Genomic DNA, 54439 nt, shown 5'->3' with positions numbered 1-54439 from the left:
TGCTGGTTGACCACCATGGCCACGGGGCGTCCGCGCCGGTCGCGGCTGACGGCTTCCTGCGGGGCAAGGACCGCGTCCTTCAACTGCGCCTGCGGGATGTCGGCCAGGACGAACATGCCGGGCAACAGGAAGCCGTCTGGATTGGCGAATTCCATCCGCAGGGTGATGACGCCGGTGGTCTCGTCCACATGCGGTTCGGCCGCGGTCATGGATCCGGTATGTTCATAGGTGCTGCCATCGGCCAGCCGCAGCGTGACCGTGCGGTCGGTGCCTTCGGGCAAGGCGGCCTCGGGGCCCATGCGCTGCCAGCGGGTGATCTCGGCGGCGGACTGGGTCACGTCCACGCGGATCGGGTCGATGCGGCGGATGACGGCCAACGGCGCCGCCTGCCCTGCGGTCACAAGGGCGCCGGGGCTGACCTGGGCCAGGCCGATCACGCCGTCGATGGGCGCCGTGACGGTCGTCCGGTCCAGGTCGATCTGGGCCGCAAGCAGTTGCGCCTCGGCGGCCTTGACGGCGGCTTCGGCGGCGTCGCGGGCGGCAATGGCACTGTCCTGGGTCTGTTCGCTGGCGACGCGGCGGTCGCGCAGGGTCACGACGCGCTCGGCCTCTCGCCGCGCGGCATCGGCCTGGGCCTGGGCTTGGGCGAGCGCCGCCTGGGCCTGCGCAACCGCGGCCTCGTAGGTGCGCGGATCGATGCGGTACAGGGGATCGCCCTCGGCCACAGGGCTGCCTTCCTCGAATAGGCGCTCGACGATCAGGCCGCCGACCTGGGGGCGCAGCTCCGCCTCGGCCGAGGCGACGACGCGGCCCGGCAGGCTGGCGGTCAGGGTCACGTCCTCGGCCTTCAGGGTGACAACGGTGACCGCAGGGGGCGGCATCTCGCCGCCCGGCGCCTGGGCGTGAAGGCCATGCGGAGCAATCGCCGCGACCATGCCGGCAAGAACAAGGATTCGTGTCAGCGTCGCCATGGCTGTCCGTCCGTCTGGGATAAGTAACCGATGCTGGCGCGGCCCGTTCGCAAGGGCAGTTCGTCGCCGCCGCTCACGCTATCGTCAACGGGCGGGAAGGACAACAGGTCCATTTCAGATCCACGCGCATGGCGTGCTTGCCTGACACAGCGGCAAGAGGCACTCTATCCTGACACGGCAAGGGAGGAACCAATGCCAGCCTATCTGATCGCGGATGTGAAGGTCACGGACGACGCCTGGGTGCCGGAATACGCCGCCCGCGTCCATGAAATCGCGGCCCGGCATGGCGGCCGCTATCTGTCGCGGTCCGGCAATGTCGATACGTTAGAGGGCACGCCGCTGGGCGGCACCCTTGTCGCGCTGATCGAGTTCCCGTCCAAGGAAGCCGCGCAGGCCTTTGCCTCCGATCCCGAATACGCCCCCTTCGGCAAGGCGCGCCAAGCGGGCAGCGTCAGCAACTTTCACCTGATCGACGACACGGATCTGGCGGGGAGCATCCCCTATCTGCCGAAAGGTTGAAGCATCGCATTGCCGCGCCTGCGCAAAGGTGCAAGGAACAGGTGCGGCGGCTTGCGCCGGTCTGGTCTGGTTCGGAACACCTTCATGCAATTTGCCTATGGCCCTTCCGTGATCCGGGTGAACATGCCCGACCGCTCCGCGCTGCTGGCCGAGGTGACGCGGCGCTTCCGCGCGGGTCAGGGCTTCGCCCTGGCGACGATCAACCTGGATCATCTGGTCAAGCTGCGCCAGGACCGCGCCTTCCGCGATGCCTATGCGGGCCAGGATCTGGTGGTGGCGGATGGCAATCCCATCGTCTGGCTGTCCCGGCTGGCCAGGCGTCCCGTCGGACTGGTGGCGGGGTCCGACCTGGTGCTTCCCATGGCGCAGCTTGCAACGGCCGAGGGCGTGGGCATCGCGCTTGTCGGCACGACCGATGCCGCGCTTGCGGCGGCTGCGCAGGAGATCGCCCGGCGCGTGCCCGGCTGCCGGATCGCCCTGCGTATCGCCCCGCCGATGGGCTTCGATCCTGACAGCGACGCGGCGCGCGACCTGCTGCATCAGGTCCGGGACAGCGGGGTAAGGTTGTGCTTCCTGGCGCTTGGCGCGCCCAAGCAGGAACGGCTTGCGGCGCGCGGGCGGGCAGAGGCGCCGGAGGTCGGCTTTGCCTCGATCGGCGCGGGGCTGGATTTCCTGGCCGGGAACCAGACGCGCGCGCCGCAATGGGTCAGGCGGATTGCGATGGAATGGGCGTGGCGGATGATGTCGGCGCCGAAGCGGCTGGTCCCCCGCTATGCCCGCTGCGCCGCCATCCTGCCTGTGGAAGCCGTGGCGGCGCTGAAACAGCGGCGCTGATCAGCAGCCGGTCCGGCCCAGCACCACCGCGACGGTGCGCAGCAGGATCGCCAGGTCGCTGGCAAAGGACAGGTTGCGTTCATAGCGGTTGTCATACCAGGCACGGGCGGCAAAGGTGGTCTTGTTGCGGCCCGCCGTCTGCCAGAAGCCGGTGATGCCGGGGCGCAGGCGGTAATAGCCGTCGCCCGAATACATCACCTGCTGGTCGGGCATCATGGGACGGGGGCCGACCAGGCTCATCTCTCCGGTCACGACGTTCCACAGCTGCGGCAGCTCGTCCAGCGACGTTGCGCGAAGCAGCCGGCCGACGCGGGTCACGCGCGGATCGTTGCGCAGCTTCTGCGCCGCGTCCCATTCCTCGCGCGCTTCCGGGTTCTCGGCCAGATAGGCCTCCAGCCGCGCTTCCGCGTCATGGACCATGCTGCGCAGCTTCCACATGCGGAAGATCCGGCCATCGCGGCCCACCCGTTTCTGCGAATAGAACGGGTTCCTGCCATCCGCCATCACGATCAGCGCCAGAAGCAGCACCAGGGGAAGGACGACGGGCGAGGTCAGCAGGACCAGGGCCATGTCCAGGGGCCGCTTGACCAGGCTGCGATACAGCCAAGGACAGGATTCACCATGAGAAGGAGAGGCCGCGGCACGGGCCAGGGCGACCGACTGGGACTTAACCGACATCTTTACCTACACATCACTGAAACATGTCCCAAACCGCGGGACGCTCACCGTCAACGATCACAACATAGCACCCGGCTGACGGGATGAATACGGATAAAGTTTGATTTAATTGCTTAATAACCTGCCATTTTGGATAGTTTGTCTGCGCCTTCCGCTTCCGGGCGGTGCGTGGCCCGCCTGCGTCAACCGCTGGTGGATCGCCCCTTGACCCGCCTGATTCCCTTTTTGCGGCGCCTGTGACCATCCTGCACGGGCCGTCGATTTTCCCCCCGCCGTTCGGTTGAACTGCGCCCGTTTCCGCCTATTCTGCGGTGCAACACGCCTGCCCGCCCAGGGAAAAGGAACCCATGCGATGACCGATGAAACCCGACGCCGTGCCGAGGATATCCGCACCGAGATCGAGGGGCTGACCCAGACCGCCTTGCCCGAACCCATCGCCGATCCGCTGAGCGTCCGCGCCGCCGACCCCCAGCTTGCCGCCGAGATCCGCCGCCGCATGGACGAGATCGACCTGGGCGACACCGGATCCATCGTCCGCTTCGGCACCCGTGCGCAGGCGGGCTTGCAGGAAATCAGCCAGAAGATGCTGGCCGATGTCAAAAGCAAGGATGTCGGACCGGCAGGCGAAAGCCTGCGCAGCATCGTGACGACGATCCGGGGCTTTTCGACAAGCGAACTGGATGTGCGCCGGACCCGCAGCTGGTGGGAAAAGCTGCTGGGCCGGTCGGCGCCCTTCGCGAAGTTCGTGGCCAATTACGAACAGGTCCAGACCCAGATCGACCGCATCACGGTCGAGCTTGAACGGCACGAACAGACGCTGCTCAAGGACATCAAGTCGCTGGATCTGCTGTATGACCATACGCTGAATTTCTATGACGAACTGGCGCTTTACATTGCCGCGGGCGAGGAGAAGCTGCAGGAACTGGACCGCAAGGCCATTCCCGACCTGGAAGCCCAGGTGAAGGCCGCGCCGGAAGACGATCAGGTGATGCGGGCGCAGGCCCTGCGCGACCTGCGCGCGGTCCGCGACGATCTGGAGCGGCGCGTCCACGACCTGAAGCTGACGCGGCAGGTGACAATGCAGTCCCTGCCCTCGATCCGGCTGGTGCAGGAAAACGACAAGTCGCTGGTGACCAAGATCAACTCGACCCTGGTGAACACCGTGCCGTTGTGGGAAACGCAACTGGCGCAGGCCGTCACGATCCAGCGCAGCTCCGAGGCCGCGCGCGCCGTCAAGGAAGCCAGCGACCTGACCAACGAGTTGCTGACGCGCAACGCCGACAACCTGCGCCAGGCCAATGCCCAGATCCGCACGCAGACGGAACGCGGCGTCTTCGACATCAACTCGGTCAAGGCGGCCAATGCCCAACTGATCGCCACCATCGAGGACAGCTTGCGCATCGCCGACGAAGGCCGTGCCCGCCGCGCTGCCGCCGAAAGCGAGTTGACGAAGATGGAGGCAGAGCTTCGCGACACCCTGGCCCGCGCGACGGCGCAGCGGCAGGACGGTCGGCTGGCGCCGGGGACGCCCGTGCGGACATGACGGCATCGCGGGTCGGCATCTGGCGCAGGCTGTCCTTGCTGGCGCTGCTGGCCCTGGCGGCCTGCCAGAGGCCGGAAGCGCCGCCTCCGGCTCCCGAACCCAGGCCGGTGGCGCGGCCTGCGGGGCTCGGCCCTTCGCAGGAGGATCTGCGCAAGGCGCGCGCCGAACGCAATCGCGCCGCCAATGCCGCGGCTGCCGAAGCCCTGGTCAAGGCAAGCGCCGCCAGCAATGCGCAGCGCGACTTCTATGACCGCGCCGAACGCGCCCTGCGCGCGCAGGGCAGGCTGCGGCGCGACCGGGTGCCGCTGGACGCCCCCATCGACGCCGACACCCTGACGCGCAACTTCATCGCCATCGCGTTGCGCGACGAATATGGACAGGGCGGGATCCAGGCGGGCGACGGCGGCGCACCGGCGCCCCTGCGCCGCTGGCAGGATCCCGTGCGTCTGCAGATCGAGTTCGGCACCACCTCGGACGTGGCGACCCGACGTGCCTACCGTGTCGAAGTCAGCCAGTTCGCCGCCCGCCTGGCCGAGGCGACCGGACATCGCGTATCCCTGACCGACAAAGGCGGCAACTTCGTCGTGATGGTCCTGTCCGATGACGAACGCCGCGCCATCGGCCCGCGCCTGGCGCAGCTTGTGCCGGGTATTCCCGCCCAGGACATCGCCGTCATGCAGGATCTGGACGCCGACAATTTCTGCACCGTCTTCGCCTATTCGCGGGGCGCGGCGCCCGTCTATTCCAACGCCGTCGCCCTGATCCGGGCCGAGCTTCCGCCCCTGCTGCAAAGTTCCTGCATCCACGAGGAGTTGGCGCAGGGCATGGGCCTGGCGAATGACAGCCCCGATGTGCGCCCCTCGATCTTCAACGACGATGAGGAATTCGCCCTGCTGACCCGGCATGACGAATTGCTGCTGAAGATCCTTTATGACCCGCGCCTGCGCCCCGGCATGTCCGCCGCCGAGGCCGAGCCGATCGTCCGCCGGATCGCGGCTGAGCTGCTGGCGCAAAGCCTCTGACTTGCGCCGGGGCGTGGCTTGGCGCCATACAAGGGCAACGGTATCCCGAGGGGGGCGAACATGGCGATCTTCGACATTCTTGGCGGCGAGTTCATCGAGGTCATCGAATGGATCGACGACACCCGCGACACGATGGTCTGGCGCTATCCAACCGTCGGCAACGCGATCAAGTATGGCGCCAAGCTGACCGTCCGCGAAGGCCAGGCCGCCGTCTTTGTCCATGAAGGGCAGTTGGCCGATACCTTCGGCCCCGGCCTTTACATGCTGGAAACGAACAACCTGCCGGTCCTGACGCGCTTGCAGCATTGGGACCACGGCTTCCGCAGCCCCTTCAAGTCCGAAATCTATTTCGTCAGCACGACCCGCTTCAACGACCTGAAATGGGGCACCAAGAACCCGGTCATGGCGCGCGACCCGGAATTCGGCCCGGTCCGCCTGCGCGCCTTCGGCACCTATTCCCTGCGCGTGACGGACCCGGCGCGGTTCATCACGGAAATCGTCGGCACAGACGGCGAGTTCACCAGCGACGAGATCACCTTCCAGACCCGCAACGTCATCGTGCAGGAGTTTTCCCGCGTCATCGCCGGATCGGGCATCCCCGTCCTGGACATGGCGGCCAACACCGATCAACTGGGCCAGCTGATCGCCAAGGCGATCAAGCCGACGATTGCGGCCTATGGCCTGACGATCCCGGAATTCTACATCGAAAACATCAGCCTGCCCCAGGAAGTCGAGAAAATGCTTGATAAGCGGACCTCCATGGGCATCCTGGGCGACCTGGACCGCTTTGGCCAGTATGCGGCTGGCGAGGCGATGGTGAATGCCAGCCAGAACCCCGGTGCTGCCGGGGCGGGCATGGGGGCCGCGATGGGTGCGGCACTTGGCGCGGGGATGGCTGGCCGACCGGCTTCCGGGCCGTGGGGCAGCGCGCGGCAGGCCACCGGGGCGACCCCGCCGCCCCTGCCGCCGCAAGCGGGCGGGCAATGGCATGTCGCGCTGAATGGCGAGGCGCAGGGCCCCTATGACCGCGCGCAACTGGAACGCCTTGCGACCGAGGGGCGGTTCATGCGCGAAACCCTGGTCTGGACGCCCGGCCAGGACGGCTGGCGCAAGGCGGGCGAGGTGACGGAGCTTGCCCCCCTGTTCCCCACCATGCCGCCGCCCCTGCCCGGCTGATTACCCGATGCCCACCCCGCAGACCGAATACCGCTATCCCTGCGAACAATGCGGGGCCAGCCTGCGCTTTCAGCCGGGCCAGCGGATGCTGGTCTGCGACTGGTGCGGCCATCAGCAGGTGATCGGCGACGGCCCGGCCCGCGCTCCGGCCCGCCAACCGCAAGGCGGGGCCGAGGGCGAGGACGCGATCCTCACTGACCCCGAAACCGGCCGCGCGCTGCAATGGGACACGGGCCACAAGGCCCCGGATCTGGTCGAGATCCCGCTGGAACAGGGGCTGCGGCTGGACACGGGATCGGATATTTCGACCACCGTGCGGCTGCTGTCCTGTCCGAACTGCGGCGCCCAGATCGAGATGGGCGCGGCCAGTCATGCCAGCGCCTGCCCCTTTTGCGCCACGCCCGTCGTCACGGACACCGGCACTAGCCGCAAGATCAAGCCGCAGGCCGTCATGCCCTTCCGCCTGACCGAGGATCAGGCCCGCCGCGCGATGGAGGATTGGTTGGGCAACCTGTGGTTCGCCCCATCGGGCCTGACCGCCTATGCCCGGCGCGGGCGCCGGATGCGCGGGGTCTATTCGCCCTACTGGACCTTCGACGCGCGCAGCCGGTCGGATTACGTCGGGCAGCGCGGGGATTATTATTACGAAACCGTCTATGTCACCCAGCAGGTGAATGGCCGCACCCAACAGGTGCCGCGCCAGATCCGCCGCACACGCTGGCGTCCCGTGGCAGGCCAGGTCGCGCGCGACTTCAACGACGTGCTGGTGCTGGCCTCGGCATCGCTGCCGCGCAAGTTCTCGGACGGGCTGACGCCTTGGGATCTGTCGCATCTGCGGACCTATGCACCCGACTACCTGGCGGGATTCGAGGCCGAGGCCTATACGATCCCGCTGGCCGAGGGTCACAAGATCGCGCGGGCCGAGATGGCGAGCGTGGTCCTGAACGACGCCCGCCGCGACATCGGCGGCGACGAACAGCGGGTCTACCAGATTCGCACCGATTACCGGGCCGAGACCTTCAAGCATGTCCTGCTGCCGGTCTGGACCGCGGCCTATCGCTATAACGGGAAAAGCTATCGCTTCGTGGTCAACGGCCAGTCGGGCCGGGTGGTGGGCGAACGCCCCTGGTCGGCCTGGAAGATCGCCACAGCCGTGATCCTCGCCCTGATCGCGATGGCAGCGTTCCTGTATCTGGCCGAAGCTGGCGGCTATCTGCAATACGACCTGGGCGGCGGACTGGACATGCCAGTCCGCCTGCCCGGAGGAGATTTCACCATCAGGCCCAATTAGCGGGCCGGATTCACCGGCGGCTGAGCGTCCGTTTGCGCCGCAAGGCGATCAGGCTTCCCAGCGCCGCCGCCAGAAGCGGCAATCCGGCAGGCAATGGGACTGGCGCAATGTCATATCCGATGTCGAAGGTCGCGGTGCTGCCGGTGCCATAGCTTGCACCCGTCCAGTTGACCAACACCTCATCGGCATCGGACGAGGTGGTGATCGGGCCGATCGTGATGGACGCCAAGGCAAAGGCTGTCAGGCTGCCCGCAGCATGATGTGGAGCCCGTTGAAGGATGTGTTGTCATATGCCGATTTTGGTCTGCCTCTTGGCGGTTGCCCTTGGCCCTCTCTCCCCTGACCGAATCATTCTGGCCTGAAGTTGGGGATGTTGTTGTCATGCCGGGCCCGCTAAGGTCGGCGCGGGACAAACCGGGGGAGCCTATGATCCTGTGCGCAGGCGAATCGCTGATCGACATGGTGCCAGAGAACGGCACGTTCCGGCCGCTGGCGGGGGGATCGGTCTATAACACCGCCATCGCGCTTGGCCGGCTGGGCGAAGCCACCGCCTATCTTTGGCCGATCAGCCGCGATCCCTTTGGCGACTTGCTGCTGCGCCCCTTATCCGAGGCTGGGGTGAACACCGACCTTTGCCCCCGGACCGATCGGCTGACCACGCTGGCCCTTGTAACGCTGACGGGGGGAGAGGCGCGCTATTCCTTTTACGACGAAGGATCGGCCGGGCGGATGCTCGCGCGCGAAGATCTGTCTGCCCTGCCCGACCAAATCCAGGCCCTGTTCGCAGGCGGCATCAGCCTTGTGCCCGATCCTTGCGGCGCGGCCATCGAGGCGCTGCTTGAGCGCGATGGCGACCGCCTGCCGGTCATGCTGGATCCGAACATCCGGCCCTTCTTCATCACCGATGCCAATGCCTATCGCGCCCGCCTGTCACGGCTCATCGCGCGGGCCGACATCGTGAAGCTGTCCGGCGATGACCTGGAATGGCTTTATCCAGACCTGCCGCCCGAAGATGCGGCGCGTCAGGTTCTGGCGCAGGGCCCACGCATCGTCCTGCAGACAGGCGGCGCGGCTGGCGCACGGGCGCATTGGGCAGGCGATACGGTCACGGCTCCGGCGATCCGCACGACCGTTGCGGATACGATCGGCGCGGGCGACACCTTCAACGCGGGCGTCCTGGCCAGCCTGCGGCGTCAAGGCGTGCTGACCAAGGGCGGACTGGCCTCGATCACCGCCGACCAGATTGCCGCCGCCCTGGCGCTTGGCGCGCAGGCTGCGGCCGTCACCGTATCCCGCCCCGGCGCCAACCCGCCTTGGGCGCACGAGATGCCGGACGCCCTTTCAGATTGACGAACATCGGGCTAGAACCATCACATGAATATTCTGGACAAGATCAAGGCCTACAAGCTGGACGAAATCGCCGCCGCGAAGGCTGCGCGCCCGCTTGCCGATGTCGAGGCTGCCGCCCGCGCGGCCTCTGCCCCGCGCGGCTTTGCGCAGGCGCTGACGCAGAAGGCCGCCTCCGGCGCCGCGCTGATTGCCGAGATCAAGAAGGCCAGCCCTTCCAAGGGCCTGATCCGGCCCGACTTCGATCCCCCCGCATTGGCGCGCGCTTACGAGTCGGGCGGGGCGGCTTGCCTGTCGGTCCTGACCGACGCGCCCAGCTTCCAGGGGTCGCCCGGCTTCCTCACGGCGGCCCGCGACGCTTGTTCCCTTCCGGTCCTGCGCAAGGATTTCCTTTACGACACCTACCAGGTGGCCGAGGCACGGGCCTGGGGTGCAGACTGCATCCTGATCATCATGGCCTCGGTCGATGATACCCTTGCGGCCGAGTTGGAGGACGCAGCCCGTCACTGGGGCATGGACGCGCTGATCGAGGTCCACGACGCCCCGGAACTGGACCGCGCGCTGCGCCTTGAATCCCCGCTGATTGGCATAAACAACCGCAATCTAAAGACATTCGATCTTTCCCTTGATGTCACGCGCGAACTTGCGCCGCGCATTCCGCAGGATCGCGACATCGTCTGCGAAAGCGGCCTTTTCACCGCTGCCGATCTGGCCGCGATGATGCAGGTCGGCGCCCGCCGCTTCCTCATCGGCGAAAGCCTGATGCGGCAGGCGGACGTGACAGCAGCCACCCGCCAGATCCTGGGCGTGGCGGCATGAGCCTGACCCATTTCGACGCTGCGGGTCAGGCCCATATGGTGGATGTGTCGGACAAGGCGGTGACGACCCGAGAAGCCGTCGCCCAAGGCTGCGTCACCATGACGGCCGAGACATTGGCGCTGGCCCAAGGCGGTGCGAAGAAAGGCGACGTTCTTGGCGTGGCACGGCTGGCCGGGATCATGGCGGCCAAGCGGACCTCGGATCTGATCCCGCTTTGCCATCCCTTGCCCATCAGCAAGGTCTCACTGGAACTGACCCCGGATAGCGCGCTTCCCGGCATCCGCGTCACGGCCACCGTCCGCACCACGGGTCAGACCGGCGTAGAGATGGAGGCGCTGACGGCCGTTTCGGTCGCCTGCCTGACGATCTATGACATGCTGAAAGCGGCCGAAAAGTCCATGACCATCCAGGACATTCGCCTGATAAGAAAAAGCGGCGGAAAGTCAGGATATTACGAGGCGATACCGTGATTTCGGTTGAACAAGCCCTGGATTACGTCCTTGATCTTGCCCCCCTTGTAAGGGCTGAGCAGGTTCCGATCGCCCAGGCCTTGGGCCGCGCTTTGGCAGAACCCGCCGTCTCTCGCATCACGCAGCCCCCCTTCGATGCATCCGCCATGGACGGCTATGCCGTCCGTCTGGCGGACATGAATGAACCTTTGACCGTGATCGGCGAGGCCGCTGCTGGACATCCCTGGACGGGTCAGCCGGTCCCCCATAGCGCCGTCCGTATCTTTACAGGCGCGCCTGTCCCGGCGGGTTATGACTGCGTTGTCATGCAGGAAAACGTAACCCGAGACGGAGACCGGATCACGGTAAACGCTCCCTCCGCCGGCACCAACATCCGTCCTGCGGGAGACGACTTCCGGGAAGGCGACAGCTTTGCGCCCGCCCGCAAGCTGACCGCAGCCGATATCGCGCTTCTTGCCGCGATGAACGTACCGTCGGTCACTGTGGCCAAACGCCCGAAGGTCGCGATCCTGGCCGGCGGGGACGAACTGGTAACGCCCGGCACCCAGCCAAAGCCGGGGCAGATCATCAGCTCCAACGATCTTGCCATTGCGGCCTTGGTGCGCCAGGCGGGGGGCGAACCGCACATCCTGCCGATTGCGCAGGACACTGAAGAAAGCCTGCAGGCCAGTTTCGGTGCCGCAGCGGGTGCCGACCTGCTGGTCACCATCGGCGGCGCGTCGGTCGGCGATCATGACCTGATCGGCAAGGTGGCGGCAGACCTTGGGCTGCAACGCGCCTTCTACAAGATTGCAATGCGCCCCGGAAAGCCGCTGATGGCCGGGCGCCTTGGCGATATGCCGATGATCGGGCTGCCCGGAAATCCAGTTTCCGCAATTGTTTGCGGCATCTTGTTTGTGCAACCTCTCATCTCTGCAATGCAGGGGGTTCACACCCGGCATCGCTTGCTCAAGGCTCGACTTGCCGTTGACCTGCCAGCCGAAGGAAACCGGCAGCATTACCTGCGCGCCGTCCTTGAGGAAGGTGAGGATTTGCCGCTGATCCGGCCATTTTCAAGTCAGGATTCCGCACGCTTGTCGCTGATGGCGCAATCGGATGCCTTGTTGGTCCGCCACGCGGACGATCCTGCGCGCCATGCTGGTGAAATCGTCAGCTTTCTGCCCCTTCGCGGCTGAGGATTAACGAATTTTTCAAGTTCCGGTGCTCTGTTCGTTGACGGGATTCTACTTTTGCGATAGAACAGATACGGAACAAGACGATGGCGGGGACCGACGCGATGCTGACCAAGAAGCAAATCCAGCTGCTGGATTTCATTCAAAAGCGCATGGCGCGCGACGGCGTTCCGCCCTCCTTCGATGAAATGAAGGAAGCGTTGGACCTTCGTTCCAAGTCCGGCATCCATCGCCTGGTGACCGCGCTTGAGGAGCGGGGCTTCATTCGCAGGCTTCCCCATCGCGCCCGCGCCCTGGAAATCGTGCGCCTGCCCGACGCTCTGGCCGAGGCCGCGGAAACAAAGCCGGGCTTCACGCCGCGCGTCATTGCGAACACCCGTCCGCCCAGGCCGCGCGGCGCCATTTCCATCGCCGACAGCCCGGCGGTCGAACTTCCGCTGATGGGCCGCATCGCGGCTGGCGTCCCGATCGAAGCGATATCCGAGGTGTCGCATCATGTCGCGGTACCGGGCACCATGCTCAACGGCCGCGAGCATCATTACGCGCTTGAGGTGCAGGGCGATTCCATGATCGAGGCCGGCATCAACGACGGCGATGTGGTGGTGATCCGCGAACAGGACACGGCAGAGAATGGCGACATCATCGTGGCCTTGGTCGAAGGCCACGAAGCGACGCTGAAGCGCTATCGCCGGCGGGGCGGCATGATCGCCCTGGAGGCCGCGAACCCCGCTTATGAGACGCGGATCCTGCCCGAGGAAAGCGTTCGCATCCAGGGGCGCTTGGTTGGGCTAATTCGCAGCTACTAAGCTTTGCGACGCGGGGTGGGCTTCAAACGTGATCAAAGAAGCCCGCACCCGCCCGTCCCAGCAACTCCTCGGCCAGATCGGTGCCCATCGCGGCGCCTTCCCCGATATCTCCTTCCCGATGTCCGCTGATCGCCGCCGATCCATCGGGGCGCAGGATTTCGCCGCGCAGAAGCAGGCGGCCATCCCTGATCTCGGCCAGGCCAGCAATCGGGGTCTGGCAGGATCCATCAAGCCGGGTCAGGAAAGCGCGCTCGGCGGTGATGCGATGTCCCGTGTCATCGTGGTGGATCGCCGCCAGAAGGCTTGCGGCCATGTCGTCGTTCTGACGGCGCTCGACCCCGATGGCGCCTTGCGCCACGGCAGGCAGCATCTCGGCCGGGTCGATCGCATTGCGGGCGACATCCAGCATCCCCAGGCGCGACAAACCGGCCATGGCCAGGAAAGTCGCCGCAGCCACGCCTTCATCCAGCTTCTTCAAACGGGTCTGAACATTGCCGCGAAACTCCACCAGATGCAGGTCGGGGCGGCGATGCGCCAGTTGCGCGCGGCGGCGCAGGCTGGAAGTGCCCACCACCGTGCCTGCAGGCAGATCGGGGATCGTGCCGAAATGCGGGCTGACGAAGGCATCCCGCACATCCTCGCGCGGCAGAAGGCAGTCGATCACCAGCCCTTCCGGCTGAAGGGTCGGCATGTCCTTCATCGAATGGACAGCGATGTCGATCTGCCTGGACAGCAGCGCATCCTCGATCTCGCGCGTGAACAGGCCCTTGCCGCCGATTTCCTTCAGCGGCCGGTCAGTGATGCGGTCGCCGGTCGTCTTGATGACGACGATCTCGAAAGCCTCGGGCGGCAGGCCATGTGCGGCGGCCAGGCGGTCGCGCGTTTCATGCGCCTGCGCAAGCGCCAGCTTGGATCCTCGGGTGCCGATCTTCAGGGGGCGGGTGGGTTCGGGCATTTGGGTCATGGTCCCGGCATAGCCCCAGGCAGGCTGCTTGACAACGCCCGACACCTCGCCTTGAAGGGTCCGCAGGAGGCCCCATGACCAAACTTCTGATGCGAGCCCTGGCCGGCGAGACGCTGCACACCCCGCCGATCTGGATGATGCGCCAGGCGGGGCGTTATCTGCCGGAATACCGGGCCACGCGCGCGCAGGCGGGCGATTTCCTGTCGCTGTGCTATACCCCCGATCTCGCGGCCGAGGTGACGCTGCAGCCGATCCGCCGCTTCGGCTTCGATGCGGCGATCCTGTTCGCCGATATTCTGCTGATCCCGCAAGCGCTCGGCGCGGATGTCTGGTTCGTGACGGGGGAAGGGCCGAGGCTGTCCACGCTTACGTCAGCCGACGACATCGCCCGCTTGAAACCGGCGGACCAGATCCATGATCGCTTGGCGCCGATCTATGAAACACTGCGGATCCTGTCGCGCGAACTGCCCAGGGAAACGGCGCTGATCGGCTTTGCCGGGGCGCCATGGACGGTTGCGACCTATATGGTTGCCGGTCGCGGCACGCCGGACCAAGGGCCGGCCCATGCCCTGAAGAACCAGGATCGCGCGGCCTTCACTGCCCTGATCGACCGAATCGCGGATGCCACGATCCACTATCTGTCGGCTCAGATCGAGGCCGGGGCCGAGGTGGTCAAGCTGTTCGACAGCTGGGCGGGCAGCCTGCGGGGCCACGACTTCGACGATTTCGCCATCGCCCCCACTCGGCGCATCATCGCCGCGCTGAAGGAACGCCATCCCCAGGTGCCGATTATCGCCTTCCCGCGAGAGGCCGGGGATCGCTATACCGGCTTTGCCCGCGCAACGGGGGCCGATTGCGTCGCGCTGGACAATTCGGTCGATGCGGAATGGGCGGCCCGCCACCTGCAGACCGACAGCTGCGTGCAGGGCAATCTGGACCCGCGTCATATGGTCACAGGCGGGCCGGAGCTTGTGGCCGAGGCGCAGCGGATCACCCGCGCGTTGCGCGGCGGGCCGCATATCTTCAACCTGGGTCACGGCATCACGCCGGACGCCGATCCCGACAACGTCGCCCTGATGATCGAGGCCGTGCGCAGCGCATGATCTGGGTCGCGGCCACGCTGATCGCGGCCACGGCGCAGACGGCGCGGAACGCGGCGCAGGCGGGACTGGCGCGGGATGTCGGCACCATCGGCGCGACTGCCGTCCGGTTCGTCTTCGGCTTTCCTTTCGCGGCACTAGCCCTGGCTGTGGCCTCTGCCTGGATGCCGCTGCCGGTTCCCGACCTTCGGGTGATCGGCTGGGCCGCGCTTGGTGCGCTGTCGCAGATCGCCGCCACCGCCTTCATGCTGGTGACGATGCGCGACAAGGGCTTTGGCATCGCCACCGCGCTGATGAAGACCGAACCCGTGACCCTGGCCCTGATCGGGGCACTGGTCCTGGCCGAGCCGCTTGGCCCCTCAAGGCTGGGCGCGATCAGCCTTGCCACGCTGGGGGTCGTTCTCGCCTCGGGTGCAAGCTGGGATCGCGCGGCCCTGGGGCCGGTCGCGACGGGCGTGCTGTCGGGCGCGTTGTTCGGCTTGTCGGCCACTGGCTTTCGCGGCGCACTTCTGGCGCTGCCGGACGGTGGCTATGTGCTGCGCGCCATGACCGTGCTGGCGATCACGCTTGGCCTGCAAGCCGCCATCATGCTGGCCTGGCTGGTGCTTTGCGACCGCAGGGCCTTGCGGGGGATCGAGGCGCAATGGCGCGTTTCCCTGAGCGCGGGCGCCCTGGGCGCCTTCGCATCGCTGTTCTGGTTCATCGGCTTTGCCCTGACCCCTGCCGCCAATGTCCGCACCCTGGCCCTGGTCGAGGTCGTGATGGCGCAGATCCTGTCGGGCCGGGTCTTTCGCCAAAGCGTCAGGCCGGTGCAATTGGCCGGCATGGCGCTGATCCTGGCAGGGGTCGGCTGGCTGATGGCGGTCGCGGCCTAGACCCACTTCGCCAGCGGCGGCAGGCTCATCAGCACGGCGTCGGCATTGTGGCCGGTTTCCAGCCCGAACTTCGTCCCCCGGTCGTAGACCAGGTTGTATTCCGCATAAAGCCCGCGATGGATCAGTTGCGCATCGCGGTCGGCATCCGACCAGGGCTGACCCATTCGGGCCTGAGCCAGGGGCAGGAAGGCGGGCAGGAAGGCCTCGCCCACGGCGCGGGTGAAGTCGAAATCGGCCTGCCAGTCGCCGGTGTTCAGGTCGTCGAAGAAGATGCCGCCGACGCCCCGAGCCCGGCCGCGATGGGGGATGAAGAAGTATTCGTCCGCCCAGGCCTTGAAGCGGTCGTAGTAGTCCGCGCCATGCGCATCGCAAGCCGCGCGCAGGATCGCGTGGAAATGCGCCGTGTCGTCGGGATATTCGATGCAGGGGTTCAGGTCCGCGCCACCCCCGAACCACCAGGCGCCGGGCGTCCAGAACATCCGCGTGTTCATGTGGACCGCCGGGGCATGGGGGTTCTGCATATGCGCGACCAGGCTGATGCCGCTGGCCCAGAAACGCGGGTCGCTGTCGATCCCCGGCACACCGCGGGATGCCATTGCCGCCTGCGCGCGCGGGGCCAGGGTGCCGTGAACCTCGGACCAGTTGACGCCCACCTTTTCGAAGACGCGGCCCCCGCGCATCACCGACATCAGCCCGCCGCCGCCGTTATCCTGGCGTTCGGTCGGGGTCACGACAAAGCGCCCGGCGGGGGCTGCGCCGGGACCGCGATCCTCCAGATCCTCGAAGGCGGCAACGATGCGGTCGCGCAGCGCGTGGAACCAGGCGGCGGCGGTGTTGCGTTGATGATCCATGAGGTTCTCCAAACTTGATTTGCCAGCCTGGATGCGCGGCGCTAGCATTCCTCACCCGCTGTAATGAGACCGGCCATGACCCGCAACACCGCCCTTGCCGCCGTTGCCACCCTGCCGCTGATGGTTGCGGCCTGCGGGACGCCGCAGGAACGCTGCATCAGCCAGAACACCGGCGAATACCGCACCGTCAGCCGCCTTCTGGCCGAGGTTGAGGGCAATCTGGCGCGCGGCTATGCCTGGGAGGAACGGCAGGTCGTGCGCGACCGCCTGACCCAGTGCCGGACCTATGTCCGCGACAGCAAGGGCCGTGCCATCGCAACCTATGAGCCCTGCTGGCGGGACTATGTCGATGTGGAACGCTATCGCGTCCCCATCGACCCGGCCGCCGAACAGCGCAAGCGCGACAACCTTGCCGCGCGCAAGGCCGCGCTTGGCGCAAGGGCGGCATCGGCGGTGCAGGCCTGCCGCGCCGCCTTCCCCGAGGAACAGGGCTGATCGTCAGACGGTCTGGACCGCCACCCGGTCGGCCAGGCTGCGGCCGCCGTCCACGGTGATGATCTGGCCGGTCACGAAACGGGAGGCATCGCTGGCAAGATACATCACGGTGTCCACCAGTTCGTCCGCGGGCGCGATGCGGCCCATCGGTGTCGCTGCGACGATCGGGTCGCGCAGTTCCGGCTTTTCGCGCAGCGACTCCATCAATTCATGCGACATGACGCTGCCGAAGCGCACGCCGTTTATGCGAATCCTGTGGGGCGCCAGGGCAAGCGCCATACCCCGCGTCGCCTGTTCCTGCGCCGCATAGGCGATAGAATAGCCCAGCATCGTCGGAACCGGATTCTGCGCGGCCAGGGTGGACAGGTTGATGATCGCGCCGGCCGTTCCGCCTTCGGGCGCTTCCTGGGCCTGCCTAATCATGCGCTTGGCGACGATCTGCGTCATCCGCAGCCCCGCAATCATGTTTTCGCGCAGCAACTGCTCCAGCACATCCGGGTCGGTATCCAGGGGATCCGATGCCTTGACCAGACGATGAGCGTTGACCAGGATGTCCACCCGGTCAAAGGCATCCAGCGTGGCTGACAGCAGGTTTGCCGTGGCCAGCCTTTCCGACATCCGTCCCGAAAAACTGCGGACATGGGGGTCGCGTTCGTCAAAGTCCGACATGGCAACCGTCAGCGCCGCTTCGTCCGCATCGGCGAACATCACATTGGCCCCGCGTTCCACGAAATGCCGTGCGATGGCCATGCCGATGCCGCGCCCGGCGCCGGTCACGATGGCCGTCTTGCCTTGGATCCCGCCGGCCATCAGCGCCGCCCCTTGCGCGCGGCGCCGCGGCCCGCGCCCGTCGCCTCGAACACCTTGAAACGGTTGTCGCCGCGGATTTCGTGAACCTGTCCGAAATGCTGCGCCAAGACGGCTTCATAAGGCAGGTGCCGGTTCGCGACCATCCACAGCCGTCCCGCCCCGGTCAGCAGCCGCGCCGCCGCCGCAATGAACGCCGCGCCGATCCGGGGATCGGCCGCGCGACCATCGTGGAAGGGCGGGTTCATGATGACGCCGTTCACCGGCTCTTTCAGCGCGAAGTCCCGCGCGTCGGCCCAGTGGAACTGCGCGCGCGGGTCGCGGATATTGTCGCGTGCCGATTCCAGTGCGGCATGATCGGCCTCGACCAGGTGGATCACCTCGATCCCCGGCCGGGTCAAGGCCTGCGCGGAAAGCCAGCCCCATCCGGCGCCCAGATCGACGACACGGGTGGGCATCCGCTCCGGCAGCGCCGCCGCCAGCATGGCCGAGCCGGGATCGACCCCATCCGCCGAAAAGACGCCGGGCCGGGTGACAAAGCCGGGCGCTGCTTCCTGCGTGCGGGCGGCCCAGTCGGGGGGCAGCCAGTCGCCCTGAGGGACCGTCATGCGGAAGATCTTGCCATGGGCCTTGCTGTGAACCTCATCCACCGGGGCAAGGGCGCGCAGATCCCTGAGCATGGAATCAACCCCGTCGGTCTTCTGTCCGTCGATCCACAACGCCGCGCCGGGCTGCAGGCGTGATGCCGCATCCGCAATCCGCGCGCGTCCCTGGGCCTTGGCGCGCGGCAGGACGACAAGCGCCGCGTCGAAGCGGCCATCGACCTGCGGCGCGACGCGGTAGCCGCGCGCGGACAGCGCCTGATGATCGGGGAAATTGCCCTGCTGGACCTGCGTGCGGGCGGGGTCCAAGGGCGAAAGATCGTCGCCGCCACGCGCGCCGATCACAAGAAAATCGCCTCCGGGATGACCGTCCGGGAGGGCGAGGGCCAAGCGCGTCGCTGTCACTGTTATTCTTTTTCCATCGTGCATTGCAGCGGATGCTGCTGCCGCCGCGCCAGTTCCATCACCTGCGCGACCTTTGTTTCGGCGACCTCGTGCGAGAAGACGCCGACGACCGCCACGCCCTTGCGGTGGACGGTCAGCATGATCTCGATCGCCTGGGCGTGGGTCATGTTGAACAACCGTTCCAGCACATGGACCACGAACTCCATGGGCGTGAAATCGTCGTTCAGCATCAGCACCTTGTACATGGGCGGGCGTTGGGTCCGGGTGCGCGGCTTCGTAACCAGTTCGGTCTGGTCGTCGGGTCCGTCGCCATCTGTCATCCAATGGGCCATGCTGTCCGGTCTGATCGTGATTATCGTCATGCGTGCATCAATATAGTCGATTCTGGCCGCGATAAAAGCCCACCCACAGCCGGCGAAGCGCAGGAAAATAACGCAAATGAACGGTTACATGACAGGAAATGCCGTGCTATTATCCGATTGTTAAGTAATGGCATGCGACAAACGACATGCCGCCAGAGGCAGAGAGACCGCGACAGTGATCCGTATTTCCCAGACAGCCCGGCTGTGGGCTATCCTCTTGCTGGCCGTCCTGGCCCCGGCAAGCCTGTCGGCTGCCCCCTTCGCCGCCTATGTCATCGATGCGCGAACCGGCCAGCCGATCTACAGACAGAACGAGGATACGCGGCTGCATCCCGCGTCCCTGACCAAGATGATGACGCTGTACATGGCCTTTACCGCAATCGAACGCGGTCAGGTCCGGCTGGATTCGCAGTTCCTCGTGTCCACCAATGCCGCGTCCGAACCCCCGTCCAAGCTGGGCCTGAAGGCTGGCCAGCGCATCGAGCTGCGCTATCTGATCCGCGCCGCCGCCATCAAGTCGGCGAACGATGCCGCCACCACCATCGGGGAAGGGCTGGCGGGGTCCGAGGCGGCCTTTGCCCAGCAGATGACGCAGATGGCCCGTGCCTTGGGCATGCGGAACAGCCATTTCCAGAACGCCCACGGGCTGACGCAGGAAGGGCATTATTCGACCGCCCATGACATGACCATCCTGGGGCGGCGGCTGTTCTATGATTTCCCGCAGTATTACAACATCTTCTCGCGCCGTTCGGCGGATGCGGGGATCGCGCAGGTCGCCTCGACCAACAAGCGGTTCCTGGACTCCTATCAGGGCGCGGACGGGATCAAGACGGGCTATACCCGTGCGGCGGGCTTCAACCTGACCGCCTCGGCGCAGCGCGGAAACAAGCGGCTGGTCGCGACCGTCCTGGGCGGAACCTCGACCGCGCATCGCAACCAGGTGATGGCGCAACTGCTGGACGCAGGCTTCACCCGCGTACCGAACCGTGTCCGCGAAGTCCGGCCCGAGGCGCCGCGCCTGATGGCACAGCGCGTCGTGCGCCGTGCGCAGGTCCAGCCGACCATCGCCGCGACGCAGCCCGACCCGCAGCGCCTTGTACTGAGTGCCTCGGCCCCGCCGGTGCGGGTCAGCCGGGCGGTCGCCGCATCGACCGCAGCCGTCGCTCAGGCGCCCGTGGATCAGGCCGCAGCCGAGCCGGCTGCGACCGGGGGGTTGACGCTGGCCGCCAGTGCCCGGCCCGCCAGCCGGCCCGGTGCCGCCACCCCTGCCGTTGCCGAGGCCGCGCCGCAATCGGCCAGCCTTGCCGCCCCTGCCCTGTCGCAGTCGGTCCGCCCTGCCCCCGCGCCGCGTTCCCGTTCCGCCAGCACGGCGGCAGCCATCACCAACGCCGCCGCTGAACCGGCCGCGATCGCCCGCGCCGTGGCCGAGGCCGTCCCGCAGAATGGCGAAACCTCGCTGTCGCTTCTGGCCTCGCCCTCGCCGAAACCCCGGTCGGAGACGGTGATCCTGGCGGCGATGGGCGAAGGCGACCTTGCCGAACCCGAGCCGCTGGAGATCGTGTCCCGCCCCGCCAACAGCGGGCGTGGCTGGGGCGTGACTCTGGGCATGTTCAAGTCGAAGGTCGAGGCCGAGCGGCTTTTGCTGCGCAGCGCCCTGCAGGACGGGGCCATCCTGAACGGGGCCGTGCGGCATGTGGCCGATACCAAGCGCGGCTTCCAGCCGAGCTTTGCGAACCTGACCAAGGCCAATGCGGAACTGGTCTGCGAACGCTTCGCCAGCCGGTCGCAGGAATGTCAGGTGGTCGGGCGGTAAACCCGCCTGCCAGGGAATCGAAAAGGGGCAGAGTGATCTCTGCCCCTTTTTCCATGCCTGTTCCGTCTAATCGGGCTTCGGCCGGTCGTCCCACTTGTCGCTGAGAATCCGTTCGGCATCCCCCTTGGGATCCTCGAACTGGCGCGACCGCAGGGCCCAGATGAAGGCCACAAGGCCCGCCGCGCCCAGGCCAAGCGATACGGGGATGAGGATCGACAGGATCTCCATGGCCTATTCCTTTCGGTTGCCCAACCGCAGGGCGTTCAGCGTCACCGTGATCGAGCTGAGCGACATCGCCAGCGCCGCGATCAGCGGCGTCACCAGTCCGACCACCGCCAAAGGCACGGCAACGATGTTGTAGGTGAAGGAGATCGCGAAGTTCTCGCGGATGCGGCGGGTGGCGCGCCGGGCGATCGCCACGGCATCGGCCACGGGGGCAAGGTCGCTGCCGGTCAGCACCATGTCGCTGGCCACACGCGCGGCATCAAGCGCGCTTGCGGGAGAGATCGAGGCATGGGCGCGGGCCAGCGCCGCCGTGTCGTTCAGCCCGTCGCCCACCATCAGGACACGCGCGCCCTGCGCGGCAAGATCGGCCACCATGGCCTCTTTCCCGCGTGGATCGACGCCTGCATGAAAATCCTCGATGCCAAGCCGCCCGGCCAGATCGGCCACCGCCGCCTGGCGGTCGCCCGAGATCAGCACGACCCGCATCCGCGCCTTGCGCAGCATCGCCACGCAATCCGCCGCACCCGGACGCAATGTGTCGGTGAAGTCCAGACGGACCGGCGCCTGACCCTCGACCGCCAGCCATGTCGCACTGGTGGGCATGGTCTCATCGTCGGCCACGCCCAGCCAATCGGCACGGCCCAGCCGGACCGTCCGCCCCTGCCAGCGGGCCGAGACGCCAAAGCCCGGATGCTCGGTCACGTCGGACAGGTCGGCGGCGGGATGATCGGCCAGGGCTTCCGCCAGGGCGCGCGACAGCGGGTGGGCGGAGGCCTCGGCCAGGGCGCGGGCCACGGGGCGCAGGTCGGCTGACAGCGGGTCGGCGGATACCAGCACCGGGCGGCCCAGGGTCAGCGTGCCCGTCTTGTCGAAGACCACCGTGTCCACCTCGGCCAGACGCTCCAGCGCGGTGCCCTCCTTGATCAGCAATCCGCGCCGGAACAGCCGGCCCGACGCTGCGGTTGCGACCGCCGGAACCGCCAGCCCCAGCGCGCAGGGACAGGTCACGATCAGCACAGCCGCCGCGATGTTGATGGCCAGCCGCAGATCGCCGGTCGCCCACAGCCAGCCCGCAAGACTGCACAGGGCCAACAAATGCACGGTGGGGGAATAGGCGCGCGAGGCTCGTTCCGCCAGCGAGGTATAGCGTCCGCGCGCGGCCTCGGCTGCCTCGACAAGCGCGGTCAGGCGCGCCAGGGATGAATCGCGGCCGGCCGCAGTGACCCGCAGGGTCAGGGGGCCGGTCAGGTTGACCTCTCCCGCCGACAGCATCTGACCGGGCGCGGCCAGAACCGGCAGGGTTTCCCCGGTCAGCAAGGCGCGGTCGATCTCGGACCGGCCCTCGACGATCTCGCCATCCGCGGGCACGCGGTTGCCGGGCCGGATGAGGATCAGGTCGCCCCGCCGCAGCGAGGCGATCGGCACGACCTGCTCGGCCCCATCGGCCAGCAGGGTGGCGCGGGGCACCTCCAACGCGGTAAGCTCGGCTGCGGCGGACCGGGCGATGGCGCGGGTGCGATGATCCAGATAGCGCCCGATCAGCAGGAAGAAGCACAGCATGGTCACGCCGTCGAAATAGGCGTGATGGCCCGACTGCGTCGTTTCATAGACCGAGATCGCGCTGGCCAGGATCAGCGCCAGAGAGATCGGCACATCCATCCCCAGGCGTCCCGCCCGGACGGAAGCCCAGGCGCTGCGGAAGAAGGGCTGGCCCGCGAAGAACACCGTGGGCAGCGCGATGGCGCCGCTGATCCAGTGGAACAGGTCGCGGGTCGCGGCCTCGGCCCCGGACCAGACGGCGACCGACAGGATCATGACGTTCATCATCGCGAACCCCGACACGCCGATGCGCATCAGCAGGTCGCGGCCCTGCCGGTCGGCCGTGGTGGCCGCCAGCGCGTCGGGGTCAAGTTCGTGCGCCTCATAGCCCACGCCCGCCAGGACAGGGATCAGGTCTTCGGCGGTCAGGCCGGGCGCGTCCACGGTGACGCGGCGCAGGGTCAGGTTGACGCGGGCGTGGCGCACCCCCGGATGGGCCGCCAGCGCGGTTTCCACATCGGTGATGCAGGCCGCGCAATGGGCCGTCGGCAGCGACAGGATCAGCGTGCCATCGGCATGTTCGGCCCGGTCGGCCAGGCGCTGCGCCAGGGGTGCCGCGTCACAGGCGGGACAGGCGCTGAAGCCCGCTGCGGTCAGGTCGGCCATGTCACTTCACCCTTGCCCCTGCATAATGGTCCAGCCGCTGCCGGAACTGCGTCCCGTCCTTGGCCACGGCTTGGACATGGATGTTCCAGGCCCCCGGCGCCAGGTCCAAGGCCGCCCGGTAAACGCCGCCCGCGGCCTGGAATTGCGGCGTCACGTCCGACCGCTTGTGCGTGGGCCGTCCGACGGTGGCCGAGAAGTCGCGCAGGATCGGATGCCTTCCCTGCCCGTCCACGATCTCGATGGCCAGTTCCGACCCGTCATAGCTGGCCTTGGCGGTCCAGCCCAGGCTCTGCTGCGCTTGTCGGTCCCGGTCGAACTGCTGGGATGCGACATAGCTGTTCGGCACCTCCAGCCCCGGAAAGCTGCCCACCGCCAGGACGGCCATGACCAGGTTGACGGCGATGATGACCCCGAAGGCCGACAGCGTGATGATCAGGACGTGGCGCCCCGTCAGTTCCCTTGCCATTCATCTGCCCTTTCCGTGGAAGACCGTGCCGACCGTGGCCGTGGTCCCATCGATATCGTCGCGCACCACTAGATCCAAGGAGGTCGACTCGGCGGCTGCCAGCGGCGACCCGGCGGGCGCCGTCACGTAAAGCCTGCGGCTGAGGGTCTGGTCGGCAGGCACCTCGACCGCGCCCTGGGGCGCACCTTCGATGGCGACGGTCAGGCCATCGGCCCCTTCGACATCGAAGCTGAAGCTGCGGTTCTCGTGCTGCTTGTTGCGCAGCCGCACCTCGTAGGTGTTGCGGATCGCGCCGTCCGACAGGGTGACGAACAGCGGGTTGCGCACCGGCGAGACGTTCAGGTCCAGCGGCGAGCGCATGAGCAGCGCCACGATCAGCGCGACGCCGATGCCGGCCCACAGCGTGAAGTACAGCAGCGTGCGCGGGCGCAGGATGTGCCTCCAGATGGGCTTCGGGGCGGCCCCGGCCCGTTCGGCGGTCTCGTCGCTCAGCGCCATGTAGTCGATCAGCCCGCGCGGCTTGCCGATCTTGTCCATGATCTCGTCGCAGGCGTCGATGCACAGCGCGCAGGTGATGCATTCCATCTGCTGGCCGTTGCGGATGTCGATGCCCATCGGGCAGACATTCACGCAGGCCATGCAGTCGATGCAGTCACCGGCGGAATTGGCCGGGATCGGCCCGCCCACGCCGGTGCGCACGCCCTCATAGGGAACCGGCGGATAATGGCCACCCGCAAGGGGGCCTGCGGCGTGGCTGGACGCCGCCGCCGCTTCGGCCACGGCCGTGCTGCGGTGGCGGACATTGCTTTTGCCGCGCGGTTCGCCCCGCCATTCGCGATAGGCGACGGTCAGCGTGTCCTCGTCCATCATGGCGGCCTGGATGCGCGGCCAGGGGCAGGCATAGATGCAGATCTGTTCGCGCGCAAACCCGCCGAAGGTGAAGGTCGTCGCCGTCAGGATCGCCATGGTGATATAGGCGACAGGATGGGCCTGGCCGGTGAAAAGGTTCTGCAGCAGCGTCGGTGCGTCGGTGAAATAGAAGATCCACGCCCCGCCGGTCATCAGCGCGATGACCAGCCAGACCGTCCATTTGAACAGCCGCAGCCTGATCTTCTGCGCGTCCCATTTCTGGCGCTGCAGGCGGATGCGGGCGTTGCGGTCGCCTTCGATCCAGCGTTCCACCAGGATGAACAGGTCGGTCCAGACCGTCTGCGGGCAGGCATAGCCGCACCAGACCCGCCCCAGTGCCGAGGTGAACAGGAACAGCCCCAATCCCGCCATGACCAGAAGACCGGCGACGAAATAGAATTCGTGCGGCCAGATCTCGATCCAGAAGAAGAAGAACCGGCGATTGGCAAGGTCGACCAGAACCGCCTGGTCGGGCATCGACGGCCCCCGGTCCCAGCGGATCCACGGCGTGACGTAATAGATCGCCAGGGCCAGGGCCATGATGATCCACTTGAGGTTTCTGAACCGCCCCTTCACCCGCTTCGGAAAGATGGGTTCCCGCTTGGCGTAAAGGCTGGGGGGGTCCAACTCTTGGCTGGACATGTGAAGAATCGCTCCTGTTTCGCGTCGTCCCGTCTAGACCGGATGACATGGGGATTCCTTGACCTGCATCAAATGCAATCATGCTTGCCGCTTCCCGATCAGGGCAAGCCCGCGTAACCTGCCCGCGACAGAAGGAGTGCCATATGCTGACCATTCACGGCGTCACCCGTTCCCGCGCCTCGCGCATCATCTGGCTGTGCCACGAGATCGGGCTGGAGTTTCGGCAGATCCCGGTAATCCAGGCCTATCGCTTGGCCGATCCCGACGCGCCGGACGCGGCCCTGAACACGCATTCGCCCGCCTTCCTGTCGCTGTCGCCCGCAGGCGCCATTCCGGTAATCGAGGATAACGGGCTGGTCCTGTCCGAGTCGCTGGCCGCAACCCTGTATCTGGCGCGCAAATATGGCGGGAACATCGGCCCGGCCGATCTGGCCGAGGATGCGCAGATGATGCAGTGGAGTTTCTATGCCGCGACCAGCATCGAGCCCGATGCGCTGACCATCCTGTTCCTGCACGCCCGCTCGCGCCTGCAATCGGGCGAGGACCAGGCCATCGTCGCCAACGCGGCCGAACGCCTGGTCCGCCCGCTGAAGGTCGTGGAAGGCCATCTCTCGACCCGACCCTACCTGGTCGGCGACCGCTTCACCGTCGCCGACATCAACATGGCCGAGGTTCTGCGATACGCCCAGGGCTATGGCGAACTGATGGGGCAATTCCCCGCGACCATGGCTTGGCTGGAGACCTGCCAGTCCCGCCCCGCCTTCCGCCAGATGTGGGAGGCGCGGCTGGCCGAACCCGAATAGATATTGAAATATGCATTGTGGCATCTAATATGAAGTTCAGGAGGCCGCCCATGACCCGTTTGCTGACGAACCACATCTGCACGATGACCGAGTTGCGCGAACCGCATAAGGTTCTGGAACGCTCGGGCGGCAAGCCGGTGGCGATCCTGCGGAACTCGCAGTTGGTCGGGTATCTGGTCCCCGAGGAAGCGACGGACAAGGGCCAGCACCGCCATGCGACGCGCGAGGAAGTGATGGAGTCGCTGCGGCGCACCAAGGAGCGCGCCCAACCTGTCCTTGACTATCTGCGCGACAAGTAAGCATGATGGAATGGTTGCTGCCCTCGGCCGAACTGGTCGAGACGATCCATGATGCCGTGCTGAATCCTGGCGAATTGTACGGCAAGGCTCAGAACAAGTCCTTGGAGGGGGCCTTGGCACGGGTCGAAAACCGGCTTGCCTACGGCATGATTGGCGACATTTTCGACGTTGCGGCTGCCTATGCCATGGCCATCGCCCAAGGACATTGCTTCAACGATGCCAACAAGCGCACGGCCTATCGCACAATGCAGGTGGTGCTGGACATGAATGGCGCACGCGAGCCGGATGTTGCCGAAGATGTCATAGGCCAGAAGATCATCGCCCTTGCCCAAGGCCTGATCGATGATGGCGATCTGGCCGAATGGCTGCGTGACAGGGCCTGAACCCACCGGGGCTGGCCTTGCGTCCCGCCGCATGAGATAGTCCCCCCACCCAGAACAAGAGCAGAACCCGATGGCCGACGACCTTCTTTCCGCCGTTGATGCGACCGACAGCTATTCCGCCGCCTCGATCGAGGTGCTGGAGGGGCTGGAGCCCGTCCGCAAGCGCCCCGGCATGTATATCGGCGGCACCGACGAACGCGCGCTGCACCATCTGGTGGCGGAAATCCTCGACAACTCGATGGACGAGGCGGTGGCGGGCCATGCCAGCCGGATCGAGGTCGAGCTGCTGGCCGATTACCGCGTCACCATCCGCGACAACGGCCGCGGCATCCCCATCGACCCGCACCCCAAGTTTCCGGGCAAGTCCGCGCTGGAGGTGATCCTCTGCACCCTGCACGCGGGCGGCAAGTTCTCGGGCGACGCCTATCAGACCTCGGGCGGGTTGCACGGCGTGGGCGCCTCGGTCGTGAACGCGCTGTCGGACGTGATGATCGTGCAGGTCGCGCGCAACAAGGAACTGTTCGAACAACGTTTTTCGCGCGGCATTCCGCAGGGACCGGTGGCGAAGATCGGCGCCGCCCCGAACCGGCGGGGCACCACCGTGACCTTCCACGCCGACGAGGTGATCTTCGGCCATCACCGCTTCAAGCCCGCGCGGCTGCTGAAGATGGTGAAGTCCAAGGCCTATCTGTTCAGCGGCGTCGAAATCCGCTGGAAGTCCGAGATCGACGATGGCGAAACCCCGCGCGAAGCCACCTTCCACTTCCCTGGTGGTCTGGCCGATTACCTGTCCGAAACGCTGCACGGGGCCAGCACCTATGCCGACCGCCCCTTTGCGGGCAGCGTCGATTTCCGTCGTCAGGGCGCGCCGGGCAAGGTGGACTGGGCAATCAACTGGACGCCCTCGCGCGATGGCTTCATCCAGTCCTATTGCAACACGGTGCCGACGCCCGAGGGCGGCACGCATGAGGCCGGCTTCTGGTCCGCGATCCTGAAGGGTGTGCGCGCCTATGGCGAGCGGGTCAACAACAAGAAGGCCGCCCAGATCACGCGCGAGGATCTGCTGACCGGCGGCTGCGCGCTTGTGTCCTGCTTCATCCGGGAACCGGAATTCGTGGGCCAGACCAAGGACCGCCTGGCCACGACCGAGGCCGCGCGGCTGGTCGAAAACGCCGTGCGCGACCATTTCGACACTTGGCTGGCGGCGGATACGAAGTCGGCGGGCGCTATCCTGGACTTCCTGGTCCTGCGGGCCGAGGAACGCCTTCGCCGCAAGCAGGAAAAGGAAACCGCCCGCAAGACCGCCACCAAGAAACTGCGGCTGCCCGGCAAGCTGGTTGACTGTTCAGCGACCAACCGGGATGGCACCGAACTGTTCATCGTCGAGGGCGACAGCGCGGGCGGCAGCGCCAAGATGGCGCGCGACCGGACGAACCAGGCGCTGCTGCCGCTGCGGGGCAAGATCCTGAACGTGCTGGGGGCGGCGTCGTCAAAGATGGGCGCCAACCAGGAAATCAACGATCTTTGCCAAGCACTTGGCGTCGGTATCGGATCCAAGTTCAATGTCGATGACCTACGCTATGACAAGGTCATCATCATGACCGATGCCGATGTAGACGGCGCCCATATCGCCAGCCTGCTGATGACATTCTTCTTCACGCAGATGCGGCCGATGATCGACAAGGGGCACCTGTATCTCGCCTGCCCGCCGCTTTATCGGCTGACTCAGGGCGCGCATCGCGTCTATGTCGCGGATGATGCGGAAAAGGAACGGATGCTGGCCAAGGGCCTGGGTGGCAAGGGCAAGATCGACGTGCAGCGCTTCAAGGGCTTGGGCGAGATGGACGCCAAGGATCTGAAGGACACGACGATGAACCCCAGGACGCGCAAGCTGATCCGGGTCAGCATCGACGACGACGAAGGCGGCGAAACCGGCGATCTGGTCGAACGCCTGATGGGCAAAAAGCCGGAACTGCGCTTCGAATACATTCAGGAAAACGCCCGCTTCGCCGAAGAACTGGACGTCTGACATGCGGCAGTACCACGATGCCTTGCGGACGGTTCTGGAACAGGGATGTGAGAGCACCGACCGGACAGGGACGGGCACGATCAGCCATTTCGGGCTGCAATGCCGCTACCCGCTGGGCGAGGGCTTTCCGCTGGTCACGACCAAGAAGCTGCACCTGAAGTCGATCATCCACGAACTGCTGTGGTTCCTGTCGGGCGATACGAACATCCGCTATCTTCAGGAAAACGGCGTCTCGATCTGGGACGAATGGGCGGACGAGAACGGCGACCTGGGTCCGGTCTATGGCCGCCAATGGCGGCATTTCCCGAAGCTGGTGCCCAGCGGGCTGGATGCTGACGGGCGACCGCTGTTTTTCGCGGGCCATGTCGATCAGATCGCCGAACTGGTGGATGCGATCCGCAGGACGCCGGACAGTCGCCGCCTGATCGTCTCGGCCTGGAACCCCGGCGATGTGCCCGACATGGCGCTGCCGCCTTGCCATACGCTGTGGCAGGTGCGGATCCTATCTGGAAAGCTGCATCTGCAGCTTTATCAGCGGTCGGCGGACATGTTCCTGGGGGTGCCGTTCAACATCGCCTCCTATGCGCTGCTGCAGGTGATGCTGGCGCATGTGACGGGGTATGAGCCGGGGGATTTCATCCACTCCATCGGTGACGCGCATATCTATTTGAACCACCTGGATCAGGTACGCACGCAACTTGCGCGAACCCCGAAGCCCCTGCCCCAGATCCGCCTGCGGCGGCAGGTCGAGTCCATCTTCGACTTCCGCTTCGAGGATTTCGAGGTGCTGAACTATGACCCTGATCCGGCCATCAAGGCCCCGGTGGCGGTCTGACTCATGCTGACTCTGATCGCTGCCCGCGACCGCAACGGCGCCATCGGCAAGGACAACGACATCCCCTGGCACGCGCCCGAGGATCTGGCCTTCTTCCAGCGGGAAACAACCGGCGGCGCGGTCATCATGGGCCGCCGGACATGGGACAGTCTGCCTTTCAAACCATTGAAGAACCGCTTGAATTTGGTGGTATCGTCCGATCTGACGATCACCGAACAAGTCTTTCCCTCGCCTGAAAAGGCTGTCGATCATGCCTATCAGGCGGGCTATCGTCGCGTCTATGGCATCGGCGGGGCGGGCATCTATCGCGCGTTGCTGCCGTTGGCGGACCGGCTGCTGCTGACCAAGGTCGATCTGGCCGTGCCGGGCGCCGACGCTTTCTTTCCGGCCTTTGACGCAAACGAATGGGATTGCCTGGACTCCGTCCCGCTGCGCCCTGCCGACCCTGCCTGCGTGCTGTTCGAATACCTGCGCCGCCGCTAGGCGGTTTGCACCCCACTGCGCGCCGTGCCAAGCTGGCGGCAATCTGCGGCAAGACAAGGAGATCTCCGTGAATATCCGCTATCTGCACACGATGGTCCGCGTGAAGGATCTGGACAAGACCATGGCCTTCTTCAAGCTGCTGGGGCTGGAGGAAACGCGCCGCATCGACAACGACAAGGGCCGCTTCACGCTGGTTTTCATGGCCCCGCCGGGCCAGCCGGAATGCCCGGTCGAACTGACCTACAACTGGGACGGCGATGAGGGTCTGCCTTCGGACAGTCGCCATTTCGGCCACCTGGCCTATCGCGTCGGCAATATCTACGAAATGTGCCAGAAGCTGATGGACGCGGGCGTCACCATCAACCGTCCGCCGCGGGACGGGCACATGGCTTTTGTGCGCAGCCCCGACAATGTGTCGATCGAGCTGCTGCAGGAAGGCAACCACCTGCCGCCGGCGGAACCCTGGGCCAGCATGGAAAACACCGGCCACTGGTAAATCTGCCGCCACTGGTCAGTAGATATAGCGGATCTGTTCCAGCCAGAACCGCTCGATCCGGCGGCTTTGCATGTTCACCTGCTCCAGGGGCGGGTCTTCCAGCACGCCGGACATGGCCAGCCCCTCGGAATGGCGTAGGAACAGGCGATGGACCATGTCGCGGATGACCTGGCCTTCTTCCGTCAGCTTCACCCGGACCGAACGGCGATCCATGTCGCTGCGTTCGTGATGGACATAGCCCATCGTCACCAGCTTCTTCAGGTTATAGCTGACATTCGACCCCTGATACATGCCGCGGGATCGTAGCTCACCCGCCGACACCTCGGCCGCACCCAGATTGTACAGGATCATCGCCTGCACAGGGGTCAGGTCATGCTGGCCAAGGCGTTCGAATTCGTCCTTGACCAGATCCAGCATCAGCCGGTGCAGACGTTCCAGCAGTTGCAGGGATTCCAGATAAGCCTCGGTCGTGTCGGCCAGGTCGGGCAGGGCCTGAACGTCGGCTTGGGGGCGCATATCGCGCGGCGCAGGGGAAATCATGGCGTCTCGCGGTCCTGATTTGTTCGTCATGACCGCAGCATTGCCGCAAAATCCAAAATCTTCAGTTAATGCAAGGCAACTTCTGCCAGAGATTGCAGAAAATTTTAGCGAACCGGCCTCAACCGTTCCGCCGCATGATCGGCAATCTTGTCCAGGATCGCGGCACTCCCATCAGGCCCGCGATTGCTGCCGCCATTCACGCGCGCCGTGACCCACAGGTAAAGATCCTGGTCGTTCTCGGTCAGGACAGCCTCGTAGGCGTCCAGATCTTCAGGCGACAGTTCGGATAAGGGGCCATCGGCGAAATGCCCCAGAATCAGGTCCATTTCCTTCATCCCGCGTCGCCAGCTTCGCATCTTCAGGCGGCGCAGGCGGATTTCGGCAGTCTCGGTCATTCGTCGGTCCTTCCACGGCGCCGTGCTTGTCGTTCCAGCCCGCGCAGCATAAGCCATGCGGCGACACCATTCAAACCGCCGAGGCCGCTTCATGGGTTTTCTGTCCGACCGCCTGTCCCGGATCAAGCCTTCGCCCACCATCGCGATGACCACCCGCGCGGCCACCCTGCATGCGGAAGGCCGCGACATCATCAGCCTGTCGGCGGGCGAACCCGACTTTGACACGCCCCTTCATATCCGCGAAGCCGCCAAGGCTGCCATCGACGCGGGCCATACGCGATATACCGCCGTGGATGGGACGCCATCGCTGAAGCGCGCGATCTGCGACAAGTTCGCGCGGGAAAACAGGCTGGATTACGCCCCTTCGCAGATCACCGTCGGCACGGGCGGCAAGCAGATCCTGTTCAACGCACTGCTGGCGACCCTGGACGAAGGGGACGAGGTCATCATCCCGGCGCCCTACTGGGTCAGCTATCCCGACATGGTGCTGCTGGCGGGCGGAACGCCGGTCATTGTCGAATGCGGCCTGGAGCAAGGCTTCCAGTTGACGCCCGAGGCACTGGAGGCTGCGATCACGCCGCGCACCAAGTGGCTGATCCTGAACTCGCCGTCGAACCCGTCGGGCGCGGGCTATGACCGGGCGGCGATGCAGGCGCTGACCGATGTTCTGCTGCGCCATCCGCAGGTCTGGTGCCTCACGGACGACATTTATGAGCATCTGGTCTTCGACGGATTCGAGTTCGTGACCCCTGCGCAGGTCGAGCCCCGGCTGAAGGATCGCACGCTGACCATGAACGGCGTCAGCAAGTCCTATGCCATGACCGGCTGGCGCATCGGCTATGGCGCGGCGCCCGAATCGCTGGTCAAGGCGATGGCCAAGCTGCAGTCGCAGTCCACCTCGAACCCCTGCTCGATCAGCCAGTACGCCGCCGAGGCCGCGCTGAGCGGGCCGCAGGACTATGTTACCGAAAGCCGCGCGGTGTTCCAGCGGCGGCGCGACCTGGTGGTGGCCGGGCTGAACGCCTGCCCCGGCATCGAATGTCCGGTCCCGCAGGGGGCGTTCTATGTCTATCCGTCGATCAAGGGGATGATCGGCAAGACCTCGGCCGCCGGGACGGTCATTGCTGACGATGAAGCCTTCGCCAATGCCCTGCTGGAGGAGACGGGCGTCGCGGTGGTCTTTGGCGCGGCTTTCGGCCTGTCGCCGCATTTCCGCATCTCCTACGCCGCAAGCGACGAACAACTGACCGAGGCCGTGTCGCGGATTCGCCGCTTTTGCGAGGGGTGCAACTGACCCTTATGCCGCTGCGTTGATCCGCAACAGGCAGAAGGAAGATAGAAATGCTGCCCCATAACGCATTGGTCGTCGTTGCCGACGGCCATTCGGCCACACTGTTTCGCAACAGCGCCAGGCACGGAATCGAACTGACCGAGGCCGAGCGGATCACGCCCGAAAGCCTGAACCAGCCGAAGCCGGGCGATGGCGACCCCGACATCGGCCTGGGTGCCGAGGATGCCGAACCCTTTGCGGCGCGGCTGGCCGATCACCTGAACGCGATGGCGCTGAAGCACAAGTTCGACGACATCGCGGTGATCGCCGACCCTTCGACCCTGGGCATCCTGCGCAAGCGTTATCACAAGGAACTGCAGTTCCGCCTGCGCAAGGAAGTGGCGAAGAACCTGTCCAATTCCGACCTGCGCGCCATAGAGGACGCGCTAGCCTGACTGACGCGCCGCCCTGTCGGGCGGCGTTCGTCATCTACAGCGCCGTCCAGCCGCCATCCACGCTGATGGTCGTGCCGGTTATCTGCGCCGCCGCATCGCTGCACAGGAAGACGGCGGTGTCCCCCATCTGCTCGACCGTGGCGAATTCCTTTGACGGTTGCCGCTCCAGCATGACGTTCTGGATCACCTGCTCGCGCGTCATGTCGTATTCCTTCATCGTGTCGGGGATCTGCGCCTCGACCAGCGGCGTCAGGACATAGCCGGGGCAGATAGCGTTGCAGGTGATCGGCTCGCGTGCGGTTTCAAGGGCGGTCACCTTGGTGAAACCGACAAGGCCGTGCTTCGCGGCGACATAAGCCGATTTATAGGTACTGGCTGTAAGTCCATGTGCCGACGCGATGTTGACGATCCGGCCCCAGCCTGCCTCTCGCATGACCGGAAGCGCTGCGGCGGTCGTATGGAAGGCGGAGGTCAGGTTGATGGCGATGATCGCGTCCCATTTGGCGACGGGAAAGTCGGGGATGGGCGCGACATGCTGGATCCCTGCGTTGTTGACAAGGATGTCGCAACGGCCCGCCTTGTCGATCAGCGCGCGGCAGTCGTCGCCCTTTGACATGTCCGCCATGATATAACGGACGTTTACGCCATGTTCCTCAGCCAGTTTCTGGGCCAGGGCATGATCCTCGTCCCGGTCGGTGAAGCTGTTCAGGACGATGTCCGCGCCGGCCTTTGCCAAGCGATGCGCCACGCCAAGCCCGATGCCCGAGTTAGAACCCGTCACGATAGCCGTCTTACCTGCAAGAAATCTTTCGAACATCACCCCTCCACGACTGTTGTCCGTCACCGCCGGGCGTGGTCCCGGCCCGGTTTGCAGGTGCAGCATGGGAAAAAAAAAACGCCCGCACAAGGCGGGCGCTAGTCATGAGGCAGGTTTCATACAGGCAAGAAACCTATCGAGCAGTAAGGTATTTATACGCCAATGCCCGCCAGAGTCCAACGAAGAAGTTTGACCTGCCATTGACGATCTTCATTCGAGGCAGTTGAATTTGTATCGAAAAGAAGAAAAACGAGCGGACGGGCGATGAAATTCTTAAGAAACCTTAACAATTCCAAGATTCTTCAGGTCTTGTGTCTGATTTACTGCGGTTTTTTAGGTGTTGCATCATTGCCGCTTTCGGCTGGCGCCGAACCGGCCCACGCCCTTGCCATGTATGGGGAACCGGCGCTACCTGACGGATTCACCGCTTTGCCTTACGTCAACCCGGACGCGCGACAGGGCGGATCGATTCGTCTGGCCGAACCAGGGGGGTTTGATTCGCTGAAACCCTGGGTGCTGAAAGGCAATGCTGCGTACGCAGTAGGCGTCCATGTGACCGAAACGCTGATGTATCGGTCCCTGGACGAACCCTTCAGCCTGTATGGCCTTCTGGCCCAGTCGGTCGAGGTCGCGCCGGACCGTTCATGGGTCGAATTCACCCTGCGCCCCGAAGCGCGTTTCTCGGACGGCTCCCCCGTCACGATCGAGGATGTAATCTGGTCCTATGAGGTGCTGGGGACACAGGGACACCCCCGTTATCATGCGGTCTGGACCAAGGTGGCGAAGATCGAGCAGACCGGGGAACGCAGCCTGCGCATCGCCTTTACTGAAGCAGACCGCGAACTGCCGATGCTGATGGGAATGCGCCCGGTCCTGAAGAAGGCCCAGTGGGAGGGGAAGGACTTCGCGGCTTCCAGCCTGGAGGTGCCGGTCGGCTCCGGTCCCTATGTGGTGGACCGCGTGGATCCCGGTCGTTCCATTACCTTCCGGCGCAATCCCGACTATTGGGGCAAGGATCTGGCAGTAAACCGGGGGCGCAACAACCTGGACACCATCCGCTATGACTATTTCGGCGATGCCAACGCGATGTTCGAGGCCTTCAAGGCGGGCGAGGTCACCGTCTGGCGCGAGCTGTCCGCGCTGAAGTGGGAACAGGAATACAATTTTCCGCTGATGCAACGCGGCGATGCCGTGAAGTCCGAGATCCCGAATGGCCGACCGTCGGGGATCATGGGTCTGGTGATGAACACCCGCAACCCGCTGTTCGCCGACTGGCGTGTGCGGCAGGCCATGATCGAGGCCTTCAACTTCCGCTTCATCAACGCCACGCTGAACGGCGGCAAGGACCGGCGGATCACCTCCTATTTCGCCAACTCGGATCTGGCGATGCAGCCCGTCCCCGCGACGGGGCACGAGGCGGAGCTGCTGGAGCCCTTCGCAGCCGAGCTGCCGCCCGGCACCATCGAAGGCTATTCCCTGCCCGAAGGATCGGATCGCGCCCTGGACCGCGCCGCCCTGCGCCGCGCCATCAAGCTGCTGGAAGACGCCGGATGGACGGTTCGCGACGGCGTGCTGCAGAACGCTGACGGCCACCCCTTTGCCTTCGAAATCCTGCTGAACCAGTCGGGCACCGCGATGCGCACGGCGTCGGAAACCCAGCAGATTGCCGACATCTATGTGCAGGCCCTGCGCAACCTGGGAATGCAGCCGCGCATCACCTTGCTGGATTCGGCGCAGTTCGTGCAGCGGACCAACGAATTCCAGTTCGACATGACCTGGTATGAACGCGCCCTGTCGCTGTCGCCAGGCAATGAACAACTGCTTTACTGGGGTTCGGCCGCAGCCGACCAGCCGGGCAGCCGCAACTGGATGGGCATGAAAAGCCCTGCTGCCGAAGCGGTGATCGCCGCCATGGTCAATTCGCAAACGGCCGCCGATTTCACCGCAGCCGTCCGGGCCCTGGATCGAATCCTGACCGCAGGGCGTTACGTGATACCGGTCGGGTTCTCGCCGGTTTCGCGGCTGGCTCATGCTGCGGACCTGCGGTATCCTTCTCAAACAACGCCACTTTACGGAGATTGGCCGGGTTTCATGCCCGAGCTGTGGTGGCAGGAGGCAGAGGAATGAGAGCAGTGATTGGAACGCTGCTGGCCTGCATGGTGTTGGCTGGCTGCAATACGGTCGCAGGCGTCGGAGAAGACATCACCGGCATTGCGAATTGGGCACAATCGTCGATGGGAGGCGGATACTGATGAAATGGCAGCACGTGCAATCAAACTGGTCCGCTTTCTACGAGGCCATCGTGGAAAAATGGCCCGAGGTGGACGAGACGGACCTGGACGAGATCGACGGCGATCAGCGCGCCTTTGTCGCCTATCTGGCCGAGGCGACCGGCCAGGAAGCGTCCGAGATCCGCGAGGAGGTGCGCGAATGGCTGGCCGGAGAGATCCCGTCGGACGTGGTCATGGATCCCACGCATGACAACCATTCCATCGCGCTCAGCGGCAAATACGTCAACGAGGGCGAGGACGAGTATGCCGACGACGCCCGCTTTGGGGACGATGACGAATATCCCAACGACGGCGACGACTGACGCCTCAGGCGCCGCGCGGCCCCCACAGGATCAGGGCCGCGCCCGCCAGGCAGATCGCCGCGCCCAGCAGATCCCAAGGGTCGGGCCGCCGCCCTTCGGCCAGCCACAGCCACAGAAGTGACGCGGCGATGTAGACGCCGCCATAGGCCGCGTAGGCCCGCCCTGCCTGATCGGCAGGGCTGAGCGACAGAAGCCAGGCGAACAGCGCCAGCGACGCCATTCCCGGCGCCAGCCACAGCGCCGACCGGCCAAGCCGGAACCAGGTCCAGAACGCAAAGCAGCCGGCGATTTCGGCAAGGGCTGCGGCAAGGTAGAGGGCAAGGCTCTGCATCCCGCCCTCATAGCCATGCCCCGAGGCTGCGTCCATCGGCGCCTTTCCAGTTGCAACTAGGGGCGCAATCTGTCAGATGCCGCCCGACGGGAGGGCCATGACGCAAAGGACCGTCGCGATGAATCGCACCATCAAGATCGCCTTGGGCAGCATCGTCGTCGGGATCATGGTCCTTGGCTTCAAGACCCTGGCCTGGCACATGACCGGATCGGTCGCGCTGTTGTCGGACGCCCTGGAAAGCACGGTCAATGTCGCGACCGCCGTGGCCGCGCTGATCGCCATCCGCATCGCGCAGCGCCCTGCCGACCGAAGCCATCCCTACGGCCATCACAAGGCGGAGTTCCTGTCGGCCGTGCTGGAAGGCGTGATGATCATCGTGGCGGCGCTGCTGATCCTGGAGGAAGCGTATAGCGGCATCCGCAATCCGCAGCCGATGGACGCCCCCGTCAACGGGCTGCTGATCAACGCCTTCGCGGGCTGCATCAACGCGTTCTGGTGCCTTGTCCTGATCCGGCAGGGCCGCCGGCTGAAATCGCCCGCCCTGCTTGCCGACGGGCAACATCTGCTGTCCGATGTCGTGACCTCGGGCGGGGTGATCCTCGGCGTGTCCCTCGCGGTCTTCTCGGGCTATCCGATCCTGGATCCGATCCTGGCAGGGTTGGTCGCGGTGAATATCCTGTGGTCCGGCTGGAAGGTCATGTCGGCCTCACTGGGCGGGCTGATGGACCGGGCCGTGTCCGACGATATTCTGCGAAAGATCCGCGCGACGATTTCAGACCATGCGGATGGCGCGATCGAGGCGCATGACCTGCGCACGCGCCACGCGGGCAGCATGACCTTCATCGACTTCCACCTGGTCGTGGATGGCGACACCCCCGTCGCCCAGGCCCACGCGATCTGCGACCGGATCGAGGCTGCGTTGAAGAAGCAGCTGGACGATGCCCAGATCACCATCCATGTCGAACCCGAACACAAGGCCAAGCATTCGGGCGTTCTGGTACTCTAGGCCGCCAGGCGCACCCAGACGGGAACGTGGTCGCTGGGTTTTTCGCCCGCGCGGGCTTCCTTGTCGATGCCGGTTTCGACCAGCAGGTCGGCAGCTTGCGGGGACAGCAGCAGGTGGTCGATGCGGATGCCGTCGTCCCTGCTCCACGATCCGGCCTGATAGTCCCAGAAGGTGAACGGCCCGCGCGTGGACCAGGGGTCGCGGATGCGGACCGCATCCGTCCAGCCCTGGTTGACGATCCGCCGGAAGGCCGCGCGGCTTTCCGGCCGGAACAGCGCGTCCTCGGCCCAGGCCTGTGGACGGTTCGCGTCGCGCGGTTCAGGGATGATGTTGAAGTCGCCAAGCATCACTACCGGCATCTCGCTGGCCAGCAGATCCAGCCCGCGCTGGCGCAAACGCTCCATCCAGGCCAGTTTATAATCGTATTTCGGCCCTGGCGCCGGGTTACCGTTGGGCAGGTACAACCCCGCGATGCGGACGGCGGTGGCACCCACCACGGTCGCCTCGATATAGCGGGCCTGTTCGTCGGCATCGTCGCCCGGCAGGCCGCGGGTCACGTCCTCCAGCGGCAGCCGGGACAGGATCGCCACGCCGTTGAAGCCCTTTTGCCCGTGGGTCTCGACGGTCCAGCCCAGATCCTCGAAATGGGACCGGGGGAAGGCCTCGTCCACCGACTTGATTTCCTGCAGGACGACCAGATCGGCCGCCGATCCGGCCAGCCAGTCGGTCAGCGCCTGGATGCGGGCCTTGACGCCGTTGATGTTGAATGTCGCGATTTTCATGGCCACATCATTAGCAAGACCGCAGTGATTGGCAACCAAGGCCGCGTCCTGTTACCATCCCCCGATGCGCCGCCTGTTCGCCCTGTTGCTGATGATCATCCTGGCCCTGCCAGCCTTCGCCCAAGATCGTCCGCGCGCAGGGCTGATGTGGAACCGCAGCGGCCTGCCCGCGACCCTGCCGCTGGTCGTCAGGACGATGCCGGAGCAGGATTATGTCGTCTTCCTGGCACCAGTGGACGGAGGCGAGCCGGTGATGGCGGGCTATATCCACGGCGGCACCTTCTTCCGCCTGCTGGTCCCGCCCGGCACATGGAATGTCCGCTTCGCCCATGGCCGCGACTGGCAGGGAGAGGAGGCGCTGTTCGGCCCGCAGACCGAATGGACCAGGGTGGAAAAGCCGATGACCTTCGGTGCCAGCGTGGCGCGCAAGCACGGCTATATCATCCGGCTGATCGAGCGCGAGGGAAAGATGCAGGTCGTGTCCGCAGGGCCGCTGGACCTGTGCCAGGCCCTGACCCTGACGACCGAGATCGACACGCGAGACGAGGATCGCGAGGCGCTGAACCTCTTGCCGGCGCCGGGCCTTCAGGATCTTCGCGACGACTTCGACACCTTCCCGCACAGCGACTTCAACCGCTTGCCCGCCCCCGGCCTGCGCCGGATCGAGACGGAACTGGACGCCCGCAGCCGGGTCTGCCCGTTAGATTGAAAAGGATGTGCCGCAGCCGCAACTGCTGGATGCGTTCGGGTTGTCGATCACGAAACGCGCGCCGATCAGTTCGTCGGCAAAGTCGATGACGGCACCGGCCAAGTATGGCAGCGACACCGGGTCCACGACGACCTTCTGACCGCCGCCTTCCAGAACCAGATCGTCAGCCTCGGCCTGGTCCAGGCGGATGTCGTACTGAAAGCCGGAACAGCCGCCGCCAGAGACGGCCACGCGCAGGGGACGGACCTCGCCCGAATCGTTGATCTCGGCCAGGCGGGCAAAGGCGCGTTCGGTGACTTTGGGCGGCAGGTTCATGGGGCGTTCCCGTTTTCGTCGGCAGTGCCTAAATATAGGGTTCAACGCACCTGTTGCAAGGAAGGCCCTGCTCCTGTGATTGCCCCCTATGCCTGCCATCCCGACGCCAGCCGTGGGCGGTTGCACCCCGAGCGCATGTCCACCTTCCGCAGCCCCTGGCAGCGCGACCGTGACCGGATCATCCATTCCTCGGCCTTCCGCCGCCTGAAGCACAAGACCCAGGTCTTTGTCGAGCACGACGGAGAGGCCTATCGCGGCGACTATTTCCGCACCCGCCTGACCCACACCATCGAGGTCGCGCAGGTCGCCCGCACCATCGCGGGCGCACTTGGCCTGAACACCGATCTGGCCGAAACCGTGGCCCTGGCCCATGATCTCGGCCATCCCCCCTTCGGCCATACCGGAGAGGACGCGCTTGCCGCGCTGATGCAGCCTTATGGTGGGTTCGACCACAATGCGCAGGCCTTGCGGATCGTCACCCGCCTGGAACGGCATTATGCCGATTTCGACGGCCTGAACCTGACCTGGGAGGCACTGGAGGGCATCGCCAAGCATAACGGTCCCGTCACCGGCCCCCTGCCCTATGCCTTGGCCGAGGTGAACGCCGACTGGGATCTGGAACTGCACACCAATGCCAGCGCCGAGGCTCAGGTCGCGGCTGTCGCGGACGATGTGGCCTACAACCATCATGACCTGCACGACGGCTTGCGCGCCGAACTGTTCACCGAGGACGAACTGGCCGAACTTCCCGTCGTGGGCCCCGCCTTTGCCGAGGTGGACCGGCTTTATCCCGGCCTCGACCCCACCCGCCGCCGGTACGAGGCCTTGCGCCGCGTCTTCGGCGTCATGGTCGAGGATGTGATCGCCGTCGCCCAGAACCGTCTGGCCGGGCTGCAGCCGCAGTCAGCGCAGGAAATCCGCGACATGGACGGGCCGATCATCCGCTTTTCCAAGCCGCTTTACCAGAACATCAAGGCGATCAAGTCCTTCCTGTTCACGCGCATGTATCGCGCGCCCTCGGTCGTGGTGGAGCGAACAAACGTCACGGCGATGCTGAACGACCTGTTCCCGCTGTTCCTGCACGACCCGTCGCAGATGCCGGAACACTGGTGCCAGGTCGCCAGGGATGCGGGGGATGAAACCCAATGCGCGCGTGTCGTTCTTGATTACGTCGCAGGCATGACTGACCGCTTTGCCATCGCGGAACATCAGCGGCTGTTCCCCGACCGCTGATATCTGAACCGAAGGCTTGCGCCCGGCGTTCGACGTGCGAGAGCATGAACGCAAGGAGGACAAGGCATGTTCACGCGCAGCGGATCGGCCGAATGGCAAGGCGGGCTGAAGGATGGCAAGGGCACGGTATCGACTGAATCAGGCGCCCTGAACGGCGTTGCCTACGGCTTCAACAAGCGCTTTGGGGATGAGCCCGGCACCAACCCCGAGGAACTGATCGGCGCGGCCCATGCCGCCTGCTTCAGCATGGCGCTGTCCAACGAGTTGTCGGGCGCGGGCATCGGCAACATCTCGATCGAGACGACCTCGAAGATCACGCTGGAAAAGGACGGCGAGGGCTTCAGCGTCACCAAGGCGCATCTGGTCACCCGCATCTCGGCTGAGGGCGACAAGGCGCGGATCGAGGAGCTGGCGCAGAAAGCCAAGGCGGGCTGCCCGATTTCCAAGCTGCTGAACGCCGAGGTCACCATGGACGCGACGGTCGCCTGATGCGCGTTCGGATCGGGCACGAGATGACGATCGAGGTGCCGCAGCCCACGCCGCTGATCAGCATGACCACCCCTGAAACGGCGCGGCATCGGGATTACGTCTCTCCCGAGGATTTCAGGACGACTCCCTCGGTTCCGGTCCAAAACTATGTGGATCGCTTCGGCAATATCTGCCGGCGCATGGTGGCGCCGGCGGGGACGTTCACGCTGTATAGCGACATCACCGTCAACGACCCCGGCACGCGTGACGAGGCCGACTTCAACGCCCCCGAATGGCCGGTCGAAGCACTGCCGCCCGAGGTTCTGGGCTTCCTGACCGCCTCCCGCTATGTCGAGACGGATCTGGTCAGCGATGAGGCCTGGGCCCTGTTCGGCCATGTCGCGCCGGGCTGGAACCGGGTCCAGCACATCGTCGATCACGTCAACGGCAGCATGGTCTTCGACTACAAGCTGGCCTCGCAGTTCCGCACGGCGGCAAGCGCCCGCAGCGATGGCGTGGCCGTCTGCCGCGACTTCGCCCATCTGACGCTGGCCTATCTGCGCGCGCTGAACATCCCGGCGCGTTACGTCAACGGCTATGTGGGCGATATCGGCGTGCCCCCTGTCGATGCGCCGATGGACTTCGCCGCCTGGATCGAGGTTTTCCTGGGCGGCAAGTGGTGGACCTTCGACCCCCGCAACAACCAGCGCCGCATCGGCCGGGTTGTGGTCGCGCGGGGCATGGATGCCGCCGACGTTCCCCTCATCAACACCTTCGGCCCGCATACGCTGCCGGGCTTCCGCGTCTGGTGCCATCCGGTCGATGAGGCGGGGAACGAGTTGGACGGGATGCTGTTCGCCTGATCCTTGCCATTGCCGCTCGCCCATGGCCATCTGCGCCAGACCAGCGAGGATCCCATGCACCCCTTCCAAGGCCTTTCCGCCTTCCCGATCACCCCGGCCGATGCGGACGGCCGCGTCCTTCAGCCCGACCTGCGCAGAATCCTGCGGCGGGCGGCGGATGCACAGGTTGATTCGGTCTGCATCCTTGGCAGCACCGGCGGCTATGCCTATCTGGACCCTGACCAGCGGCACGCTGCGACCGAATTGGCCGTGGACGAAATCGGCGGGCAGGTACCCGTCATCGTCGGCGTTGGCGCCCTGCGCACGGATGTGGCACAGGCCCTGGCCCGCCATGCCACGGCCAGCGGCGCCGATGCCCTGCTGGTGGCGCCGGTTTCCTACACCCCGCTGACGGAAGATGAGGTCTTTGCGCATTACGCCGCGATTGCCGAAGCCAGCGATCTGCCGATCTGTATCTACAACAATCCGACGACCACGCATTTCACCTTTACCACGGGTCTGCTGACACGGCTGGCGGCCATTCCGGCCATCCGGGCAGTCAAGATGCCCCTGCCCGCCAACGGCGATTTCGCGGCCGAAATCGCCCACCTGCGCGCGGCCCTGCCCGACGGCTTTTCCATCGGGTACAGCGGCGATTGGGGCTGCGCCCCTGCGATGCTGGCAGGGGCGGATGCCTTCTACAGCGTAGCCGCCGGAACCTGGCCCGCCGAGATGCTGCGCCTTCTCCGCACCGCGCAGTCGGGCGACGCGCCTGAAACCGCCCGCATCGACAAAGCCTTCGAGGCGATGTGGGCACTGTTCAAGGCTTCCAGCAGCTTTCGCACCGTTCACCGGGCAGCGAACCTGCTGGGTCTAACCAACGCACAGCCCCCGCGCCCGATCCTGCCATTGCCTGCTGCCCATGACAGTGCCTTGCGTCAAGCCATGGATGCACTAGTCACCGTCTAGAATCGGCATACCTTTGCATACCGATTGCCTATCTCTCTTGCGGCGGCTACAACCGCGCCAAACCGCGAGGGAGCCTTCCGATGACCAAGACCCGCACCGAGACTGACAGCTTCGGCCCGCTGGAGGTTGACGCCAGCAAATACTGGGGCGCGCAGACGCAGCGCTCGATCCAGAACTTCCCGATCGGCTGGGAACGCCAGCCCGTGGCGATCATCCGCGCGCTTGGCGCGATCAAGCTGGCTGCGGCACGCGTGAACCAGGCCAATGGCGACCTGGACCCCGGCATTGGCAAGGCGATGGAACAGGCCGCGACCGAGGTCTTCGAGGGCAAGTTCGACGACAACTTCCCGCTGGTCGTCTGGCAGACCGGGTCAGGCACGCAGTCGAACATGAACGCGAACGAGGTGATCTCGAACCGCGCCATCGAGATCCTGGGCGGTGAGTTGGGCTCGAAGAAGCCGGTCCATCCGAATGATCACGTGAACATGGGCCAGTCGTCCAACGACACCTTCCCGACCGCGATGCATGTCGCCATCGGGATGGTCGCCCGCGACACGCTGATCCCCGGCCTGGAAAAGCTGCACAAGGCCTTGGTGGCGAAGTCCGAGGAGTTCAAGGACATCATCAAGATCGGCCGCACCCACACGCAGGATGCGACGCCGTTGACGCTGGGCCAGGAATTCGGGGGCTATGCCCATCAGGTCGCCAAGGGCATCGAGCGGGTGAAGCTGGCGCTGACCGACATCTATGAGCTGGCCCAGGGCGGCACCGCCGTCGGCACGGGGCTGAATACCAAGAAAGGCTGGGACACCGCCATCGCGGCGGAGATCGCGAAGATCACCAACCTGCCCTTCGTCACTGCCCCCAACAAGTTCGAGGCCCTCGCCGCGCATGACGCGATGGTCTTCTTCTCGGGCGCGCTGAAGACGGTCGCGGCCTCGCTGTTCAAGATCGCCAACGACATGCGCCTGCTGGGCTCGGGCCCGCGGTCCGGCCTGGGCGAGTTGATCCTGCCGGAGAACGAGCCCGGTTCGTCCATCATGCCGGGCAAGGTCAACCCGACCCAGGCCGAGGCGCTGACCATGGTCTGCGCGCATGTGATGGGCAATGACGCCGCCGTGACCTTTGCCGGGTCGCAAGGGCATTTCGAGCTGAACGTCTACAACCCGATGATGTCCTATAACGTCCTCCAGTCGATGCAGCTTCTGGGCGATGCGGCCGGATCCTTCACCGACAACATGGTGGTCGGCACCCAGGCCAATGTCGCGCGCATCGACAAGCTGATGAAGGAATCGCTGATGCTGGTGACGGCGCTGGCGCCGACCATCGGCTATGACAACGCCACCAAGGTCGCCAAGACCGCGCACAAGAACGGCACCACCCTGCGCGAGGAAGCGATCAACCTGGGGCTGGTGGATGGCGAAACCTTCGACCGCGTCGTCCGTCCCGAGGACATGATCGGCCCGAAAGGTTGAACGCCGCTTGACCTGATCGGGTCGGGGCGCGGTAGAATGACCGCTCCCCGGCCTTTTTCATGGGATCCGCATGACGAAGATCATCAACCTGCGGCAGGCCCGCAAGCAGCGCGGCCGCGATGCGAAACGCGCGGCTGGCGATGCAAATGCAGCTCGGTTCGGCGAGGCGAAGCCCTTGCGTCAGGCACGCAATGCGGAAGCAGATCGCGTCGCGCGGGCGCATGAGGCGCATCGCCGTGAGGATGCCCCCGACGATGCTTGACCTACCCCCCATGACCCCGCCCCTGAAACGGTCGGTGACGATCGACGGTCACCGCACCTCGGTGTCGCTGGAGGAAGCCTTCTGGCGCGGCATTGGGGACGCCGCCAAGGCGCGCGGCATTACGCGGGCGCAGCTGATCGGGCAGATCGACCACGCCCGCCCGCCCGAAGTGGGGCTGGCCACGGCGCTGCGGCTGTTCGTGGTCGCGGAACTGAGGTCGCGCTGATTTGCGTCCCGCGACGGCCGGGGGCGCTTAGCCCCCGCTCGGGCCTGCCGGCCCCTTCCTCGCTGAAAAAGGTCCACTGGACCTTTTTCCGGGCGCTCGAAAGCCCCGAGGATATTTAAGGTCCAAGGCAGGAGATCAGGCGCGCAGGGTGCCGCCGGTCGCCTTTTGCACCTTGTCGATGATCTTCTGGCTCACGGCTTCGATTTCCGCGTCTGTCAGGGTCTTGTCACGGGGTTGCAGGCGGGCGGTGATGGCGATGGATTTCCTGCCGCCCTCCAGCCCGGTGAACTGGTCGAAGACCGTGACGCTGTCGATCAGCGCCTTGTCGGCACCGGCGGCGGCATTGACCAGGGTCAGCGCCTCGACCTGCGGGTCCACCACAAAGGCGAAGTCGCGTTCGACGGCCTGCAGTTCCGAGATGACAAGCGCAGGCCGGGTGGCGGTCTTCACCTTCGGGAAGGGCACGTTCGCGATCTTGACGGTGAAGGCGACGGCCGGTCCCTTCACGTCCATGGCGCGCAGGATGCGGGGGTGCAACTCGCCGAATGTCGCCAGCACGTTCGGTCCAAGTGCGATATTGCCCGCGCGGCCCGGATGCCACCAGGGATCCAGCTTGCGGTTCACCTGCACCTTGACGGGGGCGCCGATGGTCGCCAGAACCGCCTCGGCATCGGCCTTGGCGTCATAGAGATCGACCTTGCGGCGGCTGCCGAAGGGATCGCGCGGCGCGGTATTGCCGACCAGCAGGCCCGAGATCTGCGTGGCCTGCTCGCCCGGTTCGCCGCCCGCGAAGACCGGCCCAAGCTCGAACAGCGCCAGGTCAGAGAAACCACGCGCCTGGTTGCGGGCTGCGGCGGCCAACAGGCCGGGCAGCAGGTCGGGGCGCAGATGGGTCATCTCGCTGCTGATCGGGTTTTCGACCCGGACCGCATCCGCTCCGCCGCCGAACAGTTCCGCCGAGGCGCGGTCGATGAAGCTGTAGGTCACGCATTCATTGTAGCCAAGCGCCGCCGCCTGCCGCCGAGCCGCCTTTTCGCGGACCTGCAGGGGCGTCAGGACAGGTTTCGGCACGCCGGGACGCGGCCGCGGCAGGGGCTGGCCTTGCAGCTTGGTCAGGCTGGCAATGCGGGCGATTTCCTCGACCAGGTCGGCCTCTCCCAGCACGTCGGGGCGCCAGGATGGGACATGCGCCATGTCGCCGTCCATGCGGAAGCCAAGCGCGGTCAGCGTGGCGCGCTGTTCATCGGCCGGAATGTCCAGGCCGACCAGGCTGGCGGTACGGGCGGTATCCAAGCGATAAGCGCGCTCGGTATCCGGCACCGCCCCGGCCTCGACCACCTCGGAGGGCTCTCCGCCGCACAGATCCAGGATCATCTGCGTCGCAAGCTCCAGCCCCGGACGGGTGAAGGCCGGATCGACGCCGCGTTCGAAGCGATAGCGGGCGTCGCTGTTGATCTTCAGCGCGCGACCCGTCGTGGCGATGGCGATCGGATCCCAGTAGGCGCTTTCCAGGAACACCTCGGTCGTCGCGTCGTCGCAACCGGAATGCTCGCCCCCCATGATGCCCGCGATGCTTTCGGGGCCGTTGACATCGGCAATCACCATTGCCCCTTCAGGCAGCGCATAGGTCTTGCCGTCCAGGGCCAGGATCTCCTCTCCGGCGGCGGCGGGGCGGACATGCAGGTTGCCTGAAACCTTAGCCATGTCAAAGGCATGCAGCGGCCTGTTCAGGTCATATGTGAACAGGTTGGTGATATCCACCAGCGTGTTGATGGGTCGCAACCCGATGGCGCGCAGGCGCTGCTGCAGCCAGTCCGGCGAAGCGCCGTTCCTGACGCCCCGGATCAAGCGGCCCGCGAAATAAGGCGCCTTGCCGGCAATCGCGGGGTCGATGGTGACGGTAATGGGGCTGGCGAAACGACCTTCGACCGTAACATCCTTGACCGGCTTCAGCACCCCAAGCCCGCGCGCCGCCAGATCGCGGGCGATGCCGTGAACACCAAGCGCGTCAGGGCGGTTCGGCGTGATCTTGATGTGGATCATTGGATCCACCTTCTCGGGCGCGTTTTCGGACAGCCAGTCCACGAAGCGCTGCCCGACCTCGCCCGAGGGCAATTCGATGATGCCGTTATGCTCATCAGACAACTCAAGCTCGCGCTCGGAGGCCATCATGCCATGGCTCTCGACCCCGCGGATCTTGCCCACGCCCAGCGTCACGTCGATGCCGGGCACATAGTCGCCGGGCTTGGCCAGAACCACCGTGATCCCCTCGCGCGCATTCGGGGCGCCGCAGACGATCTGCTTCTCGCCCTCATCCGTCAGCACGCGGCAGACGCGCAGGCGGTCGGCGTCGGGGTGCTGTTCGGCCTGCAGCACGCGAGCCAGCGTGAAGGCCTTCAGCTTGGCGGCCGGATCGCGGACCTCCTCGACCTCCAGCCCCAGGTCGGTCAGTGCCTCGGTGATTTCGGCAAGGGTGGCGGTCGTGTCGAGATGCTCTTTGAGCCAGGAGAGGGTGAACTTCATGACGCAGCTTTCCGGTTCGCACGTGTGGCGTTTGCCTGCCTTGAACCGTTCCGGCGCGCGATGGTCAAGCGTCAAGCCCGATTTTGCCCGGCAAAGCGGCGTGTTTCGGCGGCAGGCGATTGTTTATCCCTCATGCCGGTGCCACAGTCCGCCCATTCTGCGCACCCATTCATGGAGCTTATCGTGCCCTTGTTCCGCCTTTCCTTCGCTGCCGGCCTGACCATAGCCTCGGCCCTTTGTTCGCCGGTCCTTGCGCAGCAGGCCCCCGCGCCGCAGGTCTGCGGCGTTGCAGAGGTCCAGTGGCTGGCCGAGGATGAGGCAGGGCAGGATATCTCGACCGCCGATGCCGCCTTGTCCGCGCCGGTCCAGATCGCGGGCGGGCAGCCGGCCATGCTGGCTTTCCGCACGACGGCCCCAAACCAGGCCCTGCGCGTCGAGGCCCGCACGGATGACGGCGATCCCGCGATCTCGCTGCTGACCGAAGATGGCGACATGATCGCGGAAAACGACGACACGCCGGTATCGCTCAACTCGCGGCTGGAAACCTCGGTCGGCCCTGGGGTTTATTGCGTCGCGGTTCGCTCGGTCGGCGAAAGCGACCTGGCCGCGACCGTGCAGGTGTCGCGCCCCGAACAGGCCGCATTGCTGAACGAGGAGGGCGGCGGAGGCAGCGAGATCGCCGCCTGCACCCCCGACACTCCGGCGGCATCCCTGGCCGAGGGCGCCATTGACGAACGGCTGGCCCAAGGCCCGATCAGCGCGAAGCAGGACGGCACCCAGGTCGGCTATTACCGCTTTACCCTGTTGCAGGCGATGCCAGTGACGCTGCGCGCGTCCAGCCAAACGCTCGACCCCCATCTGAAGCTGTTCGACGCCCAAGGCAACCTGGTCGGAGAAAATGACGACGCCGACGGGTTGAACGCGCGGCTGGATTTCGTTTCCACCTTGGCCGCCGGTGATTACTGCATGGGCGTCGCCGCCTTGCGATCGGCGGCAGGCGAACTGACCGTCAGCGCTGAAAAACTGGATCCCCAGACCTTCCTGCGCAACGCCTATCGCAAGGGCGAACTGAACCCTCCGGCCGATGGCAGCTATCCGATCCAGGCGCTGGACTTGACGCAGCAGAAGCAGACGGTGGTTCTGCATGACGGCGCCGCGCAATGGTTGGGCTTTGACCTGGACCAGCCCACGGTGCTTATCGTCAGCGCCTATGGATCGCTTGCGGGGGCCGATCCCCGGCTGGTGCTGTTCGCAAGCTCGGGCGCGCTGAAGGCCGACAATGACGACGTGGACGGCAGCACGGATTCGCGCCTGGGGCCGGTCCTGCTGGAGCCGGGCCGCTATCACCTGGGCGTCGTCGATGTCAGCCGCAACGACGGCAGCGCCGGCCCGGTCCGCCCCATCGGCCTGATGTTCGAACGCTTCCTTCGGACCGAGTGATCCTTGCGCGAAGACCCGCAGTTCCTATCTATCCTGCGAAGGGGCGGTTGATCCGCCCGACCTGAGGGAGAGGCTCTTGGCCGACACTATCCAGCAACAGCTGCTGATCGAGCAGCGCGTCGCGAACGAATCGAAATCGCAGCTGGTCGCCTATCTGCTGGCGATCCTGCTGTGGGGCCTGGGCGTGCATCGCATGTATCTGGGCCGCTGGGCCAGCGGCATCGTCATGCTGGTCCTGTCCGGCATCGGCATGCTGACCGCGCCCATCCTGATCGGATGGATTCCGCTGGCCTTTGTCTGGGTCTGGGCAGTCATCGACCTGTTCCTGATCCCCGGCATGATCCGCAACGACCAAGCGGTGATCCGGCAGCGGTTGATGGCGGGCCGCTGGTAAGAAAGCTGGTAAGAAAAAGGCCGCGCGGCACCTGCCGCGCGGCCTTTCCCTGATCTGACGGACCGGATTATTTCGGCGCGATCATCATGACCATCTGCCGGCCTTCCAGCTTGGGCATGGATTCGACCTTTCCGGCCTCGCCCACGTCGTCCTTGACGCGGTTCAGCAGTTCCAGACCCAGATCCTGGTGGGCCATCTCGCGCCCCCGGAAGCGCAGGGTGACCTTGACCTTGTCGCCCTCGCCCAGGAACTTCATGACGGAACGCATCTTCACGTCATAGTCATGGGTATCGGTCCCCGGACGGAACTTGATCTCCTTGACCTCGATGATCTTCTGCTTCTTGCGGGCCTCGGCCTCGCGCTTCTGTTGTTCGTACTTGAACTTGCCGAGGTCCATGACCTTGCAGACCGGCGGGGTTGCGTTCGGCGAGATTTCGACCAGATCCAGCCCGGCGTCCTGCGCCATCTGCAGCCCGACCGAAGGCGGCACGACGCCGACATTCTCTCCATCAGGGCCGATCAGGCGGATTTCGGACACGCGGATGCGTTCATTCACACGGGGTCCGGTGTCGCGGGTGGGCGGTGCGTTATGCGGTCGACGGGCTATGGCGATGCTCCTTGGATGGCCAAATCGGAATGGATGGAAAATAAGCGTCAAGGCGCCATGATTCAACCGGATTTGATGGGTGAATTGCCCGGCAGGCGCATCTGCCACCCTGCCCGCCGCCTTTTCCACACCTCCTGGCTATGCCATAGCTGGCGGCAAATCGATCTTTTTCAGGAACCCCCATGCGTATTTTTCTGGCCGCGATCGTGATTCTGCTTCTGGGCGTGGGTGGCTGGTGGATCTGGCAAGAGGCTCGGCCGCCTGTCGGCGAAGCGCCCGTGGCGGCCCCGACCACGCCCCCCGCCGTGACCGAGGCGACCGAGGCCGCGGCTGATGCCGCCGCCGACGCTGCAGCCGTTGCTGCCGATGTCGCGGCCGAAGCCGCCCAGACCTCGGAACAGGCTGGCGTCGCCCCCGTCAGCGATGCCGCCGCCCAGGCCGAGGCCACCGCCGAAGCCGCACTGACCGCCGCCGACCGCGCCGCCGAGGCCGCCGCAACTGCTGTCAGCACAGCCGCCCCCGTTCAAGCGGCCGAGGAGGCAGCAATGGCTGCCACCGACGCCGCCGTGGCCACCGACCAGGCCGCAAGCGCCGCCGTCGCCGCCACGCAGATCCAGTCCCTGCTGACGCCCGAGGGCTTCGACGCGGCCCAGGTCGCCCGCATTATCGACGCCGCCGCCATCAGCGACACCCAGAAGGCGACGCTGAAGCGCCTGGTCGAGACTGCGGGCACCAACCCCGAACTGCTGCGCCAGGCGCTTGACCAGGTCAAGGCTGTGATGCCGTGACCGCCCATCCGCCCCTGGCCGGTTTTCTCAAGTCCCGGCCCGGCGCCCTGAAGCGCGGCCCGATCGCCATCGTTCTGGTCGAGGATGACGCGGCTGTCACCGAGACCCTGCGCCATCACGTGCAGGTCGGCTTCCGCCACATCCTGGCCCTGTCGCCGGATCCGATCCCCCTGCCCGATGATCTGGCGCAGCGCGTCACCTGCCTGCACTGGAACACACGGCGCGCCCATGCCCACCAGGAAGCCGTCAACGCGGTCCTGGCCGCCGTGCCCACGGGAACCTGGCTTTATTATTGCTACAACGCCGAATTTCTGTTCTTCCCCTTTGCCGAAACCCGCAGCGTCGGGGAAATGCTGGCCTTCCATGCCGAAGAACGGCGCGAGGCGATGCTGACCTATGTGGTCGATCTGTATTCGCCCGATCTTTCCCGCAATCCGAACGCCGTCAGCCTGACGGATGCCATGCTCGACCGCGCGGGCTATTTCGCCCTGGGCCGAAAAGGGCCCGCTGGCCCGCTGGAACGGCAACTCGATTTCCACGGCGGCCTGCGCTGGCGGTTCGAGGAGCACGTTCCCCCGGCAAGCCGCAGGATCGACCGCATCGCCCTGTTCCGCGCCGCACCGAACCTGCGCATCGAAGCGGATCACCGCTTCAACATTCCCGAATACAACACCTATTCCTGCCCGTGGCACCACAACCTGACCGCCGCCATCACCTCGTTCCGCACGGCCAAGGCGCTTGCCAGCAATCCGGGCTCCCGCGACGCCATCGGCAGCTTCCGGTGGCGGAACTCGGAACCGTTCCAGTGGCAGGCGCAGCAACTGATGGATCTGGGGCTGATGGAACCAGGCCAGTGGTTCTGATCTGCAAGCAGGATGGCGGAGGAAACGGGTCTACTGTCTAACCTTCTTCACCTTTGGCCTTGGGCTCTGCCCTCAACTAGCTGTTCGGTCCCCTGGTTTGATGGTGCGATCCTTTCTCAGGAATGGAAGGATGCCCTATGGGACAAGTCCGTCCCGAAGCGCCCCGACCACGCACGCCATCCGAGCTGCAATAATGAGGGCTGGCCCGCCACCGGTCCGAGGGTCGGCCCGAATGGTCGCAAGCTTCGCGCGCGACGCTGAGCCGGGAGCTGGGAATCAATCCGAAGACGGTGGCGAAGTGGCGCAAGCGGGCCACGGCCGCAGACCTGAAGACCGGGCCGAAGGAGCCTCGTTCAACGGTGCTGACCGAGGAGGAAGAAGCAATGGTCGTGGCGTTCAGGCGCCACACGCTGCTGCCGCTGGACGACTGCCTCTATGCCCTGCAGCCGTCCCTCCCCCATCCGACACGCCCGGCCTGCACCGTCGCCTGCAGCGGCATGGAATGTCGCGCCTGCCTGACGTCAATGGCGACAAGCCGAAACGTCAGAAGTTCAAGCGTTACCCCATCGGCTTTTTTCATATCGACATCGCGGCGGTGCAGACCGCCGAGGGCAAGCTGTATCTCTTTGTGGCGATTGACCGAACCAGCAAGTTCGCCTTTGTCCGCCTTGTCCAGAAGGCCGGCAAGACGGCTGCAGCCCAGTTCCTGCGCGGCCTGATTGCCGCAGTTCCCTACCGGCTCCATAAGGTGCTGACCGACAATGGCATACAGTTCGCAAACCGGAGCTGCGACACGACCGCCTTCGAGCACATCTTTGGCCGCGTGTGCCGCGGGCATGGGATCGAGCACAGGCTGACGAAGGTAAGGCATCCCTGGACCAACGGCCAAGTCGAGCGGATGAACCGCACGATCAAGGAGGCGACCGTCAAGCGCTTTCATTACGACAATCACGATCAGCTGAGAACGCACCTCGACGACTTCATCGCAGCCTATAACTTCGCCCGTCGGCTCAAGACGCTGAGCGGCCTCACGCCCTACGAATACATCTGCAAGGTCTGGACGTCAGAGCCAGACAGATTCATCGTCAATCCGATCCACCAGATGCCGGGACTGAACAGCTAGTTGAGAGATATAGACATCCCCAGCAAACAGAGAATTCTGCTCCTCAGACGTTCAACATGTTTCTTCCCTTACCACGTCGACACTTGCAATTTCCAGTACTGTGCTCTGGTCCATGATACGAAACCAAGCCTGAATACCCTCCCTGTCACCGAGTCCCACATGGTGAGGATAGAGCAGCAATAAGCAAGGCGCCTTGTAGAGATGAGCGTAGGCCATCATCTGATATATGTCGCTTTGTGATACCCCCTTGCTTGCAATCATCAATATGGGCCGAGATGCGCTTCCACTTCGTATCGATGACATGGACGCTATCAATTCCGTGGAAGATTAGGATGCCGGGCTTCGTCTAAATGGAAGGGAGCATCCGACTCATAGAAATACTCGCCGGTGACTCTGCCGAACGCCTGGATCCGGTCACGGCCAACCGCATCTGCTCGACGGCGTCACATTTCGCTTCGCGCAGACTTGGGCTGCCGAACACCAACGCCAGCCCTTTGCTCGTGAGTCAGCCACGTTGATACGATTGAGCGAAAACAGGACCTCCATCCCGCGAGAGGTTTCCTCGGCCGATGGGGCGGTCATCGACATCAGGCAGACCGGCGCTTCCCGACCCTGAAACTTGTCCACCGTACCGACGCGAATGCCCCTTGGCAGCGCATCCCCAGCGCGTTGTAGGGGACAACGACGATAAGGTCGCTTACACGCAGTGGGCGCGTGGTGCCGCCCTTGTCAGTCCATGTACCCTGCAGCAGTTCGGCTGTGGCTGTCCGGATCACGGCGATTTCCTCGATGGTGCTCTGCGCCTTGCCATCATGCGACACAGGCGGCCAAAAGGCTCACGCTCCTGAAAAGCACGTGCCAGTCACAACCCTGTCCCTCGGCGTCAGGATGGCTCGCCATGCGCCCTTCATAGACCTGATCTGAGATGAATCTGCAGACCTCTGGATGCATTCGACGCAAAAACGAGCAGGAAGATGCCGCGGTCAGGCGGGACGGTCGAATGATCCCCCAGCATCCAGTCGTGACAGGAGAGGTTCGCCGGCTCAGAATGCGGCCCTTGAATGACTTGGGACAACTGGCGCGGGTTTCCGACCAACACGATGTTGCGCGCAGCGCGTTCATATCCACCTGCCCCACCTCGTCTACGAACAGCCAGTCGAAAGCCTGCACGTTCTCGTCTTGGGCAAAGAAGAACGCCGTGCCGCCGACCACGTCGCCACTCGCCGCGGCTTGGGCGTTGTCGGTGGTCCACGGCTCGGGCAATCATCTGGATACCCGCACCGCAAGCGATGAGATCGGGGGTTCTACAGACTATT

The 54439-nt window shown here is 65.3% G+C and carries 60 protein-coding genes and 1 pseudogene (1 of these 61 cut by a window edge); 40 read left to right on the top strand and 21 right to left on the bottom strand.

What is annotated here, in order from left to right; genetic code table 11:
• Positions 1–971, bottom strand: the 5' portion of a protein-coding gene (locus AAIL68_RS11190; protein ID WP_347139855.1) for an efflux RND transporter periplasmic adaptor subunit. The gene continues 232 nt to the left of window position 1, outside the view; the window shows 971 of its 1203 coding nt (coding positions 1–971); the start codon lies at positions 969–971; its stop codon lies beyond the left edge, outside the window.
• Positions 972–1163: 192 nt separating this feature from the next.
• Between AAIL68_RS11190 and AAIL68_RS11185 the strand changes: the two genes are divergently transcribed.
• Entirely contained in the window at positions 1164–1490 is a 327-nt protein-coding gene (locus tag AAIL68_RS11185; RefSeq protein ID WP_347139854.1) for a DUF1330 domain-containing protein, read from the top strand.
• Between the two features lie 84 nt (positions 1491–1574).
• Positions 1575–2324, top strand: a complete 750-nt coding sequence (locus AAIL68_RS11180) for a WecB/TagA/CpsF family glycosyltransferase (protein ID WP_347139853.1) — start codon at positions 1575–1577, stop codon at positions 2322–2324.
• Here AAIL68_RS11180 and AAIL68_RS11175 read toward each other — a convergent pair whose 3' ends face one another.
• Positions 2325–3002, bottom strand: a complete 678-nt coding sequence (locus tag AAIL68_RS11175) for a sugar transferase (protein ID WP_347139852.1) — start codon at positions 3000–3002, stop codon at positions 2325–2327.
• 352 nt (positions 3003–3354) lie between these two features.
• On the opposite strand from AAIL68_RS11175, the gene AAIL68_RS11170 reads away from it, so the two are divergent.
• The 4 genes from AAIL68_RS11170 to AAIL68_RS11155 are packed head-to-tail and all read left to right on the top strand — an operon-like array spanning position 3355 to position 8034.
• Positions 3355–4545: a toxic anion resistance protein gene (locus AAIL68_RS11170; RefSeq protein WP_347139851.1), complete on the top strand. Its 1191-nt coding sequence runs from the start codon at positions 3355–3357 to the stop codon at positions 4543–4545.
• A complete protein-coding gene (locus AAIL68_RS11165) occupies positions 4542–5567 on the top strand; it encodes a DUF2927 domain-containing protein (RefSeq protein ID WP_347139850.1) in 1026 nt (341 codons plus the stop codon). Before AAIL68_RS11170 ends, AAIL68_RS11165 begins: the two co-directional genes overlap by 4 nt.
• A 60-nt stretch (positions 5568–5627) precedes the next feature.
• The gene (locus tag AAIL68_RS11160) at positions 5628–6743 is read left to right on the top strand and encodes an SPFH domain-containing protein (RefSeq protein ID WP_347139849.1); all 1116 of its coding nucleotides are present in this window, start codon (positions 5628–5630) and stop codon (positions 6741–6743) included.
• Between the two features lie 7 nt (positions 6744–6750).
• Positions 6751–8034, top strand: a complete 1284-nt coding sequence (locus AAIL68_RS11155) for a zinc ribbon domain-containing protein (protein WP_347139848.1) — start codon at positions 6751–6753, stop codon at positions 8032–8034.
• 10 nt (positions 8035–8044) lie between these two features.
• On the opposite strand, the gene AAIL68_RS11150 is transcribed toward AAIL68_RS11155, so the two are convergent.
• The gene (locus tag AAIL68_RS11150) at positions 8045–8263 is read right to left on the bottom strand and encodes a VPLPA-CTERM sorting domain-containing protein (protein WP_347139847.1); all 219 of its coding nucleotides are present in this window, start codon (positions 8261–8263) and stop codon (positions 8045–8047) included.
• Between the two features lie 197 nt (positions 8264–8460).
• On the opposite strand from AAIL68_RS11150, the gene AAIL68_RS11145 reads away from it, so the two are divergent.
• The 5 genes from AAIL68_RS11145 (at position 8461) to lexA (ending at position 12648) form a co-directional block, all read left to right on the top strand.
• A complete protein-coding gene (locus AAIL68_RS11145; protein WP_347139846.1) occupies positions 8461–9384 on the top strand; it encodes a carbohydrate kinase in 924 nt (307 codons plus the stop codon).
• Positions 9385–9408: 24 nt separating this feature from the next.
• Entirely contained in the window at positions 9409–10200 is a 792-nt protein-coding gene (trpC, locus tag AAIL68_RS11140) for an indole-3-glycerol phosphate synthase TrpC (RefSeq protein WP_347139845.1), read from the top strand.
• Positions 10197–10670, top strand: coding sequence for a cyclic pyranopterin monophosphate synthase MoaC (gene moaC, locus AAIL68_RS11135; protein ID WP_347139844.1), 474 nt, complete (start codon positions 10197–10199; stop codon positions 10668–10670). Before trpC ends, moaC begins: the two co-directional genes overlap by 4 nt.
• The gene (gene glp, locus AAIL68_RS11130) at positions 10667–11845 is read left to right on the top strand and encodes a gephyrin-like molybdotransferase Glp (RefSeq protein ID WP_347139843.1); all 1179 of its coding nucleotides are present in this window, start codon (positions 10667–10669) and stop codon (positions 11843–11845) included. The genes moaC and glp overlap by 4 nt, the downstream gene beginning before the upstream one ends.
• A gap of 101 nt (positions 11846–11946) precedes the next feature.
• The gene (lexA, locus tag AAIL68_RS11125; RefSeq protein ID WP_347139870.1) at positions 11947–12648 is read left to right on the top strand and encodes a transcriptional repressor LexA; all 702 of its coding nucleotides are present in this window, start codon (positions 11947–11949) and stop codon (positions 12646–12648) included.
• A 22-nt stretch (positions 12649–12670) separates the two neighbouring features.
• Here the strand turns inward: lexA and hemC are convergent, their stop codons facing one another.
• Positions 12671–13612 (bottom strand): hydroxymethylbilane synthase, encoded by a 942-nt coding sequence (hemC, locus tag AAIL68_RS11120; protein WP_347139842.1) that lies wholly within the window; start codon positions 13610–13612, stop codon positions 12671–12673.
• A 74-nt stretch (positions 13613–13686) separates the two neighbouring features.
• On the opposite strand from hemC, the gene hemE reads away from it, so the two are divergent.
• Positions 13687–14715: a uroporphyrinogen decarboxylase gene (gene hemE, locus AAIL68_RS11115; RefSeq protein WP_347139841.1), complete on the top strand. Its 1029-nt coding sequence runs from the start codon at positions 13687–13689 to the stop codon at positions 14713–14715.
• A complete protein-coding gene (locus AAIL68_RS11110; protein ID WP_347139840.1) occupies positions 14712–15587 on the top strand; it encodes a DMT family transporter in 876 nt (291 codons plus the stop codon). Before hemE ends, AAIL68_RS11110 begins: the two co-directional genes overlap by 4 nt.
• Here the strand turns inward: AAIL68_RS11110 and hemF are convergent.
• Positions 15584–16450, bottom strand: coding sequence for an oxygen-dependent coproporphyrinogen oxidase (hemF, locus tag AAIL68_RS11105; protein ID WP_347139839.1), 867 nt, complete (start codon positions 16448–16450; stop codon positions 15584–15586). The genes AAIL68_RS11110 and hemF overlap by 4 nt on opposite strands.
• A gap of 63 nt (positions 16451–16513) precedes the next feature.
• Here hemF and AAIL68_RS11100 point away from each other — a divergent pair, with 63 nt between their 5' ends.
• Positions 16514–16933, top strand: a complete 420-nt coding sequence (locus AAIL68_RS11100; RefSeq protein WP_347139838.1) for a hypothetical protein — start codon at positions 16514–16516, stop codon at positions 16931–16933.
• Positions 16934–16936: 3 nt separating this feature from the next.
• On the opposite strand, the gene AAIL68_RS11095 is transcribed toward AAIL68_RS11100, so the two are convergent.
• The 3 genes from AAIL68_RS11095 to clpS form a co-directional block, all read right to left on the bottom strand.
• Positions 16937–17743 (bottom strand): SDR family oxidoreductase, encoded by an 807-nt coding sequence (locus AAIL68_RS11095; protein ID WP_347139837.1) that lies wholly within the window; start codon positions 17741–17743, stop codon positions 16937–16939.
• Positions 17743–18687: a class I SAM-dependent methyltransferase gene (locus tag AAIL68_RS11090; protein ID WP_347139836.1), complete on the bottom strand. Its 945-nt coding sequence runs from the start codon at positions 18685–18687 to the stop codon at positions 17743–17745. Before AAIL68_RS11090 ends, AAIL68_RS11095 begins: the two co-directional genes overlap by 1 nt.
• Before the next feature lie 62 nt (positions 18688–18749).
• Positions 18750–19067, bottom strand: a complete 318-nt coding sequence (clpS, locus tag AAIL68_RS11085; protein ID WP_347139869.1) for an ATP-dependent Clp protease adapter ClpS — start codon at positions 19065–19067, stop codon at positions 18750–18752.
• A gap of 217 nt (positions 19068–19284) precedes the next feature.
• On the opposite strand from clpS, the gene AAIL68_RS11080 reads away from it, so the two are divergent.
• On the top strand, positions 19285–20922 hold the full coding sequence (locus AAIL68_RS11080; RefSeq protein WP_347139835.1) for a D-alanyl-D-alanine carboxypeptidase family protein: 1638 nt from the start codon (positions 19285–19287) through the stop codon (positions 20920–20922).
• Between the two features lie 66 nt (positions 20923–20988).
• On the opposite strand, the gene ccoS is transcribed toward AAIL68_RS11080, so the two are convergent.
• Genes ccoS through ccoG form a run of 4 tightly spaced genes read right to left on the bottom strand, consistent with a single transcriptional unit; the run spans position 20989 to position 25369 of the window.
• On the bottom strand, positions 20989–21150 hold the full coding sequence (ccoS, locus tag AAIL68_RS11075; protein WP_103171242.1) for a cbb3-type cytochrome oxidase assembly protein CcoS: 162 nt from the start codon (positions 21148–21150) through the stop codon (positions 20989–20991).
• Positions 21151–21153: 3 nt separating this feature from the next.
• Positions 21154–23352, bottom strand: coding sequence for a heavy metal translocating P-type ATPase (locus tag AAIL68_RS11070; protein WP_347139834.1), 2199 nt, complete (start codon positions 23350–23352; stop codon positions 21154–21156).
• Position 23353: 1 nt separating this feature from the next.
• Positions 23354–23818, bottom strand: coding sequence for a FixH family protein (locus tag AAIL68_RS11065; RefSeq protein ID WP_347139833.1), 465 nt, complete (start codon positions 23816–23818; stop codon positions 23354–23356).
• Complete coding sequence (gene ccoG / locus AAIL68_RS11060) at positions 23819–25369, bottom strand: cytochrome c oxidase accessory protein CcoG (RefSeq protein WP_347139832.1); 1551 nt, start codon at positions 25367–25369, stop codon at positions 23819–23821.
• 143 nt (positions 25370–25512) lie between these two features.
• On the opposite strand from ccoG, the gene AAIL68_RS11055 reads away from it, so the two are divergent.
• The 7 genes from AAIL68_RS11055 to AAIL68_RS11025 all read left to right on the top strand — a co-directional run bounded on the left by AAIL68_RS11055 (position 25513) and on the right by AAIL68_RS11025 (position 30697).
• Positions 25513–26172 (top strand): glutathione S-transferase family protein, encoded by a 660-nt coding sequence (locus tag AAIL68_RS11055; RefSeq protein WP_347139831.1) that lies wholly within the window; start codon positions 25513–25515, stop codon positions 26170–26172.
• Positions 26173–26222: 50 nt separating this feature from the next.
• Positions 26223–26471, top strand: coding sequence for a hypothetical protein (locus tag AAIL68_RS11050; protein WP_347139830.1), 249 nt, complete (start codon positions 26223–26225; stop codon positions 26469–26471).
• Between the two features lie 2 nt (positions 26472–26473).
• Positions 26474–26854 carry a type II toxin-antitoxin system death-on-curing family toxin gene (locus AAIL68_RS11045; protein WP_347139829.1) on the top strand — a complete coding sequence of 127 codons (381 nt, stop codon included), beginning with the start codon at positions 26474–26476 and terminating at the stop codon, positions 26852–26854.
• 70 nt (positions 26855–26924) lie between these two features.
• On the top strand, positions 26925–28883 hold the full coding sequence (gene parE, locus AAIL68_RS11040) for a DNA topoisomerase IV subunit B (RefSeq protein ID WP_347139828.1): 1959 nt from the start codon (positions 26925–26927) through the stop codon (positions 28881–28883).
• Position 28884: 1 nt separating this feature from the next.
• Positions 28885–29718, top strand: a complete 834-nt coding sequence (locus AAIL68_RS11035; protein ID WP_347139827.1) for a thymidylate synthase — start codon at positions 28885–28887, stop codon at positions 29716–29718.
• Positions 29719–29721: 3 nt separating this feature from the next.
• Positions 29722–30201 carry a dihydrofolate reductase gene (locus tag AAIL68_RS11030; RefSeq protein ID WP_347139826.1) on the top strand — a complete coding sequence of 160 codons (480 nt, stop codon included), beginning with the start codon at positions 29722–29724 and terminating at the stop codon, positions 30199–30201.
• Between the two features lie 67 nt (positions 30202–30268).
• A complete protein-coding gene (locus tag AAIL68_RS11025) occupies positions 30269–30697 on the top strand; it encodes a VOC family protein (RefSeq protein ID WP_347139825.1) in 429 nt (142 codons plus the stop codon).
• A gap of 15 nt (positions 30698–30712) precedes the next feature.
• Here the strand turns inward: AAIL68_RS11025 and AAIL68_RS11020 are convergent, their stop codons facing one another.
• Positions 30713–31213 (bottom strand): MarR family transcriptional regulator, encoded by a 501-nt coding sequence (locus AAIL68_RS11020; protein ID WP_347139868.1) that lies wholly within the window; start codon positions 31211–31213, stop codon positions 30713–30715.
• Positions 31214–31341: 128 nt separating this feature from the next.
• Positions 31342–31632 carry a succinate dehydrogenase assembly factor 2 gene (locus AAIL68_RS11015; RefSeq protein WP_347139824.1) on the bottom strand — a complete coding sequence of 97 codons (291 nt, stop codon included), beginning with the start codon at positions 31630–31632 and terminating at the stop codon, positions 31342–31344.
• Between the two features lie 91 nt (positions 31633–31723).
• Here AAIL68_RS11015 and AAIL68_RS11010 point away from each other — a divergent pair, with 91 nt between their 5' ends.
• A complete protein-coding gene (locus tag AAIL68_RS11010) occupies positions 31724–32926 on the top strand; it encodes a pyridoxal phosphate-dependent aminotransferase (protein ID WP_347139823.1) in 1203 nt (400 codons plus the stop codon).
• A 47-nt stretch (positions 32927–32973) separates the two neighbouring features.
• Positions 32974–33357, top strand: a complete 384-nt coding sequence (locus AAIL68_RS11005) for a host attachment protein (protein WP_347139822.1) — start codon at positions 32974–32976, stop codon at positions 33355–33357.
• A gap of 34 nt (positions 33358–33391) precedes the next feature.
• Here the strand turns inward: AAIL68_RS11005 and AAIL68_RS11000 are convergent, their stop codons facing one another.
• Positions 33392–34174, bottom strand: a complete 783-nt coding sequence (locus tag AAIL68_RS11000) for a 3-hydroxybutyrate dehydrogenase (protein WP_347139821.1) — start codon at positions 34172–34174, stop codon at positions 33392–33394.
• 390 nt (positions 34175–34564) lie between these two features.
• Here AAIL68_RS11000 and AAIL68_RS10995 point away from each other — a divergent pair, with 390 nt between their 5' ends.
• Complete coding sequence (locus AAIL68_RS10995; protein WP_347139820.1) at positions 34565–36301, top strand: extracellular solute-binding protein; 1737 nt, start codon at positions 34565–34567, stop codon at positions 36299–36301.
• A gap of 124 nt (positions 36302–36425) precedes the next feature.
• The gene (locus AAIL68_RS10990) at positions 36426–36767 is read left to right on the top strand and encodes a hypothetical protein (RefSeq protein ID WP_347139819.1); all 342 of its coding nucleotides are present in this window, start codon (positions 36426–36428) and stop codon (positions 36765–36767) included.
• Positions 36768–36771: 4 nt separating this feature from the next.
• Here AAIL68_RS10990 and AAIL68_RS10985 read toward each other — a convergent pair whose 3' ends face one another.
• Positions 36772–37134: a YnfA family protein gene (locus AAIL68_RS10985; RefSeq protein WP_347139818.1), complete on the bottom strand. Its 363-nt coding sequence runs from the start codon at positions 37132–37134 to the stop codon at positions 36772–36774.
• An 82-nt stretch (positions 37135–37216) separates the two neighbouring features.
• Here AAIL68_RS10985 and AAIL68_RS10980 point away from each other — a divergent pair, with 82 nt between their 5' ends.
• Positions 37217–38104 (top strand): cation diffusion facilitator family transporter, encoded by an 888-nt coding sequence (locus tag AAIL68_RS10980; RefSeq protein WP_347139817.1) that lies wholly within the window; start codon positions 37217–37219, stop codon positions 38102–38104.
• On the opposite strand, the gene xth is transcribed toward AAIL68_RS10980, so the two are convergent.
• On the bottom strand, positions 38101–38886 hold the full coding sequence (gene xth / locus AAIL68_RS10975; RefSeq protein ID WP_347139816.1) for an exodeoxyribonuclease III: 786 nt from the start codon (positions 38884–38886) through the stop codon (positions 38101–38103). The genes AAIL68_RS10980 and xth overlap by 4 nt on opposite strands.
• 64 nt (positions 38887–38950) lie before the next feature.
• On the opposite strand from xth, the gene AAIL68_RS10970 reads away from it, so the two are divergent.
• The gene (locus AAIL68_RS10970; RefSeq protein WP_347139815.1) at positions 38951–39595 is read left to right on the top strand and encodes a hypothetical protein; all 645 of its coding nucleotides are present in this window, start codon (positions 38951–38953) and stop codon (positions 39593–39595) included.
• On the opposite strand, the gene AAIL68_RS10965 is transcribed toward AAIL68_RS10970, so the two are convergent.
• The gene (locus AAIL68_RS10965) at positions 39587–39910 is read right to left on the bottom strand and encodes an iron-sulfur cluster assembly accessory protein (protein WP_347139814.1); all 324 of its coding nucleotides are present in this window, start codon (positions 39908–39910) and stop codon (positions 39587–39589) included. The two genes, AAIL68_RS10970 and AAIL68_RS10965, sit on opposite strands and share 9 nt — an antisense overlap.
• A 75-nt stretch (positions 39911–39985) precedes the next feature.
• Here AAIL68_RS10965 and AAIL68_RS10960 point away from each other — a divergent pair, with 75 nt between their 5' ends.
• The 7 genes from AAIL68_RS10960 to AAIL68_RS10930 all read left to right on the top strand — a co-directional run bounded on the left by AAIL68_RS10960 (position 39986) and on the right by AAIL68_RS10930 (position 45385).
• The gene (locus tag AAIL68_RS10960) at positions 39986–41143 is read left to right on the top strand and encodes a deoxyguanosinetriphosphate triphosphohydrolase (protein ID WP_347139813.1); all 1158 of its coding nucleotides are present in this window, start codon (positions 39986–39988) and stop codon (positions 41141–41143) included.
• A gap of 66 nt (positions 41144–41209) precedes the next feature.
• Entirely contained in the window at positions 41210–41632 is a 423-nt protein-coding gene (locus AAIL68_RS10955) for an OsmC family protein (protein WP_347139812.1), read from the top strand.
• Entirely contained in the window at positions 41632–42474 is an 843-nt protein-coding gene (locus AAIL68_RS10950) for a transglutaminase family protein (protein ID WP_347139811.1), read from the top strand. The genes AAIL68_RS10955 and AAIL68_RS10950 overlap by 1 nt, the downstream gene beginning before the upstream one ends.
• Before the next feature lie 3 nt (positions 42475–42477).
• Positions 42478–43422: a dihydrodipicolinate synthase family protein gene (locus tag AAIL68_RS10945; protein WP_347139810.1), complete on the top strand. Its 945-nt coding sequence runs from the start codon at positions 42478–42480 to the stop codon at positions 43420–43422.
• A gap of 80 nt (positions 43423–43502) precedes the next feature.
• Entirely contained in the window at positions 43503–44897 is a 1395-nt protein-coding gene (fumC, locus tag AAIL68_RS10940) for a class II fumarate hydratase (RefSeq protein ID WP_347139809.1), read from the top strand.
• Positions 44898–44967: 70 nt separating this feature from the next.
• A complete protein-coding gene (locus tag AAIL68_RS10935) occupies positions 44968–45159 on the top strand; it encodes a DUF4169 family protein (RefSeq protein ID WP_347139808.1) in 192 nt (63 codons plus the stop codon).
• Between the two features lie 10 nt (positions 45160–45169).
• Positions 45170–45385 carry a ribbon-helix-helix domain-containing protein gene (locus AAIL68_RS10930; RefSeq protein WP_347139807.1) on the top strand — a complete coding sequence of 72 codons (216 nt, stop codon included), beginning with the start codon at positions 45170–45172 and terminating at the stop codon, positions 45383–45385.
• Positions 45386–45520: 135 nt separating this feature from the next.
• On the opposite strand, the gene pheT is transcribed toward AAIL68_RS10930, so the two are convergent.
• Positions 45521–47908 carry a phenylalanine--tRNA ligase subunit beta gene (gene pheT / locus AAIL68_RS10925; RefSeq protein ID WP_347139806.1) on the bottom strand — a complete coding sequence of 796 codons (2388 nt, stop codon included), beginning with the start codon at positions 47906–47908 and terminating at the stop codon, positions 45521–45523.
• Positions 47909–48091: 183 nt separating this feature from the next.
• Between pheT and AAIL68_RS10920 the strand changes: the two genes are divergently transcribed.
• Both AAIL68_RS10920 and AAIL68_RS10915 read left to right on the top strand, forming a co-directional pair.
• Entirely contained in the window at positions 48092–49348 is a 1257-nt protein-coding gene (locus AAIL68_RS10920; RefSeq protein WP_347139805.1) for a DVUA0089 family protein, read from the top strand.
• A gap of 76 nt (positions 49349–49424) precedes the next feature.
• The gene (locus AAIL68_RS10915; protein WP_347139804.1) at positions 49425–49742 is read left to right on the top strand and encodes a TM2 domain-containing protein; all 318 of its coding nucleotides are present in this window, start codon (positions 49425–49427) and stop codon (positions 49740–49742) included.
• Positions 49743–49809: 67 nt separating this feature from the next.
• Here AAIL68_RS10915 and infC read toward each other — a convergent pair whose 3' ends face one another.
• Entirely contained in the window at positions 49810–50349 is a 540-nt protein-coding gene (gene infC, locus AAIL68_RS10910) for a translation initiation factor IF-3 (protein ID WP_347139867.1), read from the bottom strand.
• Between the two features lie 182 nt (positions 50350–50531).
• Between infC and AAIL68_RS10905 the strand changes: the two genes are divergently transcribed.
• From AAIL68_RS10905 to AAIL68_RS10895, 3 genes and pseudogenes are all read left to right on the top strand, one after another.
• On the top strand, positions 50532–51137 hold the full coding sequence (locus AAIL68_RS10905) for a hypothetical protein (RefSeq protein ID WP_347139803.1): 606 nt from the start codon (positions 50532–50534) through the stop codon (positions 51135–51137).
• Entirely contained in the window at positions 51134–52000 is an 867-nt protein-coding gene (locus AAIL68_RS10900; protein WP_347139802.1) for a glycosyltransferase family 2 protein, read from the top strand. The genes AAIL68_RS10905 and AAIL68_RS10900 overlap by 4 nt, the downstream gene beginning before the upstream one ends.
• 257 nt (positions 52001–52257) lie before the next feature.
• Positions 52258–53123: pseudogene (locus AAIL68_RS10895) on the top strand (IS481 family transposase).
• 810 nt (positions 53124–53933) lie between these two features.
• Here AAIL68_RS10895 and AAIL68_RS10890 read toward each other — a convergent pair.
• Entirely contained in the window at positions 53934–54386 is a 453-nt protein-coding gene (locus AAIL68_RS10890; RefSeq protein ID WP_347139801.1) for a hypothetical protein, read from the bottom strand.
• Positions 54387–54439: the final 53 nt, after the last annotated feature.

Origin of the sequence: Paracoccus sp. SSK6 (assembly GCF_039770665.1) — a bacterium.
GTDB lineage: Bacteria > Pseudomonadota > Alphaproteobacteria > Rhodobacterales > Rhodobacteraceae > Paracoccus.
Note: the sequence above shows the minus strand (reverse complement) of the source record. Positions and strands in the feature narration are given on the sequence as shown.

What these genes read in the sequence shown, in the direction of transcription:
- AAIL68_RS10935 (WP_347139808.1), top strand. Translation starts at nt 44,968, where the DNA reads ATGACGAAGATCATCAACCTGCGGCAGGCCCGCAAGCAGCGCGGCCGC.
- AAIL68_RS11045 (WP_347139829.1), top strand. Translation starts at nt 26,474, where the DNA reads ATGATGGAATGGTTGCTGCCCTCGGCCGAACTGGTCGAGACGATCCAT.
- AAIL68_RS11055 (WP_347139831.1), top strand. Translation starts at nt 25,513, where the DNA reads ATGCTGACCATTCACGGCGTCACCCGTTCCCGCGCCTCGCGCATCATC.
- AAIL68_RS11185 (WP_347139854.1), top strand. Translation starts at nt 1,164, where the DNA reads ATGCCAGCCTATCTGATCGCGGATGTGAAGGTCACGGACGACGCCTGG.
- AAIL68_RS11035 (WP_347139827.1), top strand. Translation starts at nt 28,885, where the DNA reads ATGCGGCAGTACCACGATGCCTTGCGGACGGTTCTGGAACAGGGATGT.
- parE (WP_347139828.1), top strand. Translation starts at nt 26,925, where the DNA reads ATGGCCGACGACCTTCTTTCCGCCGTTGATGCGACCGACAGCTATTCC.
- AAIL68_RS11010 (WP_347139823.1), top strand. Translation starts at nt 31,724, where the DNA reads ATGGGTTTTCTGTCCGACCGCCTGTCCCGGATCAAGCCTTCGCCCACC.
- AAIL68_RS11070 (WP_347139834.1), bottom strand. Translation starts at nt 23,352, where the DNA reads ATGGCCGACCTGACCGCAGCGGGCTTCAGCGCCTGTCCCGCCTGTGAC.
- AAIL68_RS10930 (WP_347139807.1), top strand. Translation starts at nt 45,170, where the DNA reads ATGACCCCGCCCCTGAAACGGTCGGTGACGATCGACGGTCACCGCACC.
- AAIL68_RS11050 (WP_347139830.1), top strand. Translation starts at nt 26,223, where the DNA reads ATGACCCGTTTGCTGACGAACCACATCTGCACGATGACCGAGTTGCGC.
- AAIL68_RS11065 (WP_347139833.1), bottom strand. Translation starts at nt 23,818, where the DNA reads ATGGCAAGGGAACTGACGGGGCGCCACGTCCTGATCATCACGCTGTCG.
- hemE (WP_347139841.1), top strand. Translation starts at nt 13,687, where the DNA reads ATGACCAAACTTCTGATGCGAGCCCTGGCCGGCGAGACGCTGCACACC.
- ccoG (WP_347139832.1), bottom strand. Translation starts at nt 25,369, where the DNA reads ATGTCCAGCCAAGAGTTGGACCCCCCCAGCCTTTACGCCAAGCGGGAA.
- AAIL68_RS11015 (WP_347139824.1), bottom strand. Translation starts at nt 31,632, where the DNA reads ATGACCGAGACTGCCGAAATCCGCCTGCGCCGCCTGAAGATGCGAAGC.
- AAIL68_RS11170 (WP_347139851.1), top strand. Translation starts at nt 3,355, where the DNA reads ATGACCGATGAAACCCGACGCCGTGCCGAGGATATCCGCACCGAGATC.
- AAIL68_RS10985 (WP_347139818.1), bottom strand. Translation starts at nt 37,134, where the DNA reads ATGGACGCAGCCTCGGGGCATGGCTATGAGGGCGGGATGCAGAGCCTT.
- AAIL68_RS10965 (WP_347139814.1), bottom strand. Translation starts at nt 39,910, where the DNA reads ATGAACCTGCCGCCCAAAGTCACCGAACGCGCCTTTGCCCGCCTGGCC.
- pheT (WP_347139806.1), bottom strand. Translation starts at nt 47,908, where the DNA reads ATGAAGTTCACCCTCTCCTGGCTCAAAGAGCATCTCGACACGACCGCC.
- AAIL68_RS11155 (WP_347139848.1), top strand. Translation starts at nt 6,751, where the DNA reads ATGCCCACCCCGCAGACCGAATACCGCTATCCCTGCGAACAATGCGGG.
- lexA (WP_347139870.1), top strand. Translation starts at nt 11,947, where the DNA reads ATGCTGACCAAGAAGCAAATCCAGCTGCTGGATTTCATTCAAAAGCGC.
- fumC (WP_347139809.1), top strand. Translation starts at nt 43,503, where the DNA reads ATGACCAAGACCCGCACCGAGACTGACAGCTTCGGCCCGCTGGAGGTT.
- AAIL68_RS10955 (WP_347139812.1), top strand. Translation starts at nt 41,210, where the DNA reads ATGTTCACGCGCAGCGGATCGGCCGAATGGCAAGGCGGGCTGAAGGAT.
- AAIL68_RS11145 (WP_347139846.1), top strand. Translation starts at nt 8,461, where the DNA reads ATGATCCTGTGCGCAGGCGAATCGCTGATCGACATGGTGCCAGAGAAC.
- ccoS (WP_103171242.1), bottom strand. Translation starts at nt 21,150, where the DNA reads ATGGAGATCCTGTCGATCCTCATCCCCGTATCGCTTGGCCTGGGCGCG.
- trpC (WP_347139845.1), top strand. Translation starts at nt 9,409, where the DNA reads ATGAATATTCTGGACAAGATCAAGGCCTACAAGCTGGACGAAATCGCC.
- AAIL68_RS10905 (WP_347139803.1), top strand. Translation starts at nt 50,532, where the DNA reads ATGCGTATTTTTCTGGCCGCGATCGTGATTCTGCTTCTGGGCGTGGGT.
- clpS (WP_347139869.1), bottom strand. Translation starts at nt 19,067, where the DNA reads ATGACAGATGGCGACGGACCCGACGACCAGACCGAACTGGTTACGAAG.
- AAIL68_RS10990 (WP_347139819.1), top strand. Translation starts at nt 36,426, where the DNA reads ATGAAATGGCAGCACGTGCAATCAAACTGGTCCGCTTTCTACGAGGCC.
- AAIL68_RS10980 (WP_347139817.1), top strand. Translation starts at nt 37,217, where the DNA reads ATGAATCGCACCATCAAGATCGCCTTGGGCAGCATCGTCGTCGGGATC.
- AAIL68_RS11160 (WP_347139849.1), top strand. Translation starts at nt 5,628, where the DNA reads ATGGCGATCTTCGACATTCTTGGCGGCGAGTTCATCGAGGTCATCGAA.
- AAIL68_RS10970 (WP_347139815.1), top strand. Translation starts at nt 38,951, where the DNA reads ATGCGCCGCCTGTTCGCCCTGTTGCTGATGATCATCCTGGCCCTGCCA.
- AAIL68_RS11180 (WP_347139853.1), top strand. Translation starts at nt 1,575, where the DNA reads ATGCAATTTGCCTATGGCCCTTCCGTGATCCGGGTGAACATGCCCGAC.
- AAIL68_RS11005 (WP_347139822.1), top strand. Translation starts at nt 32,974, where the DNA reads ATGCTGCCCCATAACGCATTGGTCGTCGTTGCCGACGGCCATTCGGCC.
- AAIL68_RS10950 (WP_347139811.1), top strand. Translation starts at nt 41,632, where the DNA reads ATGCGCGTTCGGATCGGGCACGAGATGACGATCGAGGTGCCGCAGCCC.
- AAIL68_RS11165 (WP_347139850.1), top strand. Translation starts at nt 4,542, where the DNA reads ATGACGGCATCGCGGGTCGGCATCTGGCGCAGGCTGTCCTTGCTGGCG.
- xth (WP_347139816.1), bottom strand. Translation starts at nt 38,886, where the DNA reads ATGAAAATCGCGACATTCAACATCAACGGCGTCAAGGCCCGCATCCAG.
- moaC (WP_347139844.1), top strand. Translation starts at nt 10,197, where the DNA reads ATGAGCCTGACCCATTTCGACGCTGCGGGTCAGGCCCATATGGTGGAT.
- AAIL68_RS11000 (WP_347139821.1), bottom strand. Translation starts at nt 34,174, where the DNA reads ATGTTCGAAAGATTTCTTGCAGGTAAGACGGCTATCGTGACGGGTTCT.
- AAIL68_RS10995 (WP_347139820.1), top strand. Translation starts at nt 34,565, where the DNA reads ATGTATGGGGAACCGGCGCTACCTGACGGATTCACCGCTTTGCCTTAC.
- AAIL68_RS11110 (WP_347139840.1), top strand. Translation starts at nt 14,712, where the DNA reads ATGATCTGGGTCGCGGCCACGCTGATCGCGGCCACGGCGCAGACGGCG.
- AAIL68_RS11020 (WP_347139868.1), bottom strand. Translation starts at nt 31,213, where the DNA reads ATGCGCCCCCAAGCCGACGTTCAGGCCCTGCCCGACCTGGCCGACACG.
- AAIL68_RS11095 (WP_347139837.1), bottom strand. Translation starts at nt 17,743, where the DNA reads ATGGCCGGCGGGATCCAAGGCAAGACGGCCATCGTGACCGGCGCCGGG.
- hemC (WP_347139842.1), bottom strand. Translation starts at nt 13,612, where the DNA reads ATGACCCAAATGCCCGAACCCACCCGCCCCCTGAAGATCGGCACCCGA.
- AAIL68_RS11100 (WP_347139838.1), top strand. Translation starts at nt 16,514, where the DNA reads ATGACCCGCAACACCGCCCTTGCCGCCGTTGCCACCCTGCCGCTGATG.
- AAIL68_RS11175 (WP_347139852.1), bottom strand. Translation starts at nt 3,002, where the DNA reads ATGTCGGTTAAGTCCCAGTCGGTCGCCCTGGCCCGTGCCGCGGCCTCT.
- AAIL68_RS11030 (WP_347139826.1), top strand. Translation starts at nt 29,722, where the DNA reads ATGCTGACTCTGATCGCTGCCCGCGACCGCAACGGCGCCATCGGCAAG.